This window comes from Tersicoccus solisilvae, from assembly GCF_014643255.1.
Classification (GTDB): Bacteria; Actinomycetota; Actinomycetes; order Actinomycetales; family Micrococcaceae; genus Tersicoccus; species Tersicoccus solisilvae.
Genome location: NZ_BMJI01000014.1, coordinates 1 through 57,671, shown reverse-complemented (window position 1 = coordinate 57,671; position 57,671 = coordinate 1). Strand labels below are relative to the sequence as shown.

The following is a 57,671-nucleotide window of genomic DNA, read 5'->3' as shown; positions in this document are numbered from 1 at the left end:
TCTCGCAGCAGCCGGGCTGGCAGGACGATCCGCAGCTGGACGCCGCCCTGACCGAGCTGTCCTCCGCGCCGCCGCTCGTCTTCGCCGGCGAGGTGGACAAGCTGCGCGGCCGTCTGGCCGCCGCCGCCCGGGGCGACGCTTTCGTCCTGCAGGGCGGCGACTGCGCCGAGACCTTCGACGGCGCCACCGCGGACCGGATCAGCGCGCGGGTGCGCACCATCCTGCAGATGGCCGTCGTGCTGACCTACGGCGCGTCGCTGCCGGTGGTGAAGATGGGCCGGATGGCGGGACAGTTCGCCAAGCCGCGCTCCTCCAACGAGGAGACCCGCAACGGCGTGACGCTGCCCGCCTACCGCGGTGACATGGTCAACGGGTACGACTTCACGGAGGAGTCCCGGCGCCATGACCCGAACCGCCTGGTGCGGGCCTACCACAATGCCGCGTCCACGCTGAACCTCGTGCGTGCGTTCACGCAGGGCGGGTTCGCGGACCTGCGCGCCGTGCACGACTGGAACCGCGGCTTCGCCGCGCACCCGGCGCACGTGCGCTACGAGTCGACGGTGGCGCAGATCGACCGCGCCCTGAAGTTCATGGCGGCGTGCGGCGCGGACTTCGACGCCCTGCGCGGGGTCGAGTTCTTCGCCAGTCACGAGGCGCTCGTGCTCGAGTACGAGCGGGTGCTCACCCGGATCGACTCCCGCAGTCGGCTGCCCTACGACACGTCCGCGCACTTCCTGTGGATCGGCGAGCGCACCCGCGACCTGGACGGCGCCCACGTGGACTTCCTGTCCCGGGTGCGCAACCCGATCGGCGTCAAGCTCGGTCCCGGCACCGACGGCGACGACGTCCTCGGCCTGATCGACAAGCTCGACCCCGAGCGCGAGCCCGGCCGTCTGACCTTCATCACCCGGATGGGCGCCGGTGTCATCCGCGACAAGCTGCCCGATCTGGTGCGCACGGTCACCGACAGCGGGGCGACGGTGCTGTGGATCACCGACCCGATGCACGGCAACACCGTGACGTCCCCCAACGGGTACAAGACCCGCAACTTCGACGACGTCGTGGACGAGGTCCGCGGCTTCTTCGAGGTTCACCGGGAGCTCGGCACCGTGCCCGGCGGCATGCACGTGGAGATGACCGGTGACGACGTCGCCGAATGCCTGGGCGGCTCGGACCGGATCGACCAGGAGGCCTTCCTCACCCGGTACGAGTCCGTGTGCGACCCGAGGCTGAACCACCAGCAGTCGCTCGAGCTCGCCTTCCTGGCGGCGGAGTCCCTCGCCGGGCACTGAGCCGGTCCCGGACTCCCGTGCGGACCGGGCGGTGCACGCCCGGTCCGGACCGGGTCAGACGACGGTGAGGACGATCGTCGAGCCCTCCGGCGCGGTGCCCTCGCGGGGGTCCTGCGCCCGCACGGTCCCGAAGAACCCGCCGAGCACCTCGCGCAGCTGGACCCGGAACCCGGCCTGCTCGAGCTGGCGGCGTGCCCGATCGACCTGCTGACCCACGACGGCGGGCACCTCGACCATGCGGGGACCCTTCGACAGCGTCAGGTTGATCGTCGATCCCCGCGGTGTCTGACCGCCGGCGGGCGCCTGCGCGGTGACCGCGCCGTCCGGCACCGTGCTGCTGAAGACGCGGGCCGGCGCGACGGCGACCGTCAGGCCCGCGTCGGTCAGCCGCTGACGGGCCTGCTGCTCGGTGGCGCCGGTGACGTCCGGCACGGCGACGGGCTGGCGGCCCCGGGAGAGGACGAGGTCCACCCCCGTGCCGCCGCGCCGTTGACTGCCGGCGACCGGTGACTGGCTGATCACCCGGCCGGTGGCGACCGTCTCGCTCCAGGTGCCGCTGACGGTGCCCACGCCGAGCCGCACCGCGGCCAGCTCCGCTCGCGCCTCCGCGGCGGTCCGGCCGGTGAGGCCCGGGACCGCGTACAGCCGCGGGCCGGCCGACACGTAGAGGGTCACCGGTTGGAACCGGCGCACGGAGGTGGCCGCGGCGGGATCGGTGTCGATCACGGTACCGGCGGCCGCGACCTCGTCGTTGACGCGGCGGACGGTGCCGTCCAGGCCCAGTTGCGCCAACGACCGCTGCGCGGCGGTGACGGTGCTGGTCCGCACGTCCGGCACCGCGACCGCGACCCCGGGGCCGTAGCCGAAGAACCAGGCGAGCAGGCCGGCGACGAGGGCCACCAGCAGGGCGAGGATCACGAGCAGTACGCCGCGCCGGCGCGGGTGGCCGCGGTGCAGCGAGACGGTGGCGCTGGCGCCGCGTCCCGGTCGGCCGGGTGAGCGGGCGCGGCCGGAGGAGCGAACCGGCGCCGGTCGCCCGGAGTCGAGCCGGCCGTGCGCGGCGGTCGCGTCCCGGACCACCGGCACCGCGCGGGTGTCCTCACCGGTGTCCTCGCCGAGGTGCCGGCCGTCGTCCTCGCCGTGATCCTGGTCGTCCGCGTGGCGGACGGGCAGGACGGTCGTCGGCGCGGGGGAGTCGGTGTCGCTGCCGGCCGCGCCCCTGGAAGGGGCGGGCGGACCCGGCAGGGTCGTGGTGGCGGCGACCGGGGCGATCACCCGGGTGCTGTTCCCGATCGTCTCCGTGTCGTCGACCGTGACGTCATCGAGGGCGACGGTGTCGTCGACCGCGACGGACCGCGGGGGCCGGCCGGGCCGGACGGGCAGCGCGGTGCGCTCGGTGTCCCGCGCCGCGGCCGCGGCGAGTGCGGGGCTCGCACCCAGGAGCCCGGTGGCCCCCGTGCCGTCCGCCTCCGGTCCGGGCTCGTCGTCGGGCTCGTGCACCGGTGGGCGAGCGGGGGAGCCGACCGCGGGGACGTCGGCGCCGACGGCCCCGGGCCCGGCGCTGTCGAGGTCGTCGTCCGAGAGCGCGCTCTGGATGTGCCGCAGCTCTTCCAGCAGTGCCCGCGCGTCGACCGGGCGGTTGTCCGGGTCCGTGGCGGCGCACCACTGCACCAGTTCGTCCAGCTCGGCGGACAGGCCGGGCACCAAGCGGGACGGCGGCGGGACGGAGGAGTTCACGTGCGCGTACGCGACCTGCACCGCGCTGGCGCCGGTGAACGGCTGCCGCCCGGTGAGCAGTTCGTACAGCAGGACGCCGACGGAGTAGAGGTCGCTGCGGGCGTCCGTCGGTTCACCGAGCACGACCTCGGGGGCGATGTAGGCGACGGTGCCGAGCAGGGTGGTGGACCGGGACGGCGCGGTGACGGCGCGGACCAGTCCGAAGTCCGCGACCTTGACCCGCCCGTCGTGGCGGATCAGCACGTTCTCCGGTTTGACGTCACGGTGGATCAGCCCGGCCTCGTGCGCGGCGGCCAGGCCGTCGATCACGGGGTCGACCACGGCGAGCGCATGCCGCGGCGTCAGCCGTCCCCGCTCGTCGAGCACCTGCCGCAGGGTCCGCCCCGGCACGTACTCCATGACGAGGTAGACGGCGTCGTCCTCGGCACCCCGGTCGTGCACCTGGACGACGTGCGGGTGGCTCAGACGGGCGGCGGAACGGGCTTCCCGGATGAACCGGTCGAGGAAGTCGGGGTCGGCGCTCAGGTGCTCGGCCATCACCTTGACGGCCACCTCGCGGTCCAGCCGCGTGTCGATGGCGAGGTAGACGGTGGACATGCCCCCGCGTGCCAGCCGCTCGACGATCTCGTAGCGCTGGTCGATCACCCGGCCCACCAGCCGGTCGGGTACGCGGTGCTGCACCCGTCGATCCTACGGGGCGGACGGGGACGGGCCCCGGCGCAACACTCGCACCGGGGCCCGTCGTCGGCGGGGTCGATCCCGCCGGAGGCGACTCAGCTGAACCGCGCCATGTGCGCCTTGACGCTGTTGACGTAGGCGCGGGTGTCGGAGAAGAAGCCGTGCTGGCTGACCGACCCCTGCCCCTGGTAGTAGGAGCCGATCGCGTGGTCGAGGTTCGGGCTGCTCCGTACCAGCGCCCGGATGATGGCCACGCCGGCCGTGACGTTGTCGTACGGGTTGAGCAGGTTCAGCGGCCGTCCGACCAGCTGCGAGGCCCACTGTCCCGAGGACGGGATCACCTGCATGACGCCGATGGCGTTCGCGGGGGAGACGGCGGTGGCCGAGAAGCCGGATTCCTGGTAGGCGAACGCCATCGCCAGGGCCGGGTTGACCCCCATCGACCGCGCGGTGCTGGCGACGATCTGCTGCATCTGCGCCGGGCTGGGCACCTGCGAGGCGAGCAGCGCCGCCTTGTTCCGGTTGGCGTCCGCGACGACGGTCGTCGGGTAGGTGTAGTGCAGGAACGTGCTCGGCACGAGGGCGGCGTTCGAACTCGCCTGCTGCGGGGCGACGGTGGCACCGCGGCCCGGGATGACCAGGGTGCGGCCGGCGTAGATGACCGTCGTCACCGACATCCGGTTGGCGTTCAGCAGCGACTGCAGGGACACGCCGTGCCGGGCGGCGATTGCCCCGAGGGTGTCGCCGCTGCGGATGGTGTACCGGCCGCCGGTGGCCGCCGGGGTGGCGGTGCCCGGGGTGGGACGCGGCGTGGCCGCCGAAGCCGGCGCCGCCGGGGCCGCGGAGCCGGTCAGACGCAGCCGCTGGCCCGGGTAGATGATCGAGGACATCCGCAGGCCGTTGGCGGAGAGCACCGACGAGAGACTGACCCCGTGCCGGGCCGCGATGGCCGAGAGGGTGTCGCCCGAACGCACCGTGTAGGTGCCGGCGGTCGCCGGGGCGGCGGCCGGGCGGGCGGCGGCGGGGCGGGGAGCCGCCGGGGCCGGGGCAGGAGCGCCGACCTGGCCGGTGAGGCGCAGCACCTGACCGGGGTGGATGACGCTGGCTCCGGTCAGCCGGTTCAGCGCCAGGACGGAGGTGGGATTGAGTCCGTAGCGGGTCGCGATGGCCCACACGCTGTCGCCCCGCTGGACCGTGTAGCGGGCGGGGGCGGACCGCATCGGAGCGGTCAGCCGGGTCGGCGCCTGGACGGCGGGGGAACCGACCAGTGGCAGGTGGGAGACGGTGTGCGCCGGCACCGGTGTGGGTGCGGCGGCGGCGGGCTCGGCCAGGGCGAGCGAGGAGAGCATCACGGCCGGAACGGTGGCGGCGGTGACGGCGGCTCCGAGAACACGACGGCTCGGCGCGGGCGCGTCCGAGTCGCCCGCGGGCACGGCATGAGAGTGGGCAGCAGACATGGTCGTCCTCGTGGATCGGGGGCACCCCCGAACCGGAACCATCCTCGTGCCTCCCCAGTCGGCGTGATGAGGATGGTTCCGGTGTTGAAGGTGTGGCGAATGAGACAGCTGTGAATCTACCGGAAACTCGCGATATCACAAACAGGTCTCGCTGCCCGGCATTGATCCGTGTGATCTCCGGCGTGTCGGATCGGCGCGTCGGCCCTCCGGCCGGGCGGATCCGAGGTCGGCGTGGCCGCGTCGTGACATGGCACCGGAGGCAGGTCCGTGGCACGCTGAACGGGTGAACACGCATGACGCAAGCACGACCGCCGGCACCGCTGCACGCCCCGAGCCGGAAGGCATCGCCGAGCTCGTCGGCGACTGGTTGCCGCTGCCCGATGTGGCCGAGCGACTCGGTGTCCAGGTCACGAAGGTGCATCGGCTGATCGACGACGGCACGCTGCTGGCGGTCCGCGTGGGGCAGCCGCCGGTCCGCAGTGTCCCGACGGACTTCCTCACGGACGAGGGGCCGGTGGACAGCCTGCGGGGCACGATCAGCGTGCTGCGCGACGCCGGGTTCGGGGACGACGAGGCGCTGCGCTGGCTGTTCACGCCGGACGAGTCCCTCCCCGGGCGACCGATCGACGCGCTGCGCACCGGGCGGAAGACGGAGATCCGGCGGCGGGCGCAGGCGCTCGCCTGGTGAGGATGCCGGCCGCTGCCGGCAGCCGGGTCAGGCCTGGCGACTGACCGCGCGGTCGGCGAGGTCGGTCAGCGCGGTCCGCACCCGCTCGGGCACGGGCAGGTGCTCGATGGCGGCGAGGGCCTGCCCGTGCAGCTGGGTGATGAGCTCCTCGGTGCGGCGCAGCGCCCCCGACTCGGTGAGGATCGCGCGCAGCCGCGCGACGTCGGCCGCGTCCAGGTCCGGGCGACCGAGCCGATCCTCGAGGTGGGCGACGTCGTCGGCCGGCGCGTGCTGCCGGGCCAGCCCGATCAGCACGGTGCGCTTGCCCTCGCGCAGATCGTCCCCGGCGGGTTTGCCCGTCAGCGCCGGATCGCCGAACACCCCCAGGACGTCGTCGCGCAGCTGGAAGGCCTCGCCCAGGGGGAGGCCCGCCGCGCTGAGGGCGTGGACCAGGTCGGTGTCGGCGCCGGCCAGGGCGGCCCCCAGCACGAGCGGGCGCTCCACCGAGTAGCGCGCCGACTTGTAGGAGGACACGGTGCGAGCCCGGGCGACCGCCTCGGCCGGGTCCCGGTCCGGGCCGGCGACCTCCTCCAGCACGTCGAGGTACTGGCCGGTCAGCACCTCCATCCGCATCCGGTCGAACACGAGGCGGGCGCGCGTTCCGCTCGCGGCGGCGGGTCCGAGGGAACCGAAGACCTGCTCACTGAAACTCAGGCACAGGTCGCCCGCCAGCACCGCCGCCGACACCCCGAAGTGGCCGCCGTCCAGGGCCCAGCCGCGTTCGGCGTGCATGGCCTCGAAGCGACGGTGCACGCTCGGCACCGACCGGCGCGTGTCGGACCGGTCGATGACGTCGTCGTGGATCAGCGCCGCCGTCTGGAACAGTTCGAGGGCCAGGCCCGCCTGCACGACGTCGACCGGTGCGGCCTCGGCGACCGCGGAATACCCCCAGTAGCACAGACTCGCCCGCATGCGCTTGCCGCCGCTGCTCAGGCTGGCGATGGCGTCGGTCAGGTGCCGGCCGTCCGCGACGATCCCGGCCAGGTTCTCGCCCTCGGCGCGCAGGAACGCGTCCAGGGCGGCGTCGACGGCGGCCACGAAGGCGCGGCCGTCGGCGGGGACGTCGCGAGCCGGTCGTACCGGTGCGGGCATGCTGCGGACTCCTCTCTGCGGTCCGTGCCAGTCTAGGGTCGCGCTCGTCCCGCTCCCGTCGGCGGGCGCTCGTCGGGGACGGGGGTCCGGAACCGTCGGCGGCGGCTCCTAGCATGGAGACGTGATGGAGCAGGGAGGCGGACCGGCGAGAGCGGCGTCGTCGGACGGCGCGCGCGGCAGCGTCATCCTGCACGTGGACATGGACGCCTTCTACGTCTCGGTGGAGGAGCTCGACGATCCGTCGCTGCGTGGCCGGGAGGTGCTGGTCGGCCATGCCTCGCCGCGCTCGGTGGTCCTCTCCGCGTCCTACGAGGCGCGCGCCTACGGGGTGCGCTCGGCCATGCCCGTGGGCGCGGCGCTGCGGCTGTGCCCGCAGGTGCGCATCGTCGAGCCGTCCATGGAGAAGTACCGGCGCATGTCCGCACGGGTGATGGCGGTGTTCGCGGAGGTCACGGACCTGGTGGAACAGGTCAGCGTCGACGAGGCGTTCCTCGATGTCGGCGGGGCCGTGCGCCGGCTCGGGGAGCCGTGGCAGATCGCCCGCCTGCTGCGCGAGCGGATCCGCGCCGAGCTCGGCCTGCCGGCGACGGTCGGCATCGCCGGCACCAAGTTCGTCGCCAAGATCGCGTCCACCCAGGCCAAGCCCGACGGGCTGCTGCTGATCCCGGCGGAGCACACGGTGGCGTTCCTGCACTCGCTGCCGGTGACGGCCCTGTGGGGCGTGGGGGAGAAGACCCGCCAGGTGCTGGCTCGCGCGGGCATCTCGACCGTGGCGCAGCTGGCCGCCACCCCGGTGGAGACGATGCGGCGGATGCTCGGCGCCACCGGGGAGCACGTCCACCGGCTGGCGTGGGGCATCGACCCCCGCGCGGTGACGCCGAACCGCGTGGAGAAGAGCATCGGGGCCGAGGAGACCTTCGCCGTCGACGTCGCCGACGACGCGCGGCTGGAGGCGGAGCTGCTGCGTCTGGCCCACCGCACCGCGGCGCGGCTGCGCGCGGCCCGGTTGCAGTCGCGCACCGTGTCCATCAAGGTGCGGTACAGCGACTTCACCACGCTCACCCGGTCGCACTCGATGACCGAGGCCGTGGACAGCGCGGCGCGGCTGCACGCCGTCGCGGTCGCGCTGCTGCGGGCCCTCGGGCGCCGGCCGATGCCCGTGCGCCTGATCGGCCTGCGGGCGGAGTCGCTGACCGACGCCACCGGCGCGGCGGAACAGCTGAGCATCGACCGGCGCGAGAACAACTGGCGCAGCGCCGAACGCACGCTCGACGACGTGCACCGCCGGTTCGGGTCGACGGCGGTGGGCCCGGCTCGGCTGCTCACCGGCCCGGAGGTCGCTCGGCGGACGAACGGCACCGCCCCGGACCAACCGTCCGGTCTGAACGGTGAACGCCCCGCCGACGACGCCGAATTCGCCGCGCCGGGCCGTCGTGACGCCTCGCGACGGCGATATCCCCATGGTCCGTAAGACGGCTTTCCATCGGCTTCGGCGGGCCTCTATTCTGGAGTCAGACACACCGTTCTGGCTGCGCCGTCGGACCTCGGCAGCGTGATAGAGGCGACCCGTCGGACCGATCCGCGAAATCACTCGATCTCCGAGTGATCGGGGAACACAATCCGTGCGAGAATCGTTCTCCAGACCAGGAGTCGGAGTTCTCTCACGGGCCCGGACCACGGGCGCGGGGATCCTTCAGGTCGGACCGAGGGCAAGGAGGCAGTGATGCCACTGTCGGAGCACGAGCAGCGCCTGCTCGAGCAACTGGAACAGCAGTTGCACAACGAGGATCCCAAGCTCGCCAGCACGCTCGGATCCGGAGCGACCCGGTCGCTGGCCGCGCGGCACATCGTCCTCGGTTCGCTGGTCGCGGTCGCCGGTGTCCTCGTCCTGCTCTTCGGCATCTCCTCGCAGATCATCGTGCTCGGGGTCCTCGGCTTCCTCATCATGGGCGCCGGGATCTACTGGGCCTCCTCGCGTCGTCGCACCGTCCCGGATCACGGGGGGCAGGGGCATGGTGGTGCCTCGGCGCGGCCGCGGCGCAGCGCCTTCATGACGTCGCTCGAGGAGCGCTGGGACGAGCGTCGCCGCGACGACTCCTGAGCCCCGGCGCGAGCCCGCCGCGTGAAGGCTCGAGCGCGGGGCGGCCGGGTGCTCGCCCCTGGTGCGGCACGACGCGTACGGCACGACTGCACGCCTGCCGATGATCGACCGATGACCTTGCCATGACCCCCAGGGTCCGCCGTCAGGCGGACCCTTTGTCGTGTCCGGTCGTCGCCTCCGCCCCGCCGCTTCCGGCTGCCGTCCCGCCGTCCGGCACGTCCCGGTTCCCGCCGTCCGGCCACCCGACGCCGGTCCGCACGCGGCCCTCCACTTCCCTCCACCCCTCCCTCGACGGGCGGTGCGGCCGTCGGCACGACGTCGGCGGGCACAGCGCCCGGGCGCCGACGGATGCCCGCCGATCCGCTCAACGGCGCGGGTCCGTGCGACCGCCCGGCGTCGTCGCCCCGAGATCGGCCGCCTCGACTCCGCGCCCGCCGCAGCAACCCTGCCGGACCACGGGCCCGCTCACGAGGACGGCCCGCGACGGCTCGGCATCGTCGAAACGCCACGTCAGTGCGTGGCAACGCCGTACCGGCGGGGGAGAGCGCATTGACAGTGGGGGGTGGTGGAGTAAAGTGGAGGACAGTAGAGGATGATGGAGACGCGCTTGGGGGTGCGAGATGTTCCTGGGAACGTACTCGCCCCGCCTCGACGAGAAAGGGCGTCTCATCCTTCCGGCCAAGTTCCGCGAGGAACTGTCGGACGGTCTCGTGCTCACGCGTGGGCAGGAGCGTTGTCTCTACGTGTTCAGCCAGAAGGAGTTCGAACGGGTCCACGAACAGATGCGACAAGCCCCCATCTCGTCGCGTCACGTCCGGGACTACATCCGGGTCTTTCTCTCCGGCGCCTCCGACGAGGTGCCGGACAAGCAGGGGCGGGTCACCATCCCTGCGGCGCTGCGCGACTACGCGGGGCTGGACAGGGAACTGGCCGTCATCGGCGCAGGCACCCGAGCCGAGATCTGGGATGCCCAGGCCTGGAGCGAGTACCTGACGGAGAAGGAGAACGCCTTCTCCGAGACCGACGAGGACGCCCTGCCGGGCATCCTCTGAGGCCGCGATGACGACCGGGACCACGCGAAGCGCCGGATGCGCTGTGGTGGGATCTCCAGCCGCCCGTCCTCCCGACCTGACTCACCTTCCCCGGAGTCAGGCAGGCAGGGGCAGGCGCGGATGGGGATCCGACCGCACCGACACTCCGGCGCGTCGCGCGCGTCCGTCCCGGCGGACGGGCCCGGAGGATGCGATTCTTGACCAGGACATGACGACGTCGGACCACCCCCGCTCCCGGAGGCGGCCCGGCACGGCCGTGGCACCACATCCCGGCCGCCGGGGTGGTGCGCGGCACGAGGTGGGGCGAGGTGCGATGACCGGGCAGAAGCCGACGGCGATGCGTCACACCCCGGTCCTGCTGACCCGGACGCTCGACCTGCTGGCTCCCGCCCTGGAGCGGCCCGACGCCGTCGCGCTGGACGCGACGCTCGGCATGGGCGGACACAGCGAGGCGATGCTCACCCGGTTCCCGCACCTGCGCCTGATCGGTGTCGACCGGGACCCCCAGGCCCTCGCCCTCGCCGGCGAACGCCTCGCCCGCTTCGGCGATCGGGTCACCCTGGTCAAGGCCGTGTACGACGAGGTTCCCGACGCGCTGGCCGAGGCCGGCGTCGACCACCTCGACGGCGCCCTCTACGACCTCGGCGTCTCCTCCCTCCAGCTCGACGAGACCGAGCGCGGGTTCGCCTACGCCCAGGACGCGCCCCTGGACATGCGGATGGACACCACCACCGGCATCACCGCCCGCGACCTGGTCAACACCGCGGACGAGGCCGACCTGGTGCGGATCATCCGCCGCTTCGGCGAGGAGAAGTTCGCCGGGCGGATCGCCCGCGCCATCGTCGCCGCGCGAGCCGACGCCGAACTGGCGACCACCGGGCAACTGGTGGACGTGATCCGCTCGGCCGTGCCGGCGGCCGCCGCGCGGACCGGCGGCCACCCCGCCAAACGGACCTTCCAGGCCCTGCGCATCGCCGTCAACGAGGAGCTCGACGTGCTCGAGCGCGCCGTCCCGGCCGCGCTGGACGCCCTGGCCCTGCACGGGCGGATCGTCTTCCTCGCGTACCACTCGCTCGAGGACGCCATCGTCAAGAAAGAGCTGGCCGCGGCATCGCGATCCCGTGCACCGAAGGGATTCCCGGTCGAGCTGCCGGAGCACCAGCCCCGCTTCCGCCTGCTGACCCGGGGGACGGAGACGCCGACCGAGCAGGAGACGGCCAGTAATCCGCGGGCCGCCTCGGCGCGGCTCCGCGCCGCCGAGCGCATCGTGGACCGCCCCACCGCCCGCCACACCGCCCGCACGACAGACAGGGGAGGCGCATGAGTGCCGTCACCAGCCAGCCCGATGCGCCCGCCCGCGAGGTGGCCGTCGGTCGTGCGCGGACGGAGCCCCGGCGTCGCACCCCGCTCTCCGTCGTCCCGGCCGGCCCGGGCCGCAAGCGGACCCCGTTCGTGGTGTTCTGCTTCCTCGTCCTCGCGTCGGCGCTGGTCGCCGTCCTGGTGCTGAACATCAACGTCTCCGGCGGCCAGTACGAGCTGATCACGCTGCGCAACGAGCAGACGGCGTTGACGGAGCAGAACCAGGCGCTGACCGCGCAGGTGGAGAACAACGTCGCGCCCCAGAACCTCGCCGCGAAGGCGGCCAAGGCGGGCATGGTGCCCGCCCCCGCCCCCGGCTACATCAACCTGGACCGGCTGAGCGTCTCGGGCAACCCGACCGCCGCGGTCAAGAAGGACGTGCCGAAGGTCCTGATCCCCGCTCCGGCGGTTCCCGGCGCGCCGTCCCCGGTGAAGACGGGGGCGAAGGCCGATGATGGCAAGAAGAGCTCGACGGCGGCCGGCAAGAAGCCCGAGCCGGTCGATCTGCACGGCGGCACCATCGAGGCGCCCCGGCAGAAGGGGCAGTGACCCGTACCGACGGGCGCCGGCGTCCCTGACCGATCGCGGCCCCACGGCCGGGCCGGCGGGCGGCGCGAGCACGGAACGACACGCGAGCAGAACGACAGAGGACCGACACGGCGGGCAGCCACCCGCGCGCGTCGGTCGGCAACGATGGGAAGAGCGTGGCAGCAGGCAGGAAGACGACACCTGGACGGACCAGCGACGGGGCCCAGACCCAGGCCGTGATCGGTCGCCGGCTGAGGATCGGGCTGGTCATGCTGCTGGCCCTGCTCGTCCTGCTCGGTGGCCGGCTGTTCTGGGTGCAGGGCCTCGACCCGTCCGGGCTCGCCCAGGCGGTCACCGCCAACCGCACGCGCGTGATCGAGATGCCGGCCACGCGCGGCGCGATCGAGGACATCAACGGCAACGTGCTCGCCAAGAGCGTGCAGAGCTTCAACATCACGGTGGACCAGACCCTCTTCCAGGACTACGACCGCGCCGCCGACAACGGAACGAAGGTGCACGTCGGCCGCGACGAGGCGATCAGTCAGCTCGCCGACGCGCTGAACGTGGACGACGCGAAGGTGCGCGCCGCCGTCACCGGGGAGAAGCGCTTCAACTACGTCGCCCGCAACGTCAGCCCGGAGGTACGCACCAAGGTCATCGACCTGGGCAACCCCGCCATCTACTCGGAGTCCAACTCGCAGCGGGTCTACCCGTCCGGGGCGGTCGCCGGCGGCCTCGTCGGTTTCATGAGCTCGGACAACCACGCCCTCGCCGGCCTGGAACTGACCCAGGACAAGCAGCTGACCGGCACCGACGGCAAGCGCACGTTCGAGATCGGCGCCAACGGGGTGCGCATCCCCAACGCGACCGCCGAGGACCAGCCCGCCCAGGACGGCCAGACCGTGCGGCTGACCATCAACCAGGACATCCAGTGGGTGGCCCAGCAGGCCATCGCCAACCAGGTGGCCGCGATGAAGGCCGAATGGGGCACCGCCGTCGTCGTCGAGGCGAGCACCGGCAACCTGATCGCCGTCGCCGACTCCACCACCGTCGACCCGAACAACCCCGGGGCCACCCCCGCGGACCGGCGCAGCTCGCTCGCCGTCGGTGCCGCCTACGAGCCCGGCTCGACCACCAAGATGATCACCGCCGCCGGGCTGATCGAGGAGAAGAAGGCCACCCCGCTCTCGCAGTACCTGCTGCCCCCGACCTACACGATCGACGGGCAGACCTTCTCGGACTCGTTCGAGCACGGCTACGAGCGGCGCACCCTGGCCGGCATCCTCGGCATGTCGATGAATACGGGCACCGTGATGGCCGGCTCCCAGCTCAGCCGCGAGCAGCGCTACGACTACCTGCGCCGCTTCGGGGTCGGGCAGCCCCTCAACCTGCCGTTGCCCGGCACCAGCCAGGGCATCCTCGCGCCGCCGGACCAGTGGGACGGCCGCCAGCAGTACACCGTGCTGTTCGGTCAGGGCGTCTCCCAGACGCCCGTGCATACCGCCATGGCGTTCCAGGCCATCGCCAACAACGGGATGAAGCTGCAACCGCGCCTGATCGACGCGTACATCGACCCCGACGGCACGGAGCACAAGGTGCCGATCGTGCCGGGCACGCGCGCCGTCTCGGAGGACACCGCCCACCAGGTGCAGCAGATCCTCGAGGGCGTGATCACCGACGGCGGCGCGAAGGACGCCCAGATGGAGGGCTACCGCATCGGCGGCAAGACCGGCACGTCGGAGAATCCCGGTGCCAACGGCCGCTTCGACGGGTACACGGCCTCGTTCGTCGGGATGGCCCCGATGGAGGACCCGAAGTACATCGTCGGCATCGTGCTGCAGAAGCCGCAGGGCAACATCTACGGCATCTCCACCGCACCGGTGTTCAAGACGATCATGAGCCAGGTCCTGAACACCTACAAGGTCGCGCCGTCGACGGGCAATCCGCCGCACCTCCCGCTCACCTACTGACGGGGACACGCTACGGTGGACAGGATGCCTACTGATCATTCCGCCTCCGACGACGCTGCCCGCGGAACGTCCGGCGCGGCGGCGCTGCGCCCGACCCGGCCCCGGCCCGTGCCGCTCTCCGAGCTCGGCGCGCTGATCGGGGCGACCACCACCGACGGAGCGGCGTGGCCCGGCCCCGGGGCGACGGAGGACCCCGCCGTCACCGGCGTCAGCCTGAACACCGCGCAGACCCTGCCCGGCGACCTGTACGCGGCCCTGCCCGGGGCCCACCGGCACGGCGCGGAGTTCGCCGCCGCCGCGCTCGAGGCCGGCGGCGTGGCCGTACTCACCGACGCCGCCGGCGCCGCGCTCGTCGGCGCGGGGACGGACCGCAGCGGTGTCCCGGTGCCGGTGCTGCTGCACCCCGCCCCGCGCACCGTCGTCGGCCCGCTCGCGCAGCGCGTCTTCGGTCCGGCGCCGACGGACCCGCCGCTCGCGCTGTACGCCGTCACCGGCACGAACGGCAAGACCACCACCACCTACGTGATCAACGCGCTGCTCGAGGCGGCGGGGGTGACCACGGGCCTGATCGGGACCATCGAGATCCTCGCCGGCCGCACCCCGATCCCGTCGGTGCTCACCACCCCGGAGGCGCCCCAGGTGCACTCCCTGCTGGCGCTGATGCGGGAGCACGGCGTGGGGGCGGCGGCCATGGAGGTGTCCTCCCACGCGCTCTCCTACCACCGCGTGGACGGCGTCCGGTTCGACGTCGCCGGCTTCACCAACCTGACGCAGGACCACCTGGACCTGCACGGCAGCATGGCCGAGTACTTCGCCGCGAAGGCGCAGCTGTTCACCCCGGAGCACACCAGGCGGGCGGTCGTGCTCGCCGACGGCGACTGGGGCCGCGCGATGGCCGCGCACGCCGCCGGCCGGCTGGGTGCCGACGCGCTGACCACCCTGCTGGTCGACGACGCCGATCGACCGGACGCCGACCTGCCGGGCGCCGTCTGGCGGGTCGTCGACCCGCGCCGCGACGGCCTCGGCCACCGGTTCACCCTCTCCGGCCCCGACGGCGCACACCTGCACGCCCGCACCGGCCTGCCCGGCGGCTTCAACGTGGCCAATGCGGCCCTGGCGGTGCTCATGGTGCACGCCGGCGGGCTGGACCTGGACGTGCTGCAGGGCCTGCTGGACCGGCCGGACGTGCTCACCCCGCCGGTCCCGGGGCGCATGCAGGTCATCGGCACCGCGCCGCACGCTATCGTGGACTTCGCCCACAACCCCGACGCCCTGGTTCGCGCGCTGGAGGCCACGCGCCCGGACGGCGACGGCCGGCAGCTGATCGTCTTCGGTGCCACCGGTGACCGGGACGCCACCAAGCGGCCGCTGATGGGGGAGATCGCCGCTCGGATGGCGGACGTCGTCATCGTCACCGACGACGACCCGCACGACGAGGATCCCGCGCCCATCCGCGCCGCCGTCCTGGCCGGCGTGCACCGGGCCGTGCACGACGGGGGACGGGCCACCGTCGTCGAGGAGGTGCACCCCCGGGCCGAGGCGATCCGCCGGGCGGTGGCCCTGGCCGGCCCGCGGGACAGCATCCTCGTGGCCGGGCGCGGGCACGAGGTGTGGCAGGAGGTCAAGGGCGTGAACCTGCCGCTGGACGACCGGCAGGAACTGGCCGCGGCCCTGCGCGAGACCGGTCACCCGGTCCACGGCCCGGCCGACGGAGCCGATCCCGATCCCCAGGACGCCCGTCACCACGAGGAAGGCACGACAGAAGCATGATGGACCTCACGGCGTCGCAGATCGCCGCGATCACCGGCGGCACGCTCAGCCCCGGCACCGATCCGGCGACGGTGATCACGAGCGTCGCCACCGACTCCCGCGAGGTCACCGACGGCACCCTGTTCGTCGCCAAACCCGGGGAGGTGGCCGACGGGCACGACTTCATCCCCGCCGCCCGCACCGCGGGCGCGACCCTCGTCCTCGCCGAGCGCGAGACCACCGACGACGCCGGCCGGCCGCACCCCGCCGTCGTCGTGCCCGACGCGGTGGTCGCCATGGGCGCGCTCGCCGCCGACCACGTCGCCCGGCTGCGGGCCGCCGGCCCCCTCACCGTCGTCGGCATCACCGGCTCCGCCGGCAAGACCACGACCAAGGACCTGACCATGGCCCTGCTGGCCACGCTCGGCCCCACGGTCGGGCCGATCGGCTCCTACAACGGCGAGGTCGGGGTGCCCCTGACCGTGTTCACCGCCGGCCCCGGCACCCGGTACCTCGTGATCGAGATGGGGGCCACCCAGCGGGGCAACATCGCCTATCTCGCCGACCTGGTCCGGCCCGACCTCGGCGCGGTGCTCATGGTCGGCACCGCCCACCTGGGGGAGTTCGGCTCCGTCGAGAACATCGTCGCCACCAAGGGTGAGCTGGTCGAGGCGCTGCCCGCGGCCGGCACCGCGGTGCTCAACCACGACGACGAGCGGGTCCGGTCGATGGCGCAGCGCACCGGCGCGGCCATCCTCTGGTTCACCGCCGACCCGCACGCAGGGGAGCTGCCGGAGGCGGCGTCCGCCGTCCGCGCGACCGATCTGCACACCGACGCCGACGGCCACCCCGTCTTCACCCTGCACCTGCCGGCCGGACCCGCCGGCGCGGCGAGCGAGCACGAGGTCCGCAGCCGCCTCATCGGCATCCACCACATCGGCAACCTGCTCGCCTCGGCAGCCCTCGCCCACGCCGCCGGCGTCCCCGGCGCCGACATCGCCGCCGTCCTGACCAGCAGCGGCGCCGTCAGCCGCTGGCGGATGGAGCGCACGGACCGGGCGGACGGCGTCACCGTCATCAACGACGCGTACAACGCCAACCCCGACTCCATGCGGGCCGCGCTGCGCACGCTCGCGGCCCTCGGCGCCGACTCCGGGCGGCGCACCTGGGCCGTGCTGGGCGCCATGCTCGAGCTGGGGGAGGACTCCATCGCCGAGCACGACGCCGTCGGCCGGGCCGCGGTGCGGCTGAACATCGCCCAGCTCGTCGTCGTGGGGGAGGGCGCGCGGGCGATGCACACCGGCGCCGTGATGGAGGGTTCCTGGGGCGACGAGTCCCAGTGGGTGCCCGACGTCGCCGCGGCCGAGGCGGTGCTCGCGGACCGCCTGCGGCCCGGCGACATCGTGCTCGTCAAGTCGTCCAACGGGGCCGGGCTGCGGCACCTGGGCGATCGGATAGCATGGGGGCCGATGAGCAGCCAGGACACGGACGAGGGGCCCGCCGCCCCGGAGGTCCCCGCACCGTGATCGCCCTCATCCTCAGCGGTGGCCTGGCCCTGCTCTTCTCGCTGGTCGGCACGCCGCTCTTCATCCGCCTGCTCGTGAAGCGCGGCTACGGCCAGTTCATCCGTGACGACGGGCCCACGTCGCACCACACCAAGCGCGGCACCCCGACCATGGGGGGCACCGTCGTCGTCGCCGCCGTGCTGGTCAGCTACCTGCTCTCGCATCTCATCGTCTTCCTGCTCAACCCGCGCACCGAGGGGCCGACGATCTCCGGCGCCCTGCTGCTGTTCCTCATGTGCGCCATGGGCGGGGTCGGGTTCCTCGACGACGCCCTGAAGATCTCCAAGCAGCGCAGCCTCGGCCTGACCGCCGCCGCCAAGCTGATCCTGCAGGGCGTGATCGGCATCGTCTTCGCCGTGATGGCCCTCGGCTTCCCCGACGCCAACGGGGTCACGCCGGCGTCGACGGCGATCTCCTTCGTCCGGGACACGCCGTTCAACCTCGCGTTCGCGGGGCCCGCGCTCGGCGTCGTGCTCTTCGTGGTCTGGGCGAACCTCATCGTCACGGCGACCACGAACGGGGTGAACCTGACCGACGGGCTCGACGGGCTCGCCGCGGGCGCCTCCATCATGGTGTTCAGCGGCTACCTGGTGATGGGCTTCTGGCAGTACAACCAGAACTGTGCGTCCCCGCGCATCGCCCACGGCGCCTGCTACACGGTGCGGGACCCGCTGGACCTCGCCATGCTTGCCGCGGCCCTGATCGGCGCCCTCGTCGGCTTCCTCTGGTGGAACACCTCCCCGGCCAAGATCTTCATGGGCGACACGGGCTCGCTGGCGCTCGGTGGCGCGGTCGCGGCGTTCGCGGTGCTCTCCCGCACCGAGCTGCTGCTCATCGTGCTCGCCGGCCTGTTCGTCATCATCTCCCTCTCCGTCATCCTGCAGGTCGGCTTCTTCAAGCTGACCCGCGGCAGACGGCTGTTCAAGATGGCCCCGCTGCAGCACCACTTCGAGCTCAAGGGCTGGGCCGAGGTGACGGTGGTGGTCCGGTTCTGGATCATCTGCGGGCTGTGCGTCGCGGTGGCCGTCGGCATCTTCTACGCCGAATGGGTGGCGCTGGCGTGAGCACGCCCGGCCAGTCGCCGACCGACTCCCCGAACACCGACTCCGCCCGCACTGATTCCCCACGGACCGGGGCGCTGCGCTCGTGGGACGCCGACTGGGCCGGGCTGCGCGTCGTCGTCGCCGGCGTCGGCACCGCCGGGTTCGCCGCGGCGGACACCCTGATCGAGCTCGGGGCCGTCGTCGTCGTCGTCGACGCCGCCGACACCGACGCCAGCCGGCAGGCCGCGGACACGCTGCGCATCGTCGGCGCCCGGGACGTCCTGCTCGGCCCGGACGCCGCCGGCACGCTGCCGGTGATCGACGGCGAGGAGCCCGAGCTCGTCGTGGTCTCCCCGGGCTGGCGGCCCACCGCCCCGCTGCTGCGCGCCGCGGCCGCGGCGGGCGTGCCCGTGTGGGGCGACATCGAACTGGCGTGGCGGCTGACCGAGCGCGCCGGCCGGAAGACCCCGGTCTGGCTGGCCATCACCGGGACCAACGGCAAGACCACCACGGTCGGGATGACCGAGGCGATCCTGCAGGCGGCCGGGCTGCGCGCCATCGCCGTCGGCAACGTCGGCACGCCGGTCCTCGACGCCCTGCGCGACCCCGTCGAGTACGACGTGCTGGCCGTCGAGCTCTCCAGCTTCCAGCTGCACTACAGCCACAGCCTCTCGCCCCTGGCCAGCGTGTGCCTGAACATCGCGCAGGACCACGTGGACTGGCACGGCTCCTACGACGCCTACCGGGCCGCGAAGGCGAAGGTGTACGAGCGCACCCGCGTCGCCTGCGTGTACAACGCCGAGCAGGCCGAGACCGAGCGGATGGTCGAGGAGGCCGACGTCGTCGAGGGCGCCCGCGCGGTCGGGTTCACCACCGGCGCCCCCGCCCTGAGCATGCTCGGCATCGTCGACGGCCTGCTCGTGGACCGCGCGTTCATCGAGGAGCGCCGCACGAGCGCCGCCGAGCTCGCCCACGTCTCCGACATCGGCGACCTCGTGCCGCGCCACCAGGTCGCGAACGCCCTGGCCGCCGCCGCGCTGGCCCGCGCCGCCGGCGTGCCGCCCGTGGCCGTGCGGGACGGGCTGCGGGCCTACCAGCCCGGCGCCCACCGGATCCAGGCCGTGGCCACCCGCGACGGCGTGCTCTGGGTCAACGACTCGAAGGCCACCAACCCGCACGCCGCCGACGCCTCGCTGGCCGCGTTCCGCCCCGTTGTCTGGATCGCCGGCGGCCTGTCCAAGGGCGTCGTCTACGACGACCTGGTCCGCCGCCACCGCGACCGGCTGCGCGCCGTCGTGCTGATCGGCGCCGACAGCGCCGACCTGCGGGCCGCGCTGGGGCGACACGCCCCCGATGTGCCGGTCCTCGAACGCGGCTCGGGCGAGACTGGAACCGGGCAGCCCGCCGACGGCCCGGTCGGCACGGGAGCCTCGACCGGACACGACGTCATGGCCTGGGCGGTCTCCGCCGCCGCCGCGACGGCGACCGACGGGGACACCGTGCTGATGGCGCCGGCAGCTGCCTCGATGGACCAGTTCGTCTCCTACGCCGAGCGCGGCGACGCCTTCATCACGGCGGTGCGGGCACTCGTCACCGGCGAGAACGCGGCCGGCGACGCCGTCTGACGTCGTCGGCCGTCCGGCCGATGCAGGCCCGTCCGGCCGGGACGACGACACCGGCACCCTCGCCCGCAGACAGGAGTTCTCCGTGGTCATGACGCCCCCGCGGCACCAGGCCCCCCGCACCGGCTCGGTCGCCGCCGCCCGGCCCGCCGGCCCCCGGCCCGCAGCGGCTCACGTGCCCCGCTCCACGGCGCTGCGCCTGGTGGCCGGGATCTGGGCCAAGATCGAGGACCGCGATCAGCGGTCCGGCAACTCCAGCTACTACCTCATCCTCGGCTCGGCCCTCGCGCTGACCGCCGTCGGGCTGCTCATGGTGCTCTCGTCCTCCGCGGTCGAGGCGATCGCCGAGGAGGGCTCCTCCTACGCCCTGTTCCTCAAGCAGGGCATGTTCGGCATCGTCGGCATCACCGGCATGTTCGTGCTCAGCCGGCTGCCGGTGCGGTACATCAAGATGCTCGCCTGGCCCGCCATCGGTCTGGCCGTGCTGCTGCTCGTCGCGATCTTCACGCCGCTGGGCTACGAGGTGAACAACAACCGCAGCTGGCTGCGCCTGGGCGGGTTCACCGCTCAGCCGTCCGAGGCCGCCAAGTTCGCGCTGTGCCTGTGGATGCCCCTGATCCTCGCCCGCAAGGGCGCTCTGCTGCGGCGGCTGCACCACGCCCTGATCCCGGTGCTGCCGATCGCGGCCCTCATCGTCGGCCTCGTGGTGCTCCAGCACGACCTCGGCACCGCCCTGCTGCTGATGTTGATCGTGGTCGCCACCCTCTTCTTCGCGGGCGTGCCCAAGCGGCTCTTCGTCATCGCGGGCGTGATCGCCGCGGTGGGCGCCGGCGCGCTCGCCCTGAGCAGCGGCAACCGGATGTGCCGGATCACCGGCTGGCTCGGCGGCAGCCAGTGCGTGGGCATCAACGACCAGGCCGACGCCGGGCTGGGCGCCCTGGCGTCCGGCGGCTGGTGGGGCCTGGGCCTGGGCCAGAGCCGGCAGAAGTGGTTCTACATCCCCGAGGCGCACAACGACTTCATCTTCTCGATCATCGGCGAGGAGCTCGGCCTGGTCGGCACCATCGTCGTGCTCTGCCTGTTCGGCATCCTGGCGATCGCCATCCTGCGCGTGATCATGCGGCACACCGACCCGTTCGTCAGGATCACCTCGGGCGCCATCCTGACCTGGATCCTCGGCCAGGCCTTCGTCAACATCGCCATGGTCACGGGCCTGCTGCCCGTGATCGGGGTGCCGCTGCCGTTCATCTCCAACGGCGGGTCGTCCCTGGTGGTCGTGCTGTGCGGGATCGGCGTGGTGCTCTCCTTCGCGCGCACGCGGCCGACGCCGCGGCGCTTCGGGGTCACCGGTTCCGCGTCCGCCCGCCTCCCGCTGCTCACGCCGGCCGGAACGACCGGACGGGGTCGCGGCTGATGCGCGCACCGAGCATCGTCCTGGCCGGCGGCGGTACCGCCGGGCACGTGTCCCCCCTGCTGGCCATCGCCGACGCCCTGCGCGCCGCCCGCCCCGACGCGGACCTGCTCGCCGTCGGCACGGCCACCGGCATGGAGACGCGCCTCGTTCCCGCCGCCGGGTACCGGCTGGCCACCATCGATCGGGTGCCGCTGCCGCGCTCCCTCTCCGCGGACCTGCTCCGCCTGCCGACCCGGCTGGCCCGGGCGGTCCGGCAGGCCGGCGACCTGCTCGACGCCGCCCACGCGGACGCCGTCGTGGGCGTCGGCGGCTACGTGTGCACCCCGCTCTACCTCGCCGCCCGCCGCCGCCGCGTGCCGATCGTGATCCACGAGGCCAACGTCACCGCCGGCCTGGCCAACCGCGTCGGTGCCCGGTTCGCGGCGTCCGTCGGCACCGCCTTCGCCCAGACGGCGCTCCCGCACGCCCGGCTGGTGGGGATGCCGATGAGTCGTACCATCGCGGATCTGGACCGATCGGGGGCCCGTGCCGCCGCCCGCGCCAGGTTCGGGATCGACCCGGACGCTCGCCTGCTCGCCGTCACCGGTGGCTCCTCCGGCGCGGCGTCGCTCAATCGCGCCCTGGTGAGCGCGCTGCCCGCCCTCGCGGCGGCCGGCATCACCGTCCTGCACGTGACCGGCCGCGGCAAGCGCGCCGAGTCCGCCCCCGGGATCCCCGTGGCCGGGTCCCACTACACGCAGATCGAGTACGTCGACGGGATGGCCGACCTCTACGCCGCCGCCGACCTGCTCGTCGCCCGCGCCGGCGCCGGCACCGTCAACGAGGTCGCCGCCGTGGGCCTGCCCGCCGTGTTCGTCCCGCTGCCGCACGGCAACGGCGAACAGGCGCTCAACGCGAGGTTCCTGGTCGACGCCGGGGCCGCGCTGATCGTGCGCGACCACGAGTTCACGGCCGACTGGATCGGCACCCACGTGCCGGAGCTGCTGCACGACGACGCGCGGCTCGCCGGGATGGCCGCCGCCGCCGCGGACCTGGGCATCCGGGACGCCGACCGGGCGATGGCGCGACTCGTCCTCGACGCCGCCGGCCGGCATGCCTCCGCCTCCCCTTCACCCTCCCCCTCCGCCAGGTCGTCAATAGATGCACACCGGACCCCGGAATCCGGGCCCGATGCAGCATCTATTGACGACCTGGCGTCGGGTGGGGCGTCGGGTGGGGACGGCGACGGGGGAGGGGTCACCCGATGAGCGCGCCCGACGCCCTCGCCGAACTGGGCCGGGTGCACCTGATCGGTATCGGCGGGGCCGGAATGTCCGCCGTCGCCCGGATCCTGCTCGCCCGCGGCGTGCCGGTCAGCGGCTCCGACGCTCGTGAGTCCCCGGCCGTCACCGCGCTGCGCGCCCTCGGCGCCACCGTGCACCTCGGGCACGAGGCCGCCCACGTGGCCGGGGTCGACACCGTCGTCGTCTCCACCGCCATCCGGGCGACCAACCCCGAGCTCGCCGCCGCCCGCGCGGCCGGGCTGACCGTGTTGCACCGGTCCGAGGCCCTGGCCGCCGCGATGGCCGGCACCGACGTCGTCGCCGTCGCCGGGACGCACGGCAAGACCACCACGACGGCGATGGCCACGGTGCTGTTGCGTGAGACCGGGCGCGACCCGTCGTTCGCCATCGGCGGCGACGTCTCCGCTCTCGGCGTGAACGCCGCCCACGGGTCGGGCGGCATCTTCGTCGCCGAGGCCGACGAGTCCGACGGGTCCTTCCTCAATTACCACCCGCGCGTCGCGGTCGTCACCAACATCGAGCCGGACCACCTGGACCACTACGGCACCCCGGAGGCCGTGCACGCCGCGTTCGCGGACTTCGCCGCCCTGCTCGGACCCGGCGACACCCTGATCGCGTGCCGCGACGATGCGGGGTCGGCCGCCCTGGCGGCGTCGGTGCGGTCTCGCGTCGACGCGCCGACGGTGCTGACCTACGGCACGACGCCCCGGACGGATCCCGCGCACGACGCGCTGATCGAGGACATCGCGCCCGCGGGGACCGGCAGCCGCAGCCGGCTCACCCTGCCCGGCGGTGACCACGTCGACCTGGCGCTGCGGATACCGGGCGAGCACAACGTGCGCAACGCCGTCGCGGCCCTGCTCGCCGGCACGGTCCTCGGCGTCGGCGCGGGGGAGGGGAGCGCGGCCCTGGGCACCTTCACCGGGGCCGGCCGCCGGTTCGAGTTCAAGGGCGCCTCGCCCGACGGGACGATCCGCGTCTACGACGACTACGCGCACCACCCGACCGAGGTCGCCGCTGCCCTCGCGGCCGCCCGCGCGGTTGCCGGCGACGGTGCCGTGCACGTGCTCTTCCAGCCGCACCTGTTCTCCCGCACCCGGATCTTCGCCGCCGAGTTCGCCGCCGCCCTGGCCGCGGCGGACCGGGTCACGGTGCTGGACATCTACCCCGCCCGCGAGGAGCCCGAACCGGGGGTGACCAGCGCGCTGATCACGGAGCGGTTCGCCCCCGGCGCCGCCGTGTCCCTCGAGTCCGACCCGGGGCGCGCCGTCCGCGATGCGGCCGCCGCCGCCCGGCCGGGCGACCTCGTCCTCACGGTCGGCGCCGGGGACGTCACCGCCCTCGGCCCCCGACTCGTGGCCGCCCTCGGCACCGCCACGACACCCGCCTCGGCCCCGGCGACCACCGCGCCGGCCCCCGACCCGACCACGCCCGACCCGGAGACCGATCATGAGTGAGCGCACCCCGCGCGAGCGGGACCGCGGCCCCTACCGCTCCGAGATCCGCATCGGCGCCACCGGCAAGGTCAGCCTGCTCGAGCCGGACCGGCCGAGCACGTCGACCCTGCTGGGCGAGGGACCGGCGGACGAGTCGACGGTCCTCGACTTCCCCGGCACCGACCGCCGCCGGCGACGCCGGGGCTGGCTGTTCGGGGCCGCCGTCACGCTCGTCCTCGTCGCCGCGCTGATCGCGGTGCTCGTCTTCTCCCCGGTGCTGGCCATGCGCCACGTCAGCGTCTCCGGCAACCGGCTGACCACGTCGAAGGCGGTCTCCGACGCGCTCTCCTCGCTCCAGGGCACCCCCCTGCCGCAGATCACCCGCGACGAGGTGCGGAACCGGCTCGCGTCGATGCCGGCCGTGGAGGACGTCTCCGTCGAGGCACGGCCGCCCTCGACCCTGGCCGTCACGGTGCACGAACGCACGCCCGTGGCGATCCTGAAGGAGAACGAGAAGTACCTGCTGATCGACCAGAACGGCACGCAGTTGGCCACCGCCACCGAGCGCTCGGCCGTCTCGCTGCCGATCATCGACGGGGGCACCGCCGTGATCGGCAAGGACGTGTTCCGCGCGATCACCGCGGTGCTCGCGGCACTGCCCGCCGACGTCCTGGCCAAGATGGAGCACGCCTCGGCGACGTCGGTCGACTCCGTCGAGCTGACCCTGCTCGACGGCAAGAAGGTGGTGTGGGGCAACTCGTCGCAGCGTGAGCTCAAGGCCAAGGTGCTGGCCGCGCTGATCGCCCGGCCGCAGGATCCCGACACCCCGGCGGTGCAGACCTACGACGTCAGCACGCCGTCCCGGCCCGTCACCCGCTGAGCGGCGGGCACAGCGCCGACCGCGTCATCTTCGAGGACACGCCGATCATCGTGTTTGCTCGCGGCGGGCCCACCGCCTACCGTTCTTCACGACGTCGAACTTGACATAACTCTAACCTTCAAGCTGAGGGTTAAGGTCGCGGACCTCGGCTTCGTGTCGCACTCGAACCCCGTGCGAGCATGGAGGCGCAGCCGTGGCCCTGAGCACTCGCACTCCGCGCGCACCGGCGTCGGAGCGCACCGCAAGGCCAGGCATCGGACCGCGAGTCCGGCACGGCGAGGAACGAACGAACAAGGGATCGAGAACGTGGCAGCACCTCAGAACTACCTGGCCGTCATCAAGGTCGTCGGTATCGGCGGCGGCGGAGTCAACGCCGTGAACCGGATGATCGAGGTGGGATTGCGCGGTGTCGAGTTCATCGCCATCAACACCGACGCGCAGGCCCTGCTGATGAGCGACGCCGACGTCAAGCTCGACGTCGGGCGGGAGCTGACCCGCGGCCTCGGTGCCGGCGCGGATCCCGAGGTGGGCCGGAAGGCCGCCGAGGACCACGCGGAGGAGATCGAGGAGGTGCTCAAGGGCGCCGACATGGTCTTCGTGACCGCCGGCGAGGGCGGCGGCACCGGCACCGGCGGTGCCCCGGTGGTCGCCCGCATCGCGCGCGGCCTCGGTGCCCTGACCATCGGCGTGGTGACCCGTCCGTTCACGTTCGAGGGCCGTCGCCGCTCCAACCAGGCCGAGTCCGGCATCGACACGCTGCGCGACGAGGTCGACACGCTCATCGTGATCCCGAACGACCGGCTGCTCTCCATCAGCGACCGCAACGTCTCCATGCTCGACGCGTTCCGCTCCGCGGACCAGGTGCTGCTCTCCGGTGTCCAGGGCATCACCGACCTGATCACCACGCCGGGCCTGATCAACCTCGACTTCGCGGACGTCAAGTCCGTCATGCAGGGCGCGGGCTCGGCCCTGATGGGCATCGGCTCCGCCCGCGGCGAGGACCGCGCGGTCAAGGCCGCCGAGCTGGCCATCGCCTCGCCGCTGCTCGAGGCCTCGATCGACGGCGCCTACGGCGTGCTGCTCTCCATCCAGGGTGGCTCCGACCTCGGCCTGTTCGAGATCAACGAGGCCGCGCGCCTGGTCCAGGAGGTCGCGCACCCCGAGGCCAACATCATCTTCGGTGCCGTCATCGACGACGCGCTCGGCGACGAGGCCCGCGTCACCGTCATCGCCGCGGGCTTCGACAGCCCCGACAACGACGACGACCGCGCCGCCTCGGCCGCCTATGCCGCGAGCCAGATCGGTTCGGCCCCGGCCGCTCCGGCCCGCTCCGGTGGCCAGTCCGCGCAGTCGCGGCCGTCCGCCTCGAGCCGGCCGGCTCCGTCCCGGCCGTCCTCCCGCCCCGCCGCGCCCGAGCGACCGGCCCCGGCCGTCCCGCAGGGCCAGAACGGCTACGGCTACGGCCAGAACGGCGCCGGCAACGGCTACCGTGAGGGCGGCCAGGAGCCCGTTCCGGCGTACGCCCCCGACGACCTCGGCGGGAACGGCGCCGGCTCGTCCGCGGGTGGCCAGGGACGGCACGGCCGGCCGTCCGATGACGGCGGCTACGACGAGCTCCCGGCCGTCGTCGAGCCCGGCCCCGGCCAGGGGACGCGCCGCGGTGACGACCTGGACGTGCCGGACTTCCTCAAGTAGTCCGTCGATGTTCCATCACCGGGAGCAGATCGCGGCCGGGACCTGGGTCGGTTTCACCGACGCCGGGGCCGGCAACCTGGCCAGCCGCCTCGGCGGTGACCCGGCGGCGGTGGCCCGCAACCGGGCGGCCCTGCTCGCGGAGATGGGCGTGACCCGTGGGTCACTGCGGTTCATGCACCAGGTGCACGGCACCGCGGTCCACCGGCTCGGCCCGACCGAGGCCCCCGGTGTCCCGGTCGCCGACGCCCTGGTCGACGGGTCCGGGACCAGCGCCCTGGCCGTCCTCGTGGCCGACTGCGTGCCGATCGTCCTCGTGGCCGAGCGCGCCGACGGGACGACGGCGACCGCCGTGGCGCACGCCGGTCGCCGGGGCGCGGCCGGGGGCATCGCGACCGCCACCGTGCAGGCCCTCCGGGCCGACGGCGGCGAGCGGATCCGCGCCTGGCTCGGCCCCGCCATCTGCGGCTCCTGCTACGAGGTGCCGGCCGAGATGCGGGCCGAGGTGGACGCCGTGCTGCCCGGGTCGGCCGCGACCACCCGCGACGGCACGCCGGGCCTCGACCTGCGCGCCGGTCTCGAACGGCAGCTCCGGGCGGCCGAGGTGGAGGTCACCGTGGTCCCCGGCTGCACCCGGGAGAGCGAGGACCTGTTCTCCTACCGCCGGGACGCCGGCACCGGGCGGACCGCCGGCCTGGTCTGGCACACCCGTCCATGACGGAGGAACCCGTGACGGTCGACCCGGGGCCCGACGCGCGCACCGAGGACCTGCGGGCCCGCCTGGGCGCGGTGCAGGAGCGGATCGAGCGCGCCACCCGTGCCGCCGGCCGCTCGGACCGGCCCGCGCTCATCGTCGTGACCAAGTTCTTCCCGATCGAGGACGTGCTGCGTCTCGCCGAGCTCGGCGTGCGCGACGTCGGCGAGAACCGGGATCAGGAGGCCTCCGCCAAGGCCGACGCCGCGGCCGCCCGGGACGCCGGACGAGACCTGCGCTGGCACTTCATCGGGCAGCTGCAGAGCAACAAGGCGCGTTCCGTGGTGCGGTACGCGCGCAGCGTGCACTCCGTGGACCGGGTCTCCCTGGTGCGCGCGCTCGGCCGAGCCGTCGCCGAGCACCGGCCCGCCGATCTGGGCCCGCTTGCGTGCTGGGTCCAGGTCGACCTCGGCGCCCCGGCTGCGGAGCCGGCCACCGGAGCCGGCCACGGCGGGGCCGCGCCCGCCGACCTCCCCGGGCTCGCCGACGCCATCGCCGGCACCGACGGGCTGACCCTCGCGGGGGTGATGGCCGTCGCGCCCCGCGGCGCCGACCCCGGCCCGGCGTTCGCCCGGCTGGCCGGGATCGCTGCCGACCTGCGCCGCTCCCACCCGTCCGCCGCGGGGATCTCCGCGGGGATGAGCGCGGACCTGGAGAGCGCCATCGCGCACGGGGCGACACACCTGCGTGTCGGGTCCGATGTTCTCGGCCCCCGCCCGGCCGTGGGGTAGCGTCGCAGACATCAACCCACACCGGCACGGACCACCGGGAATCCGGCAGGAACGGTGCCATCGGGTGGGGGCACGGATCGACGCGCACGACGCACAAGGGAGATGTTGATGGCCGGGACGATGCGGAAGGCAATGGTCTACCTCGGGCTTGCCGACGGCGATGAGGACTACGACGCTCCTGCCCCGGCGCAGCGTCAGGAGCCCGCCTACGCGGAGCCCGAGCGCGAGACGCGACGGGAGTCCTCCCGCCCCGTTCCCGGCAGCGACGACTACCGCGCGCCGGTCACGCCGATCAAGCGGGCCACGTCGTCGCGTGAGGAGAGCACCGAGTTGCACCAGATCACCACGGTCCACCCGCGCTCCTACAACGACGCCAAGATCATCGGCGAGAGCTTCCGCGACGGCATCCCCGTCATCATGAACGTCACCGACATGGGGGAGTCCGACGCGAAGCGGCTCGTCGACTTCTCCGCCGGCCTGGTGTTCGGCCTGCACGGCAGCATCGAGCGCGTCACCAGCAAGGTGTTCCTGCTCACCCCCTCGACCGTCCAGGTGCTGGGCGAGGAGAAGAAGCCGGCGGACACGACCGCGGGCTTCTTCAACCAGAGCTGACCACCGGGCCGCTCTCCGGCCCCGCCTCGGTGGAGCCGGTAGAATCCTCGCGACCGATATGCCAGCGATGAGGGATGTGCGCCTGAGGTGAGTCTCGTCTTCGGAGTGATCTACGTCCTCCTCCTGTTGTTCCTGCTCAGCCTGCTGATCCGCCTGGTCTACGACTGGGTGCAGATGTTCGCCCGTGGTTGGCGTCCCCAGGGGGCGTCCCTCGTGCTCGCCTCGGCGATCTACACCGTGACCGATCCGCCCGTGTCGTGGTTGCGCCGCACGATCCCGCCGCTGCGCCTGGGAGCGGTGTCCCTGGACATCGGCTTCCTCATCCTGCTGTTCGTCACGGGCATCCTGATGAGCATCGCCTCCGGTCTGGCCCACTCGTTCGCCTGACGAGCGAGCGCCGGAACCGCCCGGCGATGGCCGTCCACCCGCGGTCCCTCGCGTACAGTGGGGAGATGGCCGCCGCGTCGCTGCGTGCCCGCCCGCGTCCTTCGCACGCGGGCCCGGAACCGGCCGACGCGAGATCCGTACATCGACAAGTGAGGTGATCTGATGGCTCTGACGCCCGAAGACGTCGTCAACAAGCGTTTCCAGCCGACCAAGTTCCGCGAGGGCTACGACCAGGACGAGGTCGACGACTTCCTCGACGAGGTCGTCGTCGAGCTGCGCCGCCTGAACCAGGAGAACGACGAGCTGCGTCAGCGCCTCGCCACCTACGAGACGGGCACCGGCCAGGGCGGCGCGGGCATCCGCCCCGCGACGGCCAGCGACGCCGCCACCGCGAGCACCCCCGTCGAGACCACGACGGGTACCGACGCGTCGGCATCGGACGTCCCGGACGGCCAGCCCACCGACACGCAGGCCGACGCCGACACGCAGGCCACCGACACGCAGGCCGACGCCGGCACCGACCACGCGGTCGAGGGCGACCAGAGCAGCGCCATCGCGTCCACGCCGAGCGGCACCGACGTCACGGACACCGACGTCACCGGCACCGACGCGTCGGACGCCGACGTCACCGGCACCGACGTCACGGACGCCGACACCGCCGTCCCGGCGACGTCCGCGGCTCCCGTCACCGCGAGCGCGTCGACCGGCACGACGCCGGCCGCCGACAACGCGGCGGGCCTGCTCGCCATGGCGCAGCGCATCCACGACGAGTACGTCAACTCCGGCATCGAGCAGCGCGACAGCATCATCGCCGAGGCCCAGAGCCGGGCCGACGCCATGATCTCCGACGCCGAGGAGAAGCGCAGCCGCACGCTCAACGAGCTCGCCGAGCAGAAGTCCGCGCTGGAGAACCAGGTCGAGCAGCTGCGTGGATTCGAGCGCGACTACCGTTCGCGGCTCAAGGAGTACATCGAGTCGCAGCTGCGCGACCTCGAGACCACCGGCTCGATCGAGCAGCCCTCCGACACCGTCTGACACCGACACCGTCCGTGGTCGGCGACGCGACGCCCGTCCCGCCGCCGATCCGGCCGATGCACACCCGGCGCGGCCGGCGTGGGGCGGCACCGCCGCTCGATGCCGGCCGCGCCGTCGGCACGTCGGCAGTCCCGACCCCCACCCGGCGAGGAAACAGCACCATCATGATCGACGGCGACGACGCCCGCCCCACCGCTGCCGCACCCACCGCCGCGACCCCGGTCGCGGGGGCCCCGGGCGCTCCCACCCCGGGCGAACCGGCGTCGTCCGCCACCGGAGCGAGCGACGGCGCTCCGGCCCGGCGCAGGCGATACGTCCTGCTGCTGCTCGGGTGCGCGGCCGTCGCGTGGGTGCTCGACCAGGGCACCAAGCTGTGGGTCCTCGGCACCATGACCGAGGGCCAGGTCACCCCCGTCCTGCCGCCGCTGCTGCACTGGCGCTTCATCCGCAACTCCGGAGCCGCGTTCTCCCTCGGGGAGGGGTACACCGGGGTGTTCACCCTTGTCATGGTGGCCGTCGCGCTGCTCATCCTGATCGTGCTGGTACGAAAGGTGCGGTCCTGGTGGTGGGCGATCGCGCTGGGCCTGTTGCTCGGCGGCACCCTCGGCAACCTCACGGATCGGCTGTTCCGCGACCCCGGCTTCGGCACGGGCCACGTCATCGACTTCATCGCCCTGCCGAACTTCGCCATCTTCAACCTCGCCGACTCGGCGATCGTCGGCGGTGTCATCACGCTGTGCGTGCTCACCCTGATCGGCATCGGGATCTCCGGCCAGCGCGGGACGGCCGCCGGCCGGGCCACGGGGGAGGCCGCCACCGACGGCGGATCGGCCACCACGGACGACGAGCGGGCCGACCCGCGATGAGCACCGCGGACCTGACGCCCACCCCGGTGCGGGTTCCCGCCGACGTGCAGGCGGAGCGGGCCGACGCCGTCGTCTCGGCCCTGCTGGGCATCTCCCGGTCCGCGGCCGCCGGGCTGTTCGCCGGTGGTCACATCCGTCGCGGCGGTCACCCGCTGGCGAAGTCCGACCGGCTCACCGGCGGCCAGACCATCGAGGTGACGGTCCCCGACCGGGAGGATCCGGCGCGGATCCGGCCCGAAGCGATCGACGACATGGGCATCCTCGCCGACACGGAGGACTACGTCGTGGTGGACAAGCCGCCCGGCGTCGCCGCGCACCCCTCACCCGGCTGGGTGGGCCCCACCGTGGTCGGGGGACTGGCCGCCGCCGGCTACCGCATCTCCACCTCCGGCGCGCCCGAACGGGCGGGCATCGTGCACCGGCTGGACGTGGGCACGTCCGGGGTCATGGTCGTCGCCAAGACCGAGCGGGCGTACACGCAGCTCAAACGGGCGTTCAAGGAACGCACGGTGGAGAAGGTCTACCACGCCCTCGTCCAGGGGCTGCCCGACCCCATGGCCGGCACCATCGACGCGCCCATCGGGCGCCACCCCGGCCACGACTGGAAGTTCGCGGTGATCTCCGACGGCCGTCCTTCCGTCACCCACTACGAGACGCTCGAGGCGTTCGGCCGCGCCACCCTGCTCGAGGTGCACCTGGAGACCGGGCGGACCCACCAGATCCGCGTGCACGTCTCCGCACTGCGGCACCCGTGCGTCGGGGACCTGACCTACGGCGCGGACCCGCGGCTGGCGGCCGAGCTCGGCCTGACCCGGCAGTGGCTGCACGCCCGCCGCCTCGGCTTCGACGACCCGGCCACCGGCGAGCCGGTCAGCGTCGAGAGCGCCTACGCCCCCGACCTGCAGTATGCCCTGGACGCGCTCCGTGACCACTTCTGAGTCGGCCCTCCCCGGGCCGGGCGATCCGCGCGAGGAGCCGCCGTGGCCTCGGTGAGCTTCGGGCTCAATCGCCGCCGGGTCCGCCGCCAGTACGCGACGGCGGTCCTGGTGTGCGCCGCCGTGCTCGCCGGCTTCATCACCCTCGCCCTCGTCCTGGGCGAGGAGCTGGCCGGTCCGGGCCACAGCTCCCTGCTCATCATGGCGCTCGGCACCGGCATGTTCGTCACCGCCATCACGCTCATCGTTCTCGCCACCCGGCTCTTCGACCTGCGCAGCACCCCCGCGCGGGTGACGGTGGACAGCCGCGGCATCTGGATGGGGGAGACCTACTACTCCTTCACGGATCTGCGGGCCGTCGCCGTCACCCCCGCCGACCGGGGCCGTCCCCGACGTCGCCGGCTGGTCCTCACCCCGCTGGACGAGCACCGCGTCGTCTACCGGCTCGGCGCGACCGCCACCGACGAGACGATGGAGGCCGACTACCGGCAGTTCGTCCAGGTGCTCACCACCGCCGTCGCCGCCCACCCCAACCTGCCGCCCATCGCCCTCCTGGACTGATCCCCCCACCGCAGCTCGTCAATAGATGTTCACCCGATCCCCGATCCGGGGCCTGATCGAACATCTATTGACGAGCTGGCGCAGGGACGCGGGTGAGGCGGACGGCACGCGCGTGCCGCAACGGACCGGTCGGTGGGGGCCACTAGACTGGATCGGTGGCATCCGGTTCCTCCCCGTCGTTCGTCCATCTCCACAATCACACCGAGTACTCGATGCTCGATGGCGCCGCCCGGCTCGACGACCTGTTCGCCGAGGCCAACCGCCAGCAGATGCCGGCGATCGCGACCACCGACCACGGGTATCTCTTCGGGGCCTTCGACTTCTGGAAGAAGGCCACCGACGCCGGCATCAAGCCGATCATCGGCGTCGAGGCGTACGTCACCCCCGGCACCGCCCGCTCGGACCGCACCCGCGTGCGCTGGGGTGACGAGAGCCAGAAGAAGGACGACGTCTCCGCGTCCGGCACCTACACCCACATGACCCTGCTCAGCTACAACAACCAGGGCATGCGCAACCTGTTCCGCGCGTCCTCGATCGCGTCGCTGGACGCCGCCTACGGCAAGTACCCGCGCCTGGACCGGGAGCTGCTGGAGACCTACAGCCCCGGCCTGATCGCCACCACGGGCTGCCCGTCGGGCGAGGTGCTGACGAAGCTGCGGCTGGGCCAGTACGACGCCGCCCGGCAGGCCGCGTCCGACTACCGGGACATCTTCGGCGCGGAGAACTACTACTGCGAGGTGATGGACCACGGCCTCGAGTTCGAGCGCCGCACGGTCAAGGACCTGCTGCGCCTGGCCAAGGACCTAGACCTGCCGCTGGTCGCCACCAACGACCTGCATTACACCCACGAGGAGGACGCGAAGGCGCACGAGGCGCTGCTCGCCCTGCAGTCCGGGTCCACCCTGCTCGAGCCCACCTACGACAACGGCGGCAGCCGGTTCGCGTTCAGCGGCACCGGGTTCTACCTCAAGAGCGCCGCCGAGATGCGGTCCCTGTTCGCGGAGCTGCCGGAGGCGTGCGACAACACGCTGCTCATCGCCGAGCGGTGCGACGTGTCCTTCAACACGGACGCGAACTACATGCCGAAGTTCCCCTGCCCGGACGGCGAGGACGAGACGTCCTGGCTGGTCAAGGAGGTCGACAGCGGGCTCGCCTACCGGTTCCCGGACGGCATCCCGGACGCGGTGCGGAAGCAGGCCGACTACGAGCTCGGCGTCATCACCCAGATGGGGTTCCCCGGCTACTTCCTCGTCGTCGCCGACTTCATCAACTGGGCGAAGAACAACGGCATCCGGGTCGGCCCGGGCCGTGGCTCGGGTGCCGGCTCCATGGTCGCGTACGCCCTGCGCATCACCGACCTGGATCCCCTGCGGCACGGCCTGATCTTCGAGCGGTTCCTCAACCCCGAGCGTGTGTCGATGCCCGACTTCGACGTCGACTTCGACGACCGTCGTCGCTCCGAGGTGATCCGCTACGTCACCGAGAAGTACGGCGACGACCGGGTGGCCATGATCGTCACCTACGGCACGATCAAGACGAAGCAGGCGCTCAAGGACTCCGCCCGCGTCCTCGGCCACCCCTTCAGCATGGGGGAGCAGCTCTCCAAGGCGCTCCCGCCCGCGGTGATGGCCAAGGACATCCCCCTCGCCGACATCCACGACCCGCAGGCCAAGCGCTACGGCGAGGCGGGCGAGTTCCGGGAGCTGCTGGCCAACGACGCCGCCGCGCAGCAGGTGTTCGACACGGCGCTGGGCCTGGAGGGACTGAAGCGCCAGTGGGGCGTGCACGCGGCCGGCGTCATCATGTCGTCGGACCCCATCATCGACGTCGTCCCGATCATGCGGCGCGCCCAGGACGGGCAGGTCATCACCCAGTTCGACTACCCCACGTGCGAGGGTCTCGGGCTGATCAAGATGGACTTCCTCGGGCTGCGGAACCTGACGATCATCTCCGACGCCCTCGCGAACGCGAAGCTGAACCGGGACGTCGACATCGACCTGGAGCGGCTCGGCGTCGACGACGCGGCGGCCTACGACCTGCTCGCCCGCGGCGACACCCTCGGGGTGTTCCAGCTCGACGGTGGTCCGATGCGCGCCCTGCTCAAGCTGATGCGCCCCGACAACTTCGAGGACATCTCCGCCGTCATCGCCCTCTACCGCCCCGGGCCGATGGGCGCCAACTCGCACACCAACTACGCGCTGCGCAAGACCGGGGTCCAGGACATCACCCCCATCCACCCGGAGCTGGCCGAACCGCTCGCCGACATCCTGGACACGACCTACGGCCTGATCGTGTACCAGGAGCAGGTCATGGCCATCGCCCAGAAGGTGGCCGGCTACTCGCTCGGTCGTGCCGACATCCTGCGCCGGGCGATGGGCAAGAAGAAGAAGTCGGAGCTGGACAAGCAGTACGCCGGCTTCCACCAGGGCATGCTCGACAACGGGTACTCCGAGGCCGCGGTCAAGACCCTCTGGGACATCCTGCTGCCGTTCTCCGACTACGCGTTCAACAAGGCGCACTCGGCCGCGTACGGCCTCGTCGCCTACTGGACCGCGTACCTCAAGGCGCACTACCCGGCCGAGTACATGGCCGCGCTGCTCACCAGCGTGGGCGACGACAAGGACAAGCTCGCCCTCTACCTCAACGAGTGCCGGCGGATGGGCATCACCGTTCTCCCCCCGGACGTCAACGAGTCCCTGGCCACCTTCACCCCGGTCGGCACCGACATCCGCTTCGGCATGGCCGCGGTGCGCAACGTCGGCACCCAGGTGGTCGAGGCGATGGTCGCCGCCCGCACCGAGAAGGGCGCGTTCACCTCGTTCAACGACTTCCTCGCCAAGGTCCCGGCCTCGGTGTGCAACAAGCGCACCATCGAGTCGATGATCAAGGCCGGCGCGTTCGACGGCATCGGCGAGGCCCGGCGCGCCCTCGCCATGGTGCACGAGGAGGCCGTGGATCTCGTCATCGACCAGAAGCGCAAGGAGGACGCCAACCAGTTCGACCTCTTCTCGTCCCTGGGCGGCGACGACCCGGAACCCGGTTTCGCCGTGGCCATCCCGGACCTGCCCGAGTGGGAGAAGAAGGACAAGCTGGCGTTCGAGCGAGAGATGCTCGGCCTCTATGTCTCGGACCACCCGCTCGCCGGGCTGGACACGGTTCTCAGCGAGCACGCGGACACCTCGGTGGAGGCCCTGCTGGCGGACGAGGCTCGACCCGACGGGGCGAACGTCACCATCGCGGGCATGATCACCTCCCTGTCCCGGCGGATCGCCAAGACCTCCGGCAACGCATACGCGCGGGCCGAGATCGAGGACATGTCCGGCTCGATGGAGGTGATGTTCTTCGGCAAGGCGTACGCACCGATCGCGAACGTGCTGGCCGAGGACCTCATCGTCGTCGTCAAGGGCCGGCTGCAGCGGCGGGACGACGGCAGTGTGACCATCAGCGCGCAGGAGCTGTCCGTCCCGGATCTCTCCGGCGGGGCCAACGGCCCGGTGGAGATCACGCTCGCGTCCCACCGGGCGACGGAGCTGCTGCTGACCGAGATGGCCGAGGTGCTGCGCAACCACCCGGGCAACTCGGAGGTGCGGCTGAACCTGGTCGGCCGGTCCTCCGTCGAGGTGCTGCGGTTGCCGGTGCGGCTACGGGTCAACCCCGACGGCGCGTTGTTCGGCGACCTGAAGGTGCTGCTCGGGGCCGGCTGCTTCGAGTCGGTGCCGATGGGGGCCAGCGTGCCGCAGCCCCCGGCGTTCGCCGGGGTGCGGTGACGCCCCACCGCCGGGTCGGCTGAGTCGCCGCGTCAGATCTCGTACTCGAGGTCGCCGGCGAGGTAGTAGCGACCCGAGTGGTAGAGCAGCGGGTCGGTCGGATCATCGCCGGTGGGGGCTCCGCCGTCGACGATCCGGGCGACCACGACGGCGTTGTTGTCGAACGGCATCCGGGCCTCGATCAGCCCGACGAGCCAGCCGCGGACGTCGTGCAGGATCGGTACGCCGAGGGGACCGAGATCCCAGTTGTGCTCGTCGAACCGGTCCCGGGTCCGGGCGAACCGGTCCGCCAGCCGCTGGTTGGCGACGCCGAGGAAATGGACGCCCAGGTGGGTGGCGGCCTCGACCGCCGGCCATGAGGACGAGGTGAGCGCCATGTTGAAGGTCAGGCGCGGGGGCTCCGCCGACAGGGACGCGACGGACGTGGCGGTGAAACCGTAGGGCACGCCGTCCCGCATCGCGGTGATGATGGCGACGCCGGCGGCGTGCCGCCGGAAGCCCTCCTTGAACAGGGTCTGCAGCTGCGCGTCGCGCTCGGCGGAGTCGGATCCGCCGGCCGTCGGCGCGAGGGAGTCGGCACCGGTCGTGCTGGTTCCGGAGGTGGTCATCGGTCAACCTCGGGGTCGGGTGCGGGGAGGGTGTGTCGCTGCGCCGGAGCGGGCCCGGCTTCTTCACGATACGCCGCCTGACCGGCCCCGGAACCCGATTACGACCCCCCGTGAACCGGTCTGGTCACCGTCGGGCGACCGTCCCGGTCGGGACGGTCGCCCGACGCCCGGCCCCTACCATGGTGGGGTGAACGATTCCGCGAGCACCACCGCCGACCCCGCCGCCTCGACCCCCGTCGGAGGTGGCGTCCACGCCGTCGACTTCAGGGTCCAGGACCTGCGGGAGTCGCGGGCCACCGGCGCGGACCTGCGGGCGATCATGCCGCGCGCGGCGGCCGTCGCCCAGGACGCCACCGCCACCGTCACCGCCCTGTTCGAGCGGTTCCACGCGGCCCCGCTGCCCACGGTGCTGGATGTCACCGAGCAGTTCGACGGCGTGCGGCTGGAGCACCCGCGGGTGCCCGAGGAGCACCTCGACGAGGCGCTCGCGCAGCTGGACCCGCGGGTGCTGCACGCCCTCGAGACGGCGATCGACCGGGTCCGCCGGTTCGCCGAGGCCACCCGCCCGGCCGACACCGCGGTGACCATGGCCGACGGTGCCCGCGTGGCGAATCGCTGGCTGCCCGTCTCCCGGGTGGGCCTGTACGTCCCCGGCGGCCTGGCCGTGTACCCGTCGTCGCTGGTGATGAACGTCGTGCCCGCGCAGGCGGCCGGCGTCGCGTCCATCGCCCTGGCCTCGCCGCCGCAGAAGGCCCAGGGCGGCCGGCCGCACCCGACCATCCTTGCCGCGGCCGCCCTGCTCGGCATCCGCGAGGTGTACGCCATGGGCGGGGCCCAGGCGGTGGCCGCGTTCGCCTGGGGCCTGCCCGGTGCCGAACGTGCCGACGGCACCACCGCACCCCCGCTGCCGGCGGTCGACGTCGTCACCGGCCCGGGCAACGTCTTCGTCGCCACCGCCAAGCGGCTGGTGCGCGGCCGGGTCGGGATCGACTCGGAGGCGGGCACCACGGAGATCGCGATCCTCGCCGACGACACCGCGGATCCGCGTTTCGTCGCGGCCGACCTGATCAGCCAGGCGGAGCACGACCCCAACGCGGCCTCCGTGCTGATCACCGACGCCCCGGAACTGATCGACGCCGTCCGCTCCGCGCTGGCGGACCTGGTCCCCGCCACCCGGCACGCCGAGCGGGTCGCCACGGCGCTGGCCGGACCGCAGTCCGGCGCTCTGCTGGTACGGGACCTGGACCACGGCGTCGCCGTGTGCGACGCGTACGCCGCCGAGCACCTGGAGATCCACACCCGGGACGCCGCCGCCGTCGCCGCCCGCATCCGCAACGCCGGGGCGGTGTTCGTGGGCCCCTTCAGCCCGGTGAGCCTGGGGGACTACTGCGCCGGCTCCAACCACGTGCTGCCCACCGCGGGCACCGCCACCTACTCGTCGGCGCTGAACACGACCACCTTCCTCAAGGCGGTCCAGTACATCGACTACGACCGGGACGGACTGGCCGCCGTCGCGGCCGAGGTGCGGGCCCTGTCCGACGCCGAGGACCTGCCGGCGCACGGCGACGCCGTCGACATCCGCTTCGCCTGAGCTGCCGCGAAGCGGCGCGCCTGCGGACACAACATGTAGGGGTGACCCTTGGGTATGCCACTACATGTGGGATATGCTGGCGACGATGTCAGCCGGTGGACACCGGCGTTCCGAGACAGATGATCAAGACCGATGACCGAGTCGGCCGGGAGGTGCGCAGTGAACTGTCCGTTCTGCCGGTCCGCCGATTCCCGCGTCGTCGACTCCCGCATCGTGGACGACGGCGCCTCGATCCGGCGCCGTCGGCTCTGCTCGAACTGCGGCAAGCGGTTCTCGACCATGGAGACCACAAGCCTGACCGTGCTGAAGCGATCGGGCGTGGCCGAGCCGTTCAGCCGGAACAAGGTGATCTCGGGCGTCCGTAAGGCCTGTCAGGGCCGGCCCGTCACCGAGGACGACCTGGCGATGCTCGCCCAGGAGGTCGAGGAGTCGATCCGTGCCGCGGGCGCCGCGGAGATCGACGCGCACGACGTCGGCCTCGCCATCCTCCGGCCCCTGCAACGGCTCGACGTCATCGCCTACCTGCGGTTCGCCAGCGTCTACCAGAGCTTCGAGAGCCTGGAGGATTTCGAGCAGGCCATCTCCCTGCTGCGGCACGAGGCGGACGTCGCCGCCGGGCAGACGCACTTCGACGAGGCGCTCGCGAGCGTGCTGCCCGAACGGGAGGAGCCGGCGTCGCCGGCGAAGAAGCCGCGGAAGCGGCGCGCGTCGGCGGGCACCGCCGACCAGGGCGGATTGTTCTAGCCCTCACCACACGCCGGTGGTGGCCGCGGAGGGGAAGCCGACGGCCACCACCGGACTCCACCTGGCGTGACCGCCGGAGACGAGGACGGCCCCCGGCGATGCGCCGGGGGCCGTCCTCGTCAGGCGGAAGGGAGGCCGATGGTCAGCCCTTCGCCTTCTTCTTCGTCCAGTCGAACCGCAGGGCAGCGTGCAGCGCGGCGCCGACGATGCCGGCGTTGTTCTTCAGCGTGGCGGGCACGATCCGGGTCTGCAGGTCCAGCTTCGGCAGGAAGTCCTCGCTGCGCTTGGAGATGCCGCCGCCGACGATGAACAGCTCGGGGGAGAAGAGGAACTCCACGTGCGAGAAGTAGCGTTGCAGACGCGGCACGTACTCCTCCCAGCTCAGCCCGTCGCGCTCGCGCGCCGTCGCGGAGGCGCGGCTCTCGGCGTCGTACCCGTCGATCTCCAGGTGCCCGAGTTCGGCGTTGGGGACGAGTTTGCCGTCCATGATGTAGGCCGAGCCGATGCCGGTGCCCAGCGTGATGACGAGCACGACGCCGAGCTGGCCCTTGCCGGCCCCGTACTGCGCCTCGGCCAGGCCCGCGCCGTCCGCGTCGTTGAGCACCTCGACGGGACGCTTGAGCTTCTCCGTCATCAGCTTGTCCACGTCGGTGCCGATCCAGCTGTGGTCGACGTTCGCCGCGGACCGGGCCACGCCGTTCTTGATGATGGCGGGGAACGTGATGCCGACGGGCGCCTCGGGCTCCGGGCCCTCGGGCCGGCCGGTCAGCTCGGCCACGACCTCGGTGACGACGTCCGCGACGGCCTCGGGAGTGGACGGGCTCGGCGTCGGGATGCGGAAGCGCTCGCCGATCAGCGTGCCCTTGGCCAGGTCGACGATGCCGCCCTTGATCCCGGTGCCGCCGATGTCGACACCGATGACCGGACCGCGGAACCGGTGGTGGCTCGGTGCGGCGGCCGCGCGGGCCGCGTCCTTCTCGGTCTTCTCCGCCCGCTTGCGGGCCTGCTTGATCGCCTTCTCGGCGTCGTCGTCATGCGACACGTGATGCTCCATCGGATCGGGTGCGGCCGTGGTGCCGGCCACCGGCCGGCGTGCTGTCCCTATCATGCCTGCTCAGGGGCGCGGAGGCGATCCGTGGGCGCGGACGGGCCGACGGCGGGCGTCCCGGTCAGGAGAGGGTGAGGATGTCCGCGCCCGTCTCGGTGACGACGAGGGTGTGCTCGAACTGGGCGGTGCGGCGGTGGTCCTTGGTCACCACGGTCCAGTCGTCGGCCCACATGTCCCAGGCGATGGTGCCCAGGGTGAGCATCGGCTCGATGGTGAAGGTCAGGCCCGGTTCCATCACCTGGTCGTAGGAGGGGGCCGCGTCGTAGTGCGGGATGATGAGGCCGCTGTGGAATGCCTCGCCGACGCCGTGGCCGGTGAAGTCGCGGACCACCCCGTAGCCGAAGCGGCGGGCGTACGACTCGATGGCCCGGCCGATGACGTTGATCTGGCGACCGGGCTTGACGACGTTGATGGCCCGGCGCAGGCACTCCTCGGTGCGTTCGACGAGCAGGCGCGACTCCTCGTCGACGTCGCCCACGAGGAACGTCCGGTTCAGGTCCCCGTGCACGCCGTCCTTGTAGGCGGTGATGTCGATGTTGACGATGTCGCCGTCGTTCAGCACGGTGCTGTCGGGGATGCCGTGGCAGATCACCTCGTTGATCGAGGTGCAGATCGACTTGGGGAAGCCCTGGTAGTGCAGGGTCGACGGGTAGGCGCCGTGGGCGACCATGAACTCGTGGCCGATCCGGTCCAGCTCGTCCGTCGTCACCCCGGGGGCGATGGCCTCCGCGACCGCGTCGATCGCCTGCGAGGCGATGCGCCCGGCCGCGCGGATCCGCTCGACGACCTCGGGGGTCTTCACGTCCGAGGCGGTGACCCGCTCCGGTCCCGTCCGGCCCACGTACTCCGGCCGCGGGATGGACGCGGGCACGGTGCGAACGGGGGTGGGGGTGCCGGGAACGAGCGTGCCGACGGGCGCGGTGGACGGGGTGGAGAGCATCCTTCGAGTCTAGCGAACACACCACCCCGCCCCCGTCGGCCTCAGCGCTCCTGCACGCGCCGGGCGAACTGGTCGGCCCGGGCGATCAGCCCCTCGATCTGGCGGGCGACGACGACCCGCGGATCCGGATGCAGGGCCCCCTCGGGCGGGGCCACGCGCACGTTGGTGCTGCAGGTGAAGTCGGCGCAGATGAGGGTGCCGACCGTGTTGCCGTTCCGCCCGGACGCTCCGGCGCGGCGGGCGACCCACAGCAGGACGTCGTTCGTCGCCTCCACCGAGCGGCACAGCTCGCACAGGACGGCACGGTTCTTCCGTGCGCCGCCGGCGGGGGCCCGCAGGAGGACGGTGACGAGGCGCCTCTCCGTGGTGCGCAGCGCCAGGTAGCCGCGCAACGGCATCTTCGGGTCGCGCCAACCCAGGACGTCGAGGGCGTCCCAGTCGAGCTGGTCGAACCCCGGAGGCGGGGTGAGCCGGCTCGCCTCGGAGCGGCTGGCGTTGATGAAGGAGGAGCGGATCTGGGAGAGCGTGATGGGCTGCATGGTGGTCGTCTTCCGGTGTGACGGTGACCCTCCGCCGACAGGGGCGTGCGCGCGCGACGGCGCGCCCGCGGCCGGCACGTCGGTGGGAGGAGAGGACGGGCGGGTGTCCGTCTACCGGGGCCGGGGCGACGACGCCCGGGCGGTGACGCACCGGGCCGTGCGCACACGGCAGAGAACCGCGACCGGGTGGGACTGCCGGGATCCGGGGGACCTGGATGCCGTCGGCGTCGATCCGGTCAGCGGGAGAGGGTAGACGGAAGCGGGGCCGCACAGCAGGCCATGGCGGCCACCTCGCGTCCCGGAGCGGTGGGTTCCTGACCCGGTCGCATCCACGTCTCCTCGAGTGAAGAAGTCCTTGATCGCCCGGGCCGGATCGCTGCGGCCTCGGGCGGCTCCATCATGCCAGAGGGCACCGGCGCGATCCAGCCGACTGGTCTCAGTCCCGCCGTGCGTCCGCCTCGCCGACGTCGTCCAGCTCCTCGCCCAGCCGGGAGAAGACGCCGAGCAGCACGGCGGCCTCCTGGTCGCTGATCCGACCGAGGAACAGGGCGTCGACATCACGGGCGTGCAGCGCCGCCGCGCGCCGGAACAGCTGGCGGCCCTCGTCGGTGAGCACCGCCTCCGCGCCGCGCCGGTCGCCCGGTGCCGCGCAGCGCTCGACCAGACCCCGCCGCTCCAGCGCCCGCACCTGGTAGGTGAGCCGCGACGGGGAGAACACCATCCGGCCCGCCAGCTCGCCCATGCGCATCCGGTGGTCCGGGGCCTCGACGAGCAGCAGCAGCAGGTTGTAGTCGGCCAGGTGCAGGCCGGCGTCCTCCCGGAGGGAGCGCTCCAGTCGGTCCTGCAGCAGCGCCGTGGCCTCGAAGTAGGCCCGCCAGGCCCGTCGCTTCCGGGACGTGCCGCCGTGGGGGCGGCCGCCGTCCCGCGGGACCGCGGCCGGGGGCCGGTCGGCGTCCTGCTCGTCAGTGGTCGCCGCCGAGAAGCTGGTCAAAGGGGATCACCTCCAGCGGCTTCGCCTCGCCGGTGTGCCGGCGCGGGCGTGCCGGCAACCGGCCGGCGACGGACGCCAGCTCCCGGCCGGCGACCTCGATGCGGGCCTGCAGGGGAGCGGTGCGGGCGGACGCCTGGCCGCCCTCGACCTCGCCCCAGTCGTCCGACGCGGCGTACACCGCGGACGGCATGATCCGGGTCCGCAGGTAGGAGAAGAGGGGACGCAGGGCGGTGTCGATCATCAGCGAGTGCCGCGGCGTGCCCCCCGTGGCGCCGAGCAGCACGGGCACGCCGCGCAGCGCGTCGTTGTCCACCAGGTCCCAGAACGACTTGAACAGCCCCGAGTAGCTGGCCTTGAAGGTGGGGGAGACCGTGATGACGGCGTCCGCCTGCTCCACCTCGTCCAGCGCGGACTGCAGCGCCGCGGACCGGGACGGGTTGACCATCGCCTCGGCGATGTCCGTGGCGATCAGGCGCAACTCGACGACGTGCACCTCGGGCACGAGGCCGGCGGCGGACAGGGCGTCCGCCGCGGCGGACGCCATCCGGTCGGCCAGCTGGCGGGACGACGACGGGTCGCCCAGCCCGCCGGAGACCACCACGAGGTGGCGGGCGCCGGGCGTGAAGGGGTCCGTCGCCTCGCCCCGGAAGGAACCGCCGTCGACACCGGTGAGGTCGGGGATCTCGTCCATGACTCACGCCCCCGTCGCGGCGGTCGCGGCGGCCTTCTCGGCACGCTCCTGCGCGTCCCTGCGGGCCTGCGAGCCCTCGGCGCCACCGGGCACCGGATCCTCGCCGCGCTCGTGCCGGGCGACCAGGAACTCATGGGTCGGGGCCTCGGGCACGTCGGCCGGCTTGAGGGCGTCGAACTCCTTGCGCAGCACCGGCAGCACCTCCTCGCCGAAGATGTCGATCTGCTCGAGCACGGTCTCGGTCGGCAGCCCCGCGTGGTCGATGAGGAACATCTGCCGCTGGTAGTCGCCGACCCAGTCCCGGAAGCCCAGGGTCCGCTCGATCACCTGCTGCGGCGAGCCGACGGTCAGCGGCGTCATCGTCGAGAAGTCCTCCAGCGACGGGCCGTGGCCGTAGACCGGGGCGTTGTCGAAGTACGGCCGGAACCGGCTGACGGCGTCCTGCGAGTTCTTCGCCATGAACGCCTGACCGCCGAGGCCGACGTACGCCTGGTGGGCCTTGCCGTGCCCGTAGTCCTCGTACCGCTGGCGGTAGAGCTGCACCATCGCGATGATGTGCTCCTTGTTCCAGAAGATGTTGTTGTGGAAGAAGCCGTCACCGTAGTAGGCGGCCTGCTCGGCGATCTCGGGGGAGCGGATCGAGCCGTGCCACACGAACGGGGCGACGCCGTCAAGCGGCTGCGGGGTCAGCGTGAAGTCCTGCAGCGGGGTGCGGAACCGGCCCTTCCAGTCGACGTGCTCCTCGTGCCAGAGCCGGTACAGCAGGTTGTAGTTCTCCACGGCCAGGGCGATGCCCTGGCGGATGTCCTTGCCGAACCAGGGGTAGACCGGTCCGGTGTTGCCGCGGCCCATGGTCAGGTCCACGCGCCCGTCGGCCAGGTGCTGCAGGTAGGAGTAGTCCTCGGCCAGGCGTACCGGGTCCATGGTGGTGATCAGCGTGGTCGCCGTGGATAGGGTGAGCGTGGAGGTCTGCGCCGCCAGGTAGGCCAACAGCGTCGGCGGGTTGCCCGGCGCGACGAACGGCGGGTTGTGGTGCTGTCCGGTGGCGAACACCTCGAAGCCGGCCTGCTCGGCGTGCTTCGCGATCCTCACGGTGTCCTTGATCCGCTGGTGCTCGGTCGGGGACTTCCCGGTGGTGGGGTCGGGGGTGATGTCGCCGATGGTGAAGATGCCGAACTGCATGACCGCTCCTGAGGTGTCGGTGTTTATTTCAAATTTGTATCAATGGTCTCAACACCGCCGCCGCCGGGATATTCCCGGGGCCTAGCATGGAGTCCCGGACCGCGGATGCCGGTCCGCCGTGAGAGGAGACCGCCATGGCCGACTACTGGTACAACGTCAACACCCACCAGGTGGAGAAGGGCGCGCAGTCCGACTACACCCAGCTGCTCGGCCCGTACGAGACGGAGGCGGAGGCGCAGCAGGCGCTGGCGAAGGTCAAGGCCAACAACGACGCCTGGGAGGCCGGCGACGAGGACTGAGGCCCCCGCGCGGCGACGTCACCGCCGGACCCGCCCAGTAGAGTGACACCGACCGCCCGTCGTCGTCAGGGAAGGGCCCGATGGACCGCCAGCAGGAATTCGTCTTGAGAACGATCGAGGAGCGGGACGTGCGCTTCGTCCGGCTGTGGTTCACCGACGTCGTCGGCACGCTGAAGTCGGTGGCGCTCGCTCCGGCCGAGGTGGAGGGCGCGTTCGACGAGGGGCTCGGTTTCGACGGATCCTCGATCGAGGGCCTGGCCCGGATCTACGAGTCGGACATGCTGCTGGTGCCGGACCCCTCGACGTTCCAGATCCTGCCGTGGCGCGGGGAGACGGAGAAGACGTCGCGGATGTTCTGCGACATCCGCACCTCCGACCGCGAGCCGTCCGCGGCCGACCCGCGGCACGTGCTCAAGCGGGCGCTCGCGAAGGCCGCCGATCTGGGGTTCACCTGCTACACCCACCCCGAGGCGGAGTTCTACCTGCTGGAGTCGGACCAGGTGGGGCCCGACGGCGAGCCGGTGCCCGTGGATCGGGCGGGATACTTCGACCACGTTCCCGGTGGCGTCGCCCAGGACTTCCGCCGCACCGCGGTGACCATGCTGGAGTCGGTCGGCATCTCCGTGGAGTTCAGCCACCACGAGGCGGGGCCGGGGCAGAACGAGATCGACCTCCGGTACGCCGACGCCCTGCAGACCGCGGACAACATCATGACCTTCCGCACCGTCGTCAAGGAGGTCGCCCTGATGAGCGGCACCTACGCGACCTTCATGCCCAAGCCGTTCTCGGATCACCCGGGCTCGGGCATGCACACGCACTTCTCGCTGTTCGAGGGCGACTCCAACGCGTTCTACGAGGCCGGGGCCCAGTTCCAGCTCTCCCGCACGGGCCGCCAGTTCATGGCCGGGGTGTTGCGCCACGCGCCGGAGTTCACCGCCGTGACCAACCAGTACGTGAACTCCTACAAGCGGCTGTGGGGCGGCGGCGAGGCCCCCAGCTACCTCTCGTGGGGACACAACAACCGCTCCGCGTTGATCCGGATCCCGCTGTACAAGCCGGAGAAGGGGCAGGCCGCGCGGGTCGAGTACCGCGGCATGGATTCGGCGGCCAACCCCTACCTGGCCTACGCGTGCATCCTCGGGGCCGGCCTGAAGGGCATCGAGGAGGGGTACGAGCTGCCCCCCGCCGCCGAGGAGGACATCTCCGCGCTCAGCAGTGCCGAGCGACGCGTGCTGGGCCACGACCCGCTGCCCTCGAGCCTGCACGACGCGATCCGCTCCATGGAGGACTCCGAGCTGGTCGCCGAGATCCTCGGTGAGCAGGTGTTCGAGCACTTCCTGCGGAACAAGCGCGAGGAGTGGAACGAGTACCGGCGCAAGGTGACCGGCTGGGAGCTGGAGCGGCACCTGAGCGTGCTCTGAGGACCGCGATGAGCCTGACCCGGCAACTGATCAGCGGCGGCTTCGCCGACCTGGAGAAGTCCGCCCGGTTCCTCGATGCGCCGGAGCTGGCCTCGGTCGACCGGGAGCGGCTGCTGGCCGATCTGGCCCATGCCGCCGACCCGGACCTGGCGCTGCAGTCGCTCGTCCGGCTGCTGGCCCTGCGCCCGCAGCTGCGCAGCCTGCTGGACGAACCCGAGCCGGCGACCCTGCCGCTGTTCCGGCTGCTCGGAGCCTCCGAGGCGCTCGCCGAGTTCCTGATGCGCCGCCCCGAGCACCTCGACCTGCTCACCACCCGGCTCGACCCGGAACCCGAGGCCGTGCCCGCCGCGCGCCTGCGGGCGGACCTGCTCAGCGCCGTTGACGCCGACCCGGACGCGCCGATCCCGGTGGCGGGCCGCTCCGGCCCCGACGCCTGGGTGGCGCTGCGGGTCGCGTACCGGCGGCTGCTGGCCGACCTGGCCATCCGGGACGTGTGCGCCCTCGACCCGCTCGCCTACCTGCCGGCCGTCGGCGCCGAGCTCGCGGACCTCGCGTCGGCCGCCCTGGACGCCGCGCTCGCCGTCGCCCGGGCGGAAGCCGCCACGGTGCACGACCCGGCGGAGATCGCCGCGGTGCGGCTGTGCGTCATCGCGATGGGCAAGTGCGGGGCCCGGGAGCTGAACTATGTGTCCGACGTCGACGTCATCCACGTCATCGACACGGCCGACGATGCCGACGCCCCGGCCCTGCCGGACGAGAAGGCCGTCGCCATCGGCACGGCCCTGGCCGCCGGCGTCGCCCGCGTCATCTCGGCCTCCGCACCGGAGCCCCCGCTGTGGGAGGTGGACGCGAACCTGCGGCCGGAGGGCCGGGAGGGCCCGCTCGTGCGGACGCTGGCGTCCCACCTGGCCTACTACCAGCGCTGGGCGCAGAACTGGGAGTTCCAGGCGCTGCTCAAGGCCCGGCCCGCCGCCGGCGACCTGGCGCTGGGCGAGCGGTACATCGCCGCGCTGGCCCCGCTGGTGTGGGCCAGCAGCGAGCGGGAGGGCTTCGTCGAGTCGGTCCAGGCGATGCGCCGCCGGGTCGGTGAGAACATCCCGGCGCGGGATCGGGACCGGCAGATCAAGCTCGGGGCCGGGGGACTGCGCGACGTCGAGTTCAGCATCCAGCTCCTCCAGCTCGTGCACGGCAAGGTCGACGAGTCGGTGCGGGTGCCCACCACCACGGCGGCGATCGACGCCCTGGCCGCCGCGGGATACGTCGGGCGCGCGGATGCCCGGCAGATGGGCCACCACTACCGGTTCCTCCGGCTGATGGAGCATCGGATCCAGCTGGTCAGGCTGCGCCGCACCCACCTGATGCCCGACGGCGACCACGCCCGTCGGGCGCTCGCCAAGGCGCTGCTCGCGCCCGACGAGCCGCTCCGGCCCGCGGCCGAGGCGCTGATGCACGAGTGGGCGCACATCAAGCGGGACGTGCGGGCGCTGCACGAGCGGATCTTCTACCGGCCGCTGCTCAACACCGCGGCGCACCTGAGCGCCGACGACGTTCGACTCAGCCCGGAGGCGGCGCAGGCCCGACTGGCGGCGCTCGGATACGGGGATCCGCGGGGGGCGATGCGCCACATCGAGGCGCTGACGGCCGGGGTCAGCCGCCGGGCGGCCCTGCAGCGGCAGCTGCTGCCGGTGCTGCTGGGCTGGCTCGCCGACGGCGTCGACCCGGATGCCGGGCTGCTCGGCTTCCGTCGCGTGTCCGAGGCACTGGGCACCAGCCCCTGGTACCTGGGCCTGCTCCGGGACTCCAGCTCGGCCGCGGAGCGGCTCTGCCACGTGCTCTCCAGCTCCCGGCTGATCACCGACCTGCTCGAGGTCGAGCCGGAGGCGGTGGCGTGGTTCGGCCACGACGAGGAGCTCGTGCCCGTCCCGTTCGCGGCGCAGTGGGCGGAGATCCGCTCCAAGATGTCCCGGCATGCCGGGGCCGACGCGCAGATGCGCCTGGTGCGGCTGACCCGGCGGCGGGAGATCCTGCGCACGGCCGTCATGGACGCCTGCGGGCTGCTGGACCAGGAGGCCGTCGGCCGGTCCCTGGCGGACGCGGACCGGGCCGCGGTGCTCGGCGCGCTGCACGTGGCCGAACGCGAGGTCTTCGGTGATCCGGCCGACCGGCGCGACCCCCCGACCGACCTGCTCGTCGTCGGCATGGGGCGGCAGGGCGGGCGCGAGATCGGCTACGGGTCGGACATGGACGTGCTGTACGTGCACGACCCGCGACCCGGCGCCGACCCGGGGGAGGCACGCCGGGCCGCCGAGGCCATCGTCGCCCGGATCGGCGCCCTGCTCCAGCAGCGGTGCACCCCGCCGGTGCTCGCCGAGCGACCGCTCATCCTGGACGCCGCGCTGCGCCCCGAGGGCCGGCAGGGTCCGATGGTGCGCACCCTGTCCTCCTACCGGGAGTACTACCAGCGCTGGGCCGACACGTGGGAGGCGCAGGCGCTGCTGCGGGCGCGCCCACTGGCCGGGGACGACGGTCTGGCCGGCAGGTTCGTCGACCTCGTCGATCCCGTCCGCTATCCGTCGCGGTTCGACGCGTCGGCCGTGCGGGAGATCCGCCGGATCAAGGCGAGGGTCGAGGCCGAGCGGCTGCCGCGCGGCGCCGATCCGTCCCGGCACGTCAAGCTCGGCCGCGGGGGGCTGAGCGACGTCGAGTGGCTGGTCCAGTTGCTGCAGCTGCAGCAAGCGGCGCGGATCGAGGGGCTGCGCACGACGTCGACCCTCGACGCCCTGCACGCGGCGGCGGAGGCGGACCTGCTGCCGCACGACGAGGCGGCCGTGCTCGAGGAGAGCTGGACCCTGGCCAGCCGTGTCCGCTGCGGCACGATCATCTGGACCGGCCGGCCGTCCGACGTGCTGCCCGCCGATCGTCGGGCGCTGGAGGCCGTGGCCCGCTGGTGCGGCTACCCGCCCGGCTCGGCGGCGCGCCTGGAGGAGGACTACCTGCGGCTCACGCGGCGGGCGCGCGCGATCTTCGAACGGCGCTTCTACGGGGAGTGAGCCGGATCGTCCACGGTGCCGGCATCCCGCACGACGACGAGCAGCCCGGCACCGGTCGGCACCACGGCCTGCACCACGCCCGGGGTGGCGTCCACCAGCGCCCGGAAGGGCCTCACCTGGTCGGCGTGGGAGAGCACGTTGTCGACGACGAGCGTCCCGCCGTCGGGGCGCAGCCCGGCGTGCAGGAGCGTCCAGTAGTCGACGTAGGCGGGTCGCTCGGCGTCCAGCAGGACGAGGTCCCAGGGGCCGGACTCGCGCCGCAGCCACGCCCCGGCGTCGGCGGTCACCAGATCCACCCGGTCGGCGAGCCCGGTGCGCTGCAGATGCTCGCGAGCCGCCTCCGTGCGCTCGGCGTCGACGTCGAGGCTGGTCACCCCTCCGCCGGTGGCGCGGACGGCGTCGGCCAGCCACAGGGTGGAGTAACCGATCGAGGTGCCGATCTCGAGCACCTGCCGGGCGCGGGCACTACGGACCAGGGCGGCCAGCACCGCCGCCGAGTCCGGCTCGAGGCAGCGGTAGCGCAGCAGGCGGTCCTCGAGCGCGGCGTCGTGCACGGTCACGGCGCGATGCAGCTCGTCCAAGTAGGTCGCCAGGGAGGGATCCACGGCACGAGCGTACGCCCGCGCGTCGTCAACGATGGTTGACTCCTGCAGCTGCCGTCAACTAGCGTTGACGGCATGGAGGTGGAGCGATTGAGGACGCTGGTGGACTCGATGGGCGACGACGGGAACCCGACGAACGCGTTGTTCGCCGCCGCGGAGGCGCGGAGGGAGCTGGACCGCACCGAGGCGGCGCTGGTGCGCCGCGCGCGCCTGCAGGGGATGACGTGGGAGATGATCGCCGTCTCCCTCGGCGTCAGCAAGCAGGCCGTGCACAAGAAATACGGGAAGAGCTGAGCCAGCCGACGACGAGGGCCGCACACCGGTCGGTGTGCGGCCCTCGTCCGTGTCAGCGGTGGTGCTCAGACCCCGTAGTACAGCTCGAACTCGTACGGGTTCGGGCGGGCGGCCAGGGGGAGGATCTCGACCTCGCGCTTGTACGCGATCCAGCTGTCGATGAGGTCCTGGGTGAACACGTCACCGGCCTGCAGGAACTCGTTGTCGGCCTCGAGGGCGAGCAGGGCCTCCTCGAGCGAGCCGGGCGCCTTCGGGATGTCCTTGGCCTCCTCGGGCGGCAGCTCGTAGAGGTCCTTGTCGATCGGGGCCGGGGGCTCGATCCGGTTCTTGATGCCGTCCAGGCCGGCCATCAGCTGCGCGGCGAAGCCCAGGTACGGGTTGCCCGACGGGTCCGGCGCGCGGAACTCGATGCGCTTGGCCTTCGGGTTCGAGCCGGTGATCGGGATGCGGATACCGGCGGAGCGGTTGCCCTGCGAGTACACCATGTTCACCGGCGCCTCGAAGCCCTTGACCAGGCGGCGGTAGCTGTTGACCGTCGGGTTGGTGAACGCGAGGACCGCGGCGGAGTGTTGCAGCAGGCCGCCGATGTACCAGCGGGCGAGGTCCGACAGGCCGGCGTACCCGGTCTCGTCGTAGAAGAGCGGCTCGCCGCCGTTCCACAGCGACTGGTGGCAGTGCATGCCCGAGCCGTTGTCACCGAAGATCGGCTTGGGCATGAAGGTCACGGACTTGCCGTAGGCCCAGCCGGTGTTCTTGATGATGTACTTGAACTTCTGCAGGTCGTCGGCGGCGTGCAGCAGCGTCGTGAAGGTGTAGTTGATCTCCGCCTGGCCGGCCGCGCCGACCTCGTGGTGGGAGCGCTCGACCTTCAGACCGGCCTTGCCGAGCTCGATGCACATGGCGTCGCGCAGGTCGGCCTGGTGGTCGGTCGGGGCGACCGGGAAGTACCCACCCTTGAACGGCGTCTTGTAGCCGAGGTTGCCGCCTTCCTCGGCGCGGTTGCTGTTCCAGGGCGCCTCCTCGGAGTCGATCCGGTAGGAGGAGGACCCGGGCGTGCTCTCGAACCGGACGTCGTCGAAGACGTAGAACTCGGCCTCGGGAGCGAAGAACGCGGTGTCGGCGATGCCGGTGGAGGCCAGGTAGGCCTCGGCGCGCTGGGCGACGCCGCGCGGGTCCCGGTGGTAGGGCTCCCCGGTGCGCGGGTTGACGATGGAGAAGTTCAACGCGAGCGTCTTCTCGACGCGGAACGGGTCGATGAACGCCGTGGCCGGGTCCGGGATGAGCTGCATGTCCGACTCGGCGATGCCCTGGAACCCCCGGATGGAGGAGCCGTCGAACAGCTGGCCGTTGACGAAGAAATCCTCGTCGACCGTGTCGGCCGGCACGTTGAAGTGCTGCTGCACCCCGGGCATGTCGGTGAAGCGGACGTCGACGAACTTGACGTCCTCCTCCTTGATGAAGCTCAGGACTTCGCTGGCGCTGGTGAACATCTACCGTGCTCCCTCTGCTGGGGTGTGGGTGTCGGCGCGTGAACGGAACGCGCTGCGATGCGGGGCCGCCACCGCCGCCGGGGTAGTGGGGTCCTGCCGTTGGCCTCCACCCTACGGGCGCCGATTTGCCCCGACGTGTCACCGATGTTTCGGGCACGTAACGCGGGCCGCCGTCGCGCGGATCCGTCTGGGCCGGCGGGTCCGGGGGGCGCCGGGGGGCGCCGGGGTCGGCGGTAGGCTGGATCCGTGGTCGAACGCAGGGACATCGGGTCGTGGCTGGAGGGGCCGCCACGTCCCTCGACCTTTCCGGGGCACCAGCTCGGCGCCCCGGAGCGCGGACCCGGGTCCGTGGCCCGGCTCGGCCGTCGCATCGTGGCCCTGTTCATCGACTGGGGCCTGTGCTATCTGATCGCCGCGGCCTTCGCCGGCGGCCAGAACGCCGTCATCCTCGCGATCTTCGCGGTCGAGCAGGTGCTGCTGCTCGGCACCGCCGGGTTCGCCGTCGGTCACCGCCTGCTCGGCATCCGGCTCCAGCGCCTCGACGGCACCGCCCCCGGGCTGGCCAGGGCGGCGTTGCGCACCGTGATGCTCCTGCTCGTGGTGCCGGCCCTGATCAACGACCAGGACCAGCGCGGTCTGCACGACCGTGCGGCGGGTACGATCCTCGTCCGCCTCTGAGACGCGCGCATCCTCACCCGACGCGGAAGGGGCGGGACCACCATCGAGGTGGTCCCGCCCCTTCGTCGTTGGGGGTGCCGGTCGTCAGCGGCCGCGCAGGGCGCGCCGGTCCGGCCGCGCTCGGGTGGGGTCGATGCCCTTGGGAATGGGCAGCCGGGGGGCGAGCGAGGAGAGCCGCTTGCCGACGGCGCCGACCTCCTGGCGCGTCAACTGCGGCTTGAGCTTCGTGATGGCGCGGGACACCTTGGGCAGGGGCACCTGCCCCTCCTCCCGTCCCGTCTCGATGACATGGACCGCGACGTTCGGCAGGAGTCGCGTGAGCCGCTTCTGCTCGGTGCCGGCCAACCGGCGGGCCCGGTGCGAGGGCCCCTCGGTGACGAGCACGATACCGGGACGGCCGACCACCCGGAACACGGTGTCCTTCGTGCGCGGGTCCACGGCGACCGGCTGCTCCTCGACGATCCAGCCCCGCTTCAGGGTGCTCAGCGCGGCGCCGGCCGCCCCGGGCTGGCCCTCGATCTGCCCGAACGCCGCGCGTTCGGCCTTGCGGGAGAGCACCACGAGGGCGGCGAGCACGCCCAGCGGGATGCCGATGATCACCATGGTGACGATGTTGTTGATCAGCAGGCCGACGACGAGGGCGAGAGCGATCACCCCGAGGAACACGGCGAGCATCACCCACACGACCATCGGGTCGTGACGGCGGGTCATGGTGAAGACCTGCTTCATCTGGGCGAAGCGGCCCGGCTTCTTCGGGGCATCGGCGGGCTTGCGGCCGAACCGGCGCTTCTTCGGCTGCGGGGATGTGGACACGGTTCAGTACCTCGATCGCGGGTCGGGAGCGTCTCCATCCTAGTTCACGCCACTCGGGCCCGTGCCCGTCAGCGTCCGGCCGGCACCCCGGCCCCCGGCCGCACACACGCAGCGGGGCCGTGCTCGGACGAGCACGGCCCCGCATCGCGGGTGGAACGGATCAGTACCGGTCGGTGTCCGGTCGACGGGTGCCGGTCCGGTCGGCGTCCGTCAGGCCGGTGGTGCCGTCCTGGTCGACGTCGATCTCCTCCTTGCGGATCTCCCCGGAGACGGACTGCTCGTCCTGGACCGTGTCGCGGTGGACGTTGATGCGCTCCGCGTCCACGACCTCCTTCTCCACGACGGGCACCTCTTCGGTCAGCGTGATGGTCTGCTCCTCGTCCGTGCCGATCGTGCCACCGGTGTGCGACTCGCCGTCGGCGATGGGCTCACGCTCGATCGTGACCTCCTCGCGCTCGACGGGCACGGTCACCGTCTGGTTCTCGGTCACGACGTGCTTGCGCAACCGGAGCCGGCCGGTCTCGCGGGTCTCGGTGCCGACCCGGAGCCGCTCCTCGCGGCGGACGATCGACTCGTCGCCGAGGTCGTCGTGCCCGGCCCGGTCGGTCTCGGCGAGGCCGGCGGTACCCGCCGTCGTGGCCGTGCCGGTCGTGGCGGTGTCGGGATCGCGCAGGTCGGCGGTGTACCCGGAGGTGCCGACCGCGTCCGCGTCCACGCCGGAGGTGCCGGTCGTGCGGCCGTCGTCCAGGCGGCCGGTGCCGGGGCTGGCGTATCCGGCGGTGCCGGTGGTGTCACCCGTGTCGGTGAGCCCGGCCCGCGTGCCGTCGCGATCGATGTCGGTGTACTCGCCCTCGGTCCCGGTGCGATCGCTGGCCGTGCCCGCCGCGGTACCGGTGCCGACGCCCGCGGTTCCGCTGCGGCCCGTGTCCCGCCCGGCGTCGCTGCCGGTGCCCGCGTCGAGGCCGTAGTAGCGGTAGAGCTCGGCCTCCTGCTCGGGGGAGAGATGCTCGTCCTCGTTCATGTTGGGTGCGTCCTTGACGAACTTCTTCTCGTAGGGCACCCGCACACCGTTCGCGTCGCTCTGCGCCCGGTCGAGGGGGATGAAGGTCTCCTTCGTGCCGAACAGCCCCGTCCGGACGGTGACCCAGCTAGGGTCGCCGGTGGCGTCGTCGACGTAGACCTGGCCGACGTCGCCGATCTTGTCGCCGTCCTGGTCGATGACGGTCGCACTCTGCAGCTGTTCGATCGAGAGATTCGTGCTCATGGAGGTGCTTCCTTCCTGTACCGGCGGCTGGTTCTCAGCCGCCTGCGATCACCCAGCCCGCGGACCCGATCGCCCGGGCCCGCTGCTAAGTCCGCTTCCGATCCTTTCCCGGGGCCACGATCAAGTCAATGGGTAGACGTGGGCCACGTCACGGAAACCGGGACAATCAGCGCTCCGCGAAATCGTGACCGCACACGACGACGCGGCCGACCCCCGCAGGGATCGACCGCGTCACCGGTGCCGGAAGGGGAGTCAGCTCACGCGCGAGAGCACGCTCGCGGCCTCCTGCAGCGTGGAGCCGGATTCGCCGATGTGTGCGAGCTCCGGGGGGATGGTCATACCCTTCTTCCGCATGGCGGTGGCCCAGAGCCGGCCGGCGCGGTAGCTGGAGCGCACCAGCGGGCCGCTCATGACGCCGAGGAAGCCGATCTGCTCGGCCTCGTCCCGCAGCTCCACGAACTCCTGGGGCTTGACCCAGCGCTCCACGGGGTGGTGCCGCGGCGAGGGCCGCAGGTACTGGGTGATGGTGATGAGGTCGCACCCGGCGTCGTGCAGGTCCCGCAGGGCCTGCGAGACCTCCTCGCGGGTCTCACCCATCCCGAGGATGAGGTTCGACTTGGTCACCATGCCCCGCTCCCGGCCGCGGGTCAGCACGCGGAGGGAACGGTCGTAGCGGAACGCCGGGCGGATCCGCTTGAAGATGCGCGGCACCGTCTCGACGTTGTGCGCGAATACCTCGGGCGCGGCGTCGATCACGGCGTCCAGGTGCTCGGTGTGCCCGGTGAAGTCCGGGATGAGGATCTCGACGCCGGTGCCCGGGTTCATGGCGTGGATCGCGCGGATCGTCTCCGCGTACAACCAGGACCCCTCGTCGGCCAGGTCGTCCCGGGCCACGCCCGTCACCGTCGCGTAGCGCAGCCCCATCCGGGCCACCGACTCGGCGACCTTGCGCGGTTCCTGCACGTCCAGCCGGGCCGGCTTGCCGGTGTCGATCTGACAGAAGTCGCAGCGCCGGGTGCACTGGGCGCCGCCGATGAGGAACGTCGCCTCCCGGTCCTCCCAGCACTCGAAGATGTTCGGGCAGCCGGCCTCCTCGCACACCGTGTGCAGGCCCTCCGAGTGGACGAGCGACTTCAGCTCGCTGTACTCGGGACCCGTCTTCGCGGTGGTGCGGATCCAGGCGGGCTTGGTCTCGATGGGCGTCTGCGCGTTGCGGGCCTCGACCCGCAGCAGGCGGCGGCCCTCGGGGGCGATGGTCACAGCAGGGCTCCTTCGGGGGCGGATGCGGAGGCGGAGGTGGCGCCCGGGCCGGTGAGCAGGGCCTCGTGGGCGAGCAGCTGGGCCTGGAAGATCGGGGCGAGATCGGCCGGCGTCACCTCACGCCCGGTCTCCTCCCGGACGGAGGTGACGGAGGCATCGGCGATCCCGCAGGGCACGATCTTGCCGAAGGGCCGCAGGTCGCAGCTGGCGTTGATGGCCACGCCGTGCATCGTGACGCCGTCGGCCACCCGGATGCCGATCGCGGCGATCTTGCGATCCGGTCCGCGGGAGTCGCCGGGCAGCCACACCCCGGAACGGCCCTCCACGGTGACGCCCTCGACGCCGACCTCGCGCAGCGTCGCGATGAGGATGGTCTCCAGGGCCCGGACGTACGCGACGACGTCGAGGGGCCGCGGCAGGCGCAGGATCGGATAGCCGATGAGCTGACCGGGCCCGTGCCACGTCAGCCGGCCACCGCGATCCACCGTGACGACGTCGGTGCCGTCGTAGGGATAGTCCTGCGGCTCCGTGCGTTTGCCCGCGGTGTACACGGGGGGATGCTCCAGCAGCAGCACCGTGTTCGGCTGGTCGCCGGCCGCGACCGCACGGTGCAGCCGTTGCTGTTCGGCCCAGGCCTCGCGGTAGTCGACGAAGTCCGGGGCGAGTCGTGCAGAGGGGAACCTCAACGTCATGGCCCTCAGCCTAGTCGCGTGCGCCGACGGGTCCGTGCTCGCGGCGCCCGATGACCTGTGGACAACTCGAGCGGCGCGGCCCGGCGGCGGCGCACACTGCAGGGATGGAGCGGGATGAGCAGAAACAGCCGGGCGGCGGGGGATGCGTCGCGGACGCGCCGCCCGAGGTGCCCGGCCACGCGGTGCTACGGCGGCTCGGCGAGGGCGCGTCGTCCGCGGTGTGGCTGCTGCGTCGCGACGACGACGGGACGCTGCTGGCCGGTCGGGTGCTGGTCGCGCCGTTCGAGGGGCCGGCGGGGACGGGCCCGCCCGGACCGGGCGCGCTCGGTGCGGCGGCGGATGCGCTCGGACCGATCGGGCTGGACCACCTGGTGCGGTCGCGGGGTGAGCTCGTCGGCACCTGCGCGGTGCCGGGCCACCACCACCGGGTCACGCTGATGGACTACCTGCCCGGCGGGAGCCTGGCCCAGGTGATCGGCGCCCGCGGCCCGCTCAGCCCGGGGGAGACGGTGACGATCATCACCCCGCTGGCCCAGCTGCTGGCGGCGGGCCATGCGGCGGGTCTGACCCACGGCGACGTCAGTCCCGGCAACGTGCTGTTCACGGTGGACGGCCGGCCCGTCCTCGCGGACTGGGAGCTCGCGGCGCGCCCGGGTCGGCCGGGTGCCTCGGGAACGGGCACGGACGGTTTCCGGGACCCCGGGGTGGGTGCCACGGACCGGCTGCGCCCGGCGTCGGACGTCTACGCGCTCGCGGCGCTCGCCTGGTTCTGCCTCACCGGGCGGGTGCCCGGCCCGGCCCAGCACCGGCCGCCCCTGCCGGTCCTCGTGCCGGCGGTTCCCCCGGCCCTCGCGGTGCTGCTGGACCGCGGGATGGAGCCGGACCCGGCGGCTCGACCGCGGGCGGACGAACTCGCCCGCGGCGTGTTCGCGGCCGCGACGCCGGAGCCGGTGGACCTACACGCCAGCGTCCACGCCAGTGTCCGGCCGGAGCTGGTGACGCGTCGCGAGGGCGACGCTCGCGTGCGGCGGCGTCCGGCGGGCGGCCGCCGGTCTGCGGGCGAGGCGTTCCGCTCGCCGGCGCCGGCGC

At 72.6% G+C, this 57,671-nt stretch carries 50 protein-coding genes (1 of these 50 running past the window's edge); 34 read left to right on the top strand and 16 right to left on the bottom strand.

All coding sequences use genetic code 11. From position 1 onward, the window contains the following. A protein-coding gene (locus IEX22_RS11080; protein ID WP_188668491.1) for a class II 3-deoxy-7-phosphoheptulonate synthase crosses the window boundary here: on the top strand, positions 1-1,292 show its 3' portion. The gene continues 73 nt to the left of window position 1, outside the view; 1,292 of the gene's 1,365 nt are visible here — the last part of the coding sequence; the start codon falls outside the window, past its left edge; its stop codon occupies positions 1,290-1,292. Positions 1,293-1,346: 54 nt separating this feature from the next. Here the strand turns inward: IEX22_RS11080 and IEX22_RS11075 are convergent, their stop codons facing one another. After that, positions 1,347-3,710 (bottom strand): Stk1 family PASTA domain-containing Ser/Thr kinase, encoded by a 2,364-nt coding sequence (locus IEX22_RS11075; RefSeq protein WP_188668468.1) that lies wholly within the window; start codon positions 3,708-3,710, stop codon positions 1,347-1,349. A gap of 92 nt (positions 3,711-3,802) precedes the next feature. After that, a complete protein-coding gene (locus IEX22_RS11070; protein ID WP_188668467.1) occupies positions 3,803-5,164 on the bottom strand; it encodes a lytic transglycosylase domain-containing protein in 1,362 nt (453 codons plus the stop codon). A gap of 343 nt (positions 5,165-5,507) precedes the next feature. Between IEX22_RS11070 and IEX22_RS11065 the strand changes: the two genes are divergently transcribed. Continuing rightward, a complete protein-coding gene (locus IEX22_RS11065) occupies positions 5,508-5,852 on the top strand; it encodes an Rv2175c family DNA-binding protein (protein ID WP_229659967.1) in 345 nt (114 codons plus the stop codon). 27 nt (positions 5,853-5,879) lie between these two features. Here the strand turns inward: IEX22_RS11065 and IEX22_RS11060 are convergent, their stop codons facing one another. Further along, positions 5,880-6,983 (bottom strand): polyprenyl synthetase family protein, encoded by a 1,104-nt coding sequence (locus IEX22_RS11060; RefSeq protein ID WP_188668465.1) that lies wholly within the window; start codon positions 6,981-6,983, stop codon positions 5,880-5,882. A 124-nt stretch (positions 6,984-7,107) separates the two neighbouring features. On the opposite strand from IEX22_RS11060, the gene dinB reads away from it, so the two are divergent. The 24 genes from dinB to dnaE all read left to right on the top strand — a co-directional run bounded on the left by dinB (position 7,108) and on the right by dnaE (position 36,325). Beyond that, entirely contained in the window at positions 7,108-8,454 is a 1,347-nt protein-coding gene (gene dinB, locus IEX22_RS11055; RefSeq protein ID WP_188668490.1) for a DNA polymerase IV, read from the top strand. Positions 8,455-8,706: 252 nt separating this feature from the next. Next, a complete protein-coding gene (locus IEX22_RS11050; protein ID WP_188668464.1) occupies positions 8,707-9,084 on the top strand; it encodes an SCO2097 family morphological protein in 378 nt (125 codons plus the stop codon). Between the two features lie 620 nt (positions 9,085-9,704). Beyond that, complete coding sequence (gene mraZ, locus IEX22_RS11045) at positions 9,705-10,136, top strand: division/cell wall cluster transcriptional repressor MraZ (RefSeq protein ID WP_188668463.1); 432 nt, start codon at positions 9,705-9,707, stop codon at positions 10,134-10,136. Positions 10,137-10,449: 313 nt separating this feature from the next. After that, on the top strand, positions 10,450-11,460 hold the full coding sequence (rsmH, locus tag IEX22_RS11040; protein WP_188668462.1) for a 16S rRNA (cytosine(1402)-N(4))-methyltransferase RsmH: 1,011 nt from the start codon (positions 10,450-10,452) through the stop codon (positions 11,458-11,460). Further along, positions 11,457-12,044, top strand: coding sequence for a cell division protein FtsL (gene ftsL / locus IEX22_RS11035; protein ID WP_188668461.1), 588 nt, complete (start codon positions 11,457-11,459; stop codon positions 12,042-12,044). The genes rsmH and ftsL overlap by 4 nt, the downstream gene beginning before the upstream one ends. Positions 12,045-12,199: 155 nt before the next feature. After that, positions 12,200-13,993 (top strand): peptidoglycan D,D-transpeptidase FtsI family protein, encoded by a 1,794-nt coding sequence (locus IEX22_RS11030; protein WP_306464445.1) that lies wholly within the window; start codon positions 12,200-12,202, stop codon positions 13,991-13,993. Positions 13,994-14,017: 24 nt separating this feature from the next. Continuing rightward, a complete protein-coding gene (locus IEX22_RS11025) occupies positions 14,018-15,763 on the top strand; it encodes a UDP-N-acetylmuramoyl-L-alanyl-D-glutamate--2,6-diaminopimelate ligase (RefSeq protein ID WP_188668460.1) in 1,746 nt (581 codons plus the stop codon). Continuing rightward, positions 15,760-17,268 carry a UDP-N-acetylmuramoyl-tripeptide--D-alanyl-D-alanine ligase gene (locus IEX22_RS11020; protein WP_188668459.1) on the top strand — a complete coding sequence of 503 codons (1,509 nt, stop codon included), beginning with the start codon at positions 15,760-15,762 and terminating at the stop codon, positions 17,266-17,268. Before IEX22_RS11025 ends, IEX22_RS11020 begins: the two co-directional genes overlap by 4 nt. Further along, a complete protein-coding gene (mraY, locus tag IEX22_RS11015) occupies positions 17,265-18,371 on the top strand; it encodes a phospho-N-acetylmuramoyl-pentapeptide-transferase (protein ID WP_188668458.1) in 1,107 nt (368 codons plus the stop codon). The genes IEX22_RS11020 and mraY overlap by 4 nt, the downstream gene beginning before the upstream one ends. Then, complete coding sequence (gene murD, locus IEX22_RS11010; protein WP_188668457.1) at positions 18,353-19,975, top strand: UDP-N-acetylmuramoyl-L-alanine--D-glutamate ligase; 1,623 nt, start codon at positions 18,353-18,355, stop codon at positions 19,973-19,975. Before mraY ends, murD begins: the two co-directional genes overlap by 19 nt. Before the next feature lie 88 nt (positions 19,976-20,063). Continuing rightward, positions 20,064-21,386, top strand: a complete 1,323-nt coding sequence (gene ftsW / locus IEX22_RS11005; RefSeq protein ID WP_188668488.1) for a putative lipid II flippase FtsW — start codon at positions 20,064-20,066, stop codon at positions 21,384-21,386. Further along, positions 21,386-22,633, top strand: coding sequence for an undecaprenyldiphospho-muramoylpentapeptide beta-N-acetylglucosaminyltransferase (gene murG / locus IEX22_RS11000; RefSeq protein ID WP_188668456.1), 1,248 nt, complete (start codon positions 21,386-21,388; stop codon positions 22,631-22,633). The genes ftsW and murG overlap by 1 nt, the downstream gene beginning before the upstream one ends. After that, a complete protein-coding gene (gene murC, locus IEX22_RS10995; protein ID WP_188668455.1) occupies positions 22,630-24,126 on the top strand; it encodes a UDP-N-acetylmuramate--L-alanine ligase in 1,497 nt (498 codons plus the stop codon). Before murG ends, murC begins: the two co-directional genes overlap by 4 nt. After that, positions 24,119-24,985, top strand: coding sequence for a cell division protein FtsQ/DivIB (locus IEX22_RS10990; protein ID WP_188668454.1), 867 nt, complete (start codon positions 24,119-24,121; stop codon positions 24,983-24,985). Before murC ends, IEX22_RS10990 begins: the two co-directional genes overlap by 8 nt. Positions 24,986-25,291: 306 nt before the next feature. After that, positions 25,292-26,680: a cell division protein FtsZ gene (gene ftsZ / locus IEX22_RS10985; RefSeq protein ID WP_188668453.1), complete on the top strand. Its 1,389-nt coding sequence runs from the start codon at positions 25,292-25,294 to the stop codon at positions 26,678-26,680. Between the two features lie 7 nt (positions 26,681-26,687). After that, a complete protein-coding gene (locus IEX22_RS10980) occupies positions 26,688-27,395 on the top strand; it encodes a purine nucleoside phosphorylase YfiH/LACC1 family protein (RefSeq protein ID WP_188668452.1) in 708 nt (235 codons plus the stop codon). Beyond that, on the top strand, positions 27,392-28,162 hold the full coding sequence (locus tag IEX22_RS10975) for a YggS family pyridoxal phosphate-dependent enzyme (RefSeq protein ID WP_188668451.1): 771 nt from the start codon (positions 27,392-27,394) through the stop codon (positions 28,160-28,162). The genes IEX22_RS10980 and IEX22_RS10975 overlap by 4 nt, the downstream gene beginning before the upstream one ends. 108 nt (positions 28,163-28,270) lie before the next feature. Further along, a complete protein-coding gene (locus tag IEX22_RS10970; RefSeq protein WP_188668450.1) occupies positions 28,271-28,774 on the top strand; it encodes a cell division protein SepF in 504 nt (167 codons plus the stop codon). Positions 28,775-28,861: 87 nt separating this feature from the next. Next, positions 28,862-29,161, top strand: coding sequence for a YggT family protein (locus IEX22_RS10965; protein ID WP_188668449.1), 300 nt, complete (start codon positions 28,862-28,864; stop codon positions 29,159-29,161). 162 nt (positions 29,162-29,323) lie between these two features. Next, positions 29,324-30,196, top strand: coding sequence for a DivIVA domain-containing protein (locus tag IEX22_RS10960; protein WP_188668448.1), 873 nt, complete (start codon positions 29,324-29,326; stop codon positions 30,194-30,196). 164 nt (positions 30,197-30,360) lie between these two features. Continuing rightward, positions 30,361-31,062 (top strand): signal peptidase II, encoded by a 702-nt coding sequence (gene lspA, locus IEX22_RS10955; protein WP_188668487.1) that lies wholly within the window; start codon positions 30,361-30,363, stop codon positions 31,060-31,062. After that, complete coding sequence (locus tag IEX22_RS10950; RefSeq protein WP_188668447.1) at positions 31,059-32,000, top strand: RluA family pseudouridine synthase; 942 nt, start codon at positions 31,059-31,061, stop codon at positions 31,998-32,000. The genes lspA and IEX22_RS10950 overlap by 4 nt, the downstream gene beginning before the upstream one ends. 42 nt (positions 32,001-32,042) lie before the next feature. Beyond that, positions 32,043-32,558 carry a hypothetical protein gene (locus tag IEX22_RS10945; RefSeq protein ID WP_188668446.1) on the top strand — a complete coding sequence of 172 codons (516 nt, stop codon included), beginning with the start codon at positions 32,043-32,045 and terminating at the stop codon, positions 32,556-32,558. 155 nt (positions 32,559-32,713) lie between these two features. Next, the gene (gene dnaE, locus IEX22_RS10940) at positions 32,714-36,325 is read left to right on the top strand and encodes a DNA polymerase III subunit alpha (protein ID WP_188668445.1); all 3,612 of its coding nucleotides are present in this window, start codon (positions 32,714-32,716) and stop codon (positions 36,323-36,325) included. Positions 36,326-36,357: 32 nt separating this feature from the next. On the opposite strand, the gene IEX22_RS10935 is transcribed toward dnaE, so the two are convergent. Further along, positions 36,358-36,933 (bottom strand): flavin reductase family protein, encoded by a 576-nt coding sequence (locus IEX22_RS10935; protein ID WP_188668444.1) that lies wholly within the window; start codon positions 36,931-36,933, stop codon positions 36,358-36,360. Between the two features lie 187 nt (positions 36,934-37,120). Between IEX22_RS10935 and hisD the strand changes: the two genes are divergently transcribed. Continuing rightward, a complete protein-coding gene (gene hisD, locus IEX22_RS10930) occupies positions 37,121-38,524 on the top strand; it encodes a histidinol dehydrogenase (RefSeq protein WP_188668493.1) in 1,404 nt (467 codons plus the stop codon). Positions 38,525-38,683: 159 nt separating this feature from the next. Further along, positions 38,684-39,268 (top strand): transcriptional regulator NrdR, encoded by a 585-nt coding sequence (gene nrdR, locus IEX22_RS10925; protein ID WP_188668443.1) that lies wholly within the window; start codon positions 38,684-38,686, stop codon positions 39,266-39,268. Positions 39,269-39,410: 142 nt separating this feature from the next. On the opposite strand, the gene ppgK is transcribed toward nrdR, so the two are convergent. The 6 genes from ppgK to IEX22_RS10895 all read right to left on the bottom strand — a co-directional run bounded on the left by ppgK (position 39,411) and on the right by IEX22_RS10895 (position 44,719). Further along, positions 39,411-40,187, bottom strand: a complete 777-nt coding sequence (ppgK, locus tag IEX22_RS10920) for a polyphosphate--glucose phosphotransferase (RefSeq protein ID WP_229659962.1) — start codon at positions 40,185-40,187, stop codon at positions 39,411-39,413. Between the two features lie 250 nt (positions 40,188-40,437). After that, the gene (gene map, locus IEX22_RS10915; protein WP_188668442.1) at positions 40,438-41,316 is read right to left on the bottom strand and encodes a type I methionyl aminopeptidase; all 879 of its coding nucleotides are present in this window, start codon (positions 41,314-41,316) and stop codon (positions 40,438-40,440) included. Positions 41,317-41,357: 41 nt separating this feature from the next. Next, positions 41,358-41,855, bottom strand: a complete 498-nt coding sequence (locus tag IEX22_RS10910; RefSeq protein ID WP_188668441.1) for an FBP domain-containing protein — start codon at positions 41,853-41,855, stop codon at positions 41,358-41,360. 436 nt (positions 41,856-42,291) lie between these two features. Then, positions 42,292-42,846, bottom strand: a complete 555-nt coding sequence (locus tag IEX22_RS10905; protein ID WP_188668440.1) for a MarR family winged helix-turn-helix transcriptional regulator — start codon at positions 42,844-42,846, stop codon at positions 42,292-42,294. Beyond that, a complete protein-coding gene (locus IEX22_RS10900; RefSeq protein ID WP_188668439.1) occupies positions 42,818-43,537 on the bottom strand; it encodes a CE1759 family FMN reductase in 720 nt (239 codons plus the stop codon). The genes IEX22_RS10905 and IEX22_RS10900 overlap by 29 nt, the downstream gene beginning before the upstream one ends. A 3-nt stretch (positions 43,538-43,540) precedes the next feature. Continuing rightward, positions 43,541-44,719 (bottom strand): LLM class flavin-dependent oxidoreductase, encoded by a 1,179-nt coding sequence (locus IEX22_RS10895; protein WP_188668438.1) that lies wholly within the window; start codon positions 44,717-44,719, stop codon positions 43,541-43,543. Positions 44,720-44,853: 134 nt separating this feature from the next. Here IEX22_RS10895 and IEX22_RS10890 point away from each other — a divergent pair, with 134 nt between their 5' ends. The 3 genes from IEX22_RS10890 to IEX22_RS10880 all read left to right on the top strand — a co-directional run bounded on the left by IEX22_RS10890 (position 44,854) and on the right by IEX22_RS10880 (position 49,489). After that, positions 44,854-45,018 (top strand): SPOR domain-containing protein, encoded by a 165-nt coding sequence (locus IEX22_RS10890; RefSeq protein ID WP_188668437.1) that lies wholly within the window; start codon positions 44,854-44,856, stop codon positions 45,016-45,018. An 80-nt stretch (positions 45,019-45,098) separates the two neighbouring features. Continuing rightward, positions 45,099-46,439, top strand: a complete 1,341-nt coding sequence (gene glnA / locus IEX22_RS10885) for a type I glutamate--ammonia ligase (RefSeq protein WP_188668436.1) — start codon at positions 45,099-45,101, stop codon at positions 46,437-46,439. An 8-nt stretch (positions 46,440-46,447) separates the two neighbouring features. Further along, on the top strand, positions 46,448-49,489 hold the full coding sequence (locus IEX22_RS10880) for a bifunctional [glutamine synthetase] adenylyltransferase/[glutamine synthetase]-adenylyl-L-tyrosine phosphorylase (protein WP_188668435.1): 3,042 nt from the start codon (positions 46,448-46,450) through the stop codon (positions 49,487-49,489). Here the strand turns inward: IEX22_RS10880 and IEX22_RS10875 are convergent. Beyond that, the gene (locus tag IEX22_RS10875; protein ID WP_188668434.1) at positions 49,477-50,094 is read right to left on the bottom strand and encodes an O-methyltransferase; all 618 of its coding nucleotides are present in this window, start codon (positions 50,092-50,094) and stop codon (positions 49,477-49,479) included. The genes IEX22_RS10880 and IEX22_RS10875 overlap by 13 nt on opposite strands. Before the next feature lie 72 nt (positions 50,095-50,166). Here IEX22_RS10875 and IEX22_RS10870 point away from each other — a divergent pair, with 72 nt between their 5' ends. Then, entirely contained in the window at positions 50,167-50,385 is a 219-nt protein-coding gene (locus IEX22_RS10870; protein WP_188668433.1) for an AsnC family protein, read from the top strand. A gap of 65 nt (positions 50,386-50,450) precedes the next feature. On the opposite strand, the gene glnA (IEX22_RS10865) is transcribed toward IEX22_RS10870, so the two are convergent. Next, positions 50,451-51,875 (bottom strand): type I glutamate--ammonia ligase, encoded by a 1,425-nt coding sequence (gene glnA / locus IEX22_RS10865; RefSeq protein ID WP_188668432.1) that lies wholly within the window; start codon positions 51,873-51,875, stop codon positions 50,451-50,453. A 246-nt stretch (positions 51,876-52,121) separates the two neighbouring features. On the opposite strand from glnA (IEX22_RS10865), the gene IEX22_RS10860 reads away from it, so the two are divergent. Beyond that, positions 52,122-52,553 (top strand): RDD family protein, encoded by a 432-nt coding sequence (locus IEX22_RS10860; RefSeq protein ID WP_188668431.1) that lies wholly within the window; start codon positions 52,122-52,124, stop codon positions 52,551-52,553. 84 nt (positions 52,554-52,637) lie between these two features. On the opposite strand, the gene IEX22_RS10855 is transcribed toward IEX22_RS10860, so the two are convergent. From IEX22_RS10855 to lipB, 4 genes are all read right to left on the bottom strand, one after another. Next, positions 52,638-53,366 carry a DUF4191 domain-containing protein gene (locus IEX22_RS10855; protein WP_229659960.1) on the bottom strand — a complete coding sequence of 243 codons (729 nt, stop codon included), beginning with the start codon at positions 53,364-53,366 and terminating at the stop codon, positions 52,638-52,640. Positions 53,367-53,526: 160 nt separating this feature from the next. Then, entirely contained in the window at positions 53,527-54,630 is a 1,104-nt protein-coding gene (locus tag IEX22_RS10850; protein WP_188668430.1) for a DUF2382 domain-containing protein, read from the bottom strand. Between the two features lie 252 nt (positions 54,631-54,882). Next, on the bottom strand, positions 54,883-55,890 hold the full coding sequence (gene lipA, locus IEX22_RS10845; RefSeq protein WP_188668429.1) for a lipoyl synthase: 1,008 nt from the start codon (positions 55,888-55,890) through the stop codon (positions 54,883-54,885). Next, positions 55,887-56,582, bottom strand: coding sequence for a lipoyl(octanoyl) transferase LipB (gene lipB, locus IEX22_RS10840; protein WP_188668428.1), 696 nt, complete (start codon positions 56,580-56,582; stop codon positions 55,887-55,889). Before lipB ends, lipA begins: the two co-directional genes overlap by 4 nt. Positions 56,583-56,686: 104 nt before the next feature. Here lipB and IEX22_RS10835 point away from each other — a divergent pair. Next, positions 56,687-57,671, top strand: a 985-nt coding sequence (locus IEX22_RS10835) for a protein kinase domain-containing protein (RefSeq protein ID WP_438816623.1), incomplete at its 3' end; no start/stop codon positions are given.

What these genes read in the sequence shown, in the direction of transcription:
- glnA (WP_188668436.1), top strand. Translation starts at nt 45,099, where the DNA reads ATGGACCGCCAGCAGGAATTCGTCTTGAGAACGATCGAGGAGCGGGAC.
- IEX22_RS10990 (WP_188668454.1), top strand. Translation starts at nt 24,119, where the DNA reads ATGAGTGAGCGCACCCCGCGCGAGCGGGACCGCGGCCCCTACCGCTCC.
- IEX22_RS10980 (WP_188668452.1), top strand. Translation starts at nt 26,688, where the DNA reads ATGTTCCATCACCGGGAGCAGATCGCGGCCGGGACCTGGGTCGGTTTC.
- IEX22_RS10895 (WP_188668438.1), bottom strand. Translation starts at nt 44,719, where the DNA reads ATGCAGTTCGGCATCTTCACCATCGGCGACATCACCCCCGACCCCACC.
- IEX22_RS11070 (WP_188668467.1), bottom strand. Translation starts at nt 5,164, where the DNA reads ATGTCTGCTGCCCACTCTCATGCCGTGCCCGCGGGCGACTCGGACGCG.
- IEX22_RS11060 (WP_188668465.1), bottom strand. Translation starts at nt 6,983, where the DNA reads ATGCCCGCACCGGTACGACCGGCTCGCGACGTCCCCGCCGACGGCCGC.
- lspA (WP_188668487.1), top strand. Translation starts at nt 30,361, where the DNA reads ATGATCGACGGCGACGACGCCCGCCCCACCGCTGCCGCACCCACCGCC.
- IEX22_RS10880 (WP_188668435.1), top strand. Translation starts at nt 46,448, where the DNA reads ATGAGCCTGACCCGGCAACTGATCAGCGGCGGCTTCGCCGACCTGGAG.
- murG (WP_188668456.1), top strand. Translation starts at nt 21,386, where the DNA reads ATGCGCGCACCGAGCATCGTCCTGGCCGGCGGCGGTACCGCCGGGCAC.
- dinB (WP_188668490.1), top strand. Translation starts at nt 7,108, where the DNA reads ATGGAGCAGGGAGGCGGACCGGCGAGAGCGGCGTCGTCGGACGGCGCG.
- murD (WP_188668457.1), top strand. Translation starts at nt 18,353, where the DNA reads ATGGGTGGCGCTGGCGTGAGCACGCCCGGCCAGTCGCCGACCGACTCC.
- IEX22_RS11050 (WP_188668464.1), top strand. Translation starts at nt 8,707, where the DNA reads ATGCCACTGTCGGAGCACGAGCAGCGCCTGCTCGAGCAACTGGAACAG.
- IEX22_RS10950 (WP_188668447.1), top strand. Translation starts at nt 31,059, where the DNA reads ATGAGCACCGCGGACCTGACGCCCACCCCGGTGCGGGTTCCCGCCGAC.
- lipB (WP_188668428.1), bottom strand. Translation starts at nt 56,582, where the DNA reads ATGACGTTGAGGTTCCCCTCTGCACGACTCGCCCCGGACTTCGTCGAC.
- murC (WP_188668455.1), top strand. Translation starts at nt 22,630, where the DNA reads ATGAGCGCGCCCGACGCCCTCGCCGAACTGGGCCGGGTGCACCTGATC.
- IEX22_RS11025 (WP_188668460.1), top strand. Translation starts at nt 14,018, where the DNA reads ATGCCTACTGATCATTCCGCCTCCGACGACGCTGCCCGCGGAACGTCC.
- IEX22_RS10970 (WP_188668450.1), top strand. Translation starts at nt 28,271, where the DNA reads ATGGCCGGGACGATGCGGAAGGCAATGGTCTACCTCGGGCTTGCCGAC.
- IEX22_RS11020 (WP_188668459.1), top strand. Translation starts at nt 15,760, where the DNA reads ATGATGGACCTCACGGCGTCGCAGATCGCCGCGATCACCGGCGGCACG.
- map (WP_188668442.1), bottom strand. Translation starts at nt 41,316, where the DNA reads ATGCTCTCCACCCCGTCCACCGCGCCCGTCGGCACGCTCGTTCCCGGC.
- IEX22_RS10960 (WP_188668448.1), top strand. Translation starts at nt 29,324, where the DNA reads ATGGCTCTGACGCCCGAAGACGTCGTCAACAAGCGTTTCCAGCCGACC.
- glnA (WP_188668432.1), bottom strand. Translation starts at nt 51,875, where the DNA reads ATGTTCACCAGCGCCAGCGAAGTCCTGAGCTTCATCAAGGAGGAGGAC.
- ftsW (WP_188668488.1), top strand. Translation starts at nt 20,064, where the DNA reads ATGACGCCCCCGCGGCACCAGGCCCCCCGCACCGGCTCGGTCGCCGCC.
- IEX22_RS10900 (WP_188668439.1), bottom strand. Translation starts at nt 43,537, where the DNA reads ATGGACGAGATCCCCGACCTCACCGGTGTCGACGGCGGTTCCTTCCGG.
- IEX22_RS10890 (WP_188668437.1), top strand. Translation starts at nt 44,854, where the DNA reads ATGGCCGACTACTGGTACAACGTCAACACCCACCAGGTGGAGAAGGGC.
- IEX22_RS10975 (WP_188668451.1), top strand. Translation starts at nt 27,392, where the DNA reads ATGACGGAGGAACCCGTGACGGTCGACCCGGGGCCCGACGCGCGCACC.
- IEX22_RS10935 (WP_188668444.1), bottom strand. Translation starts at nt 36,933, where the DNA reads ATGACCACCTCCGGAACCAGCACGACCGGTGCCGACTCCCTCGCGCCG.
- IEX22_RS10910 (WP_188668441.1), bottom strand. Translation starts at nt 41,855, where the DNA reads ATGCAGCCCATCACGCTCTCCCAGATCCGCTCCTCCTTCATCAACGCC.
- IEX22_RS10850 (WP_188668430.1), bottom strand. Translation starts at nt 54,630, where the DNA reads ATGAGCACGAATCTCTCGATCGAACAGCTGCAGAGTGCGACCGTCATC.
- mraZ (WP_188668463.1), top strand. Translation starts at nt 9,705, where the DNA reads ATGTTCCTGGGAACGTACTCGCCCCGCCTCGACGAGAAAGGGCGTCTC.
- ftsL (WP_188668461.1), top strand. Translation starts at nt 11,457, where the DNA reads ATGAGTGCCGTCACCAGCCAGCCCGATGCGCCCGCCCGCGAGGTGGCC.
- rsmH (WP_188668462.1), top strand. Translation starts at nt 10,450, where the DNA reads ATGACCGGGCAGAAGCCGACGGCGATGCGTCACACCCCGGTCCTGCTG.
- IEX22_RS10870 (WP_188668433.1), top strand. Translation starts at nt 50,167, where the DNA reads ATGGAGGTGGAGCGATTGAGGACGCTGGTGGACTCGATGGGCGACGAC.